The 57,671-nt window shown below is 50.1% G+C and carries 52 protein-coding genes and 1 tRNA gene (1 of these 53 running past the window's edge); 46 read left to right on the top strand and 7 right to left on the bottom strand.

Going from position 1 to position 57,671, the window contains the following annotated elements; all coding sequences use genetic code 11:
* From D9T21_RS17855 to D9T21_RS17660, 40 genes are all read left to right on the top strand, one after another.
* Window positions 1-503 carry the 3' portion of a flagellin gene (locus D9T21_RS17855; RefSeq protein WP_123326565.1) on the top strand. 304 nt of this gene lie to the left of the window's left edge, so the window shows 503 of its 807 coding nt (coding positions 305-807); its start codon lies off the left edge, out of view; the stop codon is at window positions 501-503.
* Window positions 504-826: 323 nt separating this feature from the next.
* Window positions 827-2,260 (top strand): sigma-54 dependent transcriptional regulator, encoded by a 1,434-nt coding sequence (locus D9T21_RS17850; RefSeq protein WP_123326563.1) that lies wholly within the window; start codon window positions 827-829, stop codon window positions 2,258-2,260.
* 205 nt (window positions 2,261-2,465) lie between these two features.
* The gene (locus D9T21_RS17845) at window positions 2,466-3,620 is read left to right on the top strand and encodes a sensor histidine kinase (RefSeq protein WP_123326561.1); all 1,155 of its coding nucleotides are present in this window, start codon (window positions 2,466-2,468) and stop codon (window positions 3,618-3,620) included.
* Window positions 3,621-3,623: 3 nt separating this feature from the next.
* Window positions 3,624-4,970, top strand: a complete 1,347-nt coding sequence (locus tag D9T21_RS17840) for a sigma-54-dependent transcriptional regulator (RefSeq protein ID WP_123326559.1) — start codon at window positions 3,624-3,626, stop codon at window positions 4,968-4,970.
* Between the two features lie 239 nt (window positions 4,971-5,209).
* Entirely contained in the window at window positions 5,210-5,548 is a 339-nt protein-coding gene (gene fliE, locus D9T21_RS17835; protein WP_123326558.1) for a flagellar hook-basal body complex protein FliE, read from the top strand.
* 14 nt (window positions 5,549-5,562) lie between these two features.
* Window positions 5,563-7,251, top strand: a complete 1,689-nt coding sequence (gene fliF / locus D9T21_RS17830; protein ID WP_123326556.1) for a flagellar basal-body MS-ring/collar protein FliF — start codon at window positions 5,563-5,565, stop codon at window positions 7,249-7,251.
* A gap of 15 nt (window positions 7,252-7,266) precedes the next feature.
* Complete coding sequence (fliG, locus tag D9T21_RS17825) at window positions 7,267-8,307, top strand: flagellar motor switch protein FliG (protein WP_123326554.1); 1,041 nt, start codon at window positions 7,267-7,269, stop codon at window positions 8,305-8,307.
* An 11-nt stretch (window positions 8,308-8,318) separates the two neighbouring features.
* Entirely contained in the window at window positions 8,319-9,101 is a 783-nt protein-coding gene (gene fliH / locus D9T21_RS17820) for a flagellar assembly protein FliH (RefSeq protein WP_123326552.1), read from the top strand.
* A complete protein-coding gene (gene fliI, locus D9T21_RS17815; RefSeq protein WP_123326550.1) occupies window positions 9,091-10,425 on the top strand; it encodes a flagellar protein export ATPase FliI in 1,335 nt (444 codons plus the stop codon). Before fliH ends, fliI begins: the two co-directional genes overlap by 11 nt.
* 5 nt (window positions 10,426-10,430) lie before the next feature.
* Window positions 10,431-10,895: a flagellar export protein FliJ gene (gene fliJ / locus D9T21_RS17810; RefSeq protein WP_123326548.1), complete on the top strand. Its 465-nt coding sequence runs from the start codon at window positions 10,431-10,433 to the stop codon at window positions 10,893-10,895.
* Window positions 10,896-11,004: 109 nt separating this feature from the next.
* Window positions 11,005-13,176 (top strand): flagellar hook-length control protein FliK, encoded by a 2,172-nt coding sequence (locus tag D9T21_RS17805; protein WP_123326546.1) that lies wholly within the window; start codon window positions 11,005-11,007, stop codon window positions 13,174-13,176.
* 82 nt (window positions 13,177-13,258) lie between these two features.
* On the top strand, window positions 13,259-13,789 hold the full coding sequence (fliL, locus tag D9T21_RS17800) for a flagellar basal body-associated protein FliL (protein ID WP_123326544.1): 531 nt from the start codon (window positions 13,259-13,261) through the stop codon (window positions 13,787-13,789).
* A gap of 12 nt (window positions 13,790-13,801) precedes the next feature.
* Window positions 13,802-14,860: a flagellar motor switch protein FliM gene (fliM, locus tag D9T21_RS17795; protein WP_123326542.1), complete on the top strand. Its 1,059-nt coding sequence runs from the start codon at window positions 13,802-13,804 to the stop codon at window positions 14,858-14,860.
* A 34-nt stretch (window positions 14,861-14,894) separates the two neighbouring features.
* On the top strand, window positions 14,895-15,305 hold the full coding sequence (gene fliN / locus D9T21_RS17790; RefSeq protein WP_105933526.1) for a flagellar motor switch protein FliN: 411 nt from the start codon (window positions 14,895-14,897) through the stop codon (window positions 15,303-15,305).
* The gene (gene fliO / locus D9T21_RS17785) at window positions 15,265-15,756 is read left to right on the top strand and encodes a flagellar biosynthetic protein FliO (protein WP_105933527.1); all 492 of its coding nucleotides are present in this window, start codon (window positions 15,265-15,267) and stop codon (window positions 15,754-15,756) included. The genes fliN and fliO overlap by 41 nt, the downstream gene beginning before the upstream one ends.
* Before the next feature lies 1 nt (window position 15,757).
* The gene (gene fliP, locus D9T21_RS17780; protein ID WP_105933528.1) at window positions 15,758-16,507 is read left to right on the top strand and encodes a flagellar type III secretion system pore protein FliP; all 750 of its coding nucleotides are present in this window, start codon (window positions 15,758-15,760) and stop codon (window positions 16,505-16,507) included.
* A gap of 4 nt (window positions 16,508-16,511) precedes the next feature.
* Window positions 16,512-16,781, top strand: coding sequence for a flagellar biosynthesis protein FliQ (gene fliQ, locus D9T21_RS17775; protein WP_123326540.1), 270 nt, complete (start codon window positions 16,512-16,514; stop codon window positions 16,779-16,781).
* Window positions 16,782-17,564, top strand: a complete 783-nt coding sequence (fliR, locus tag D9T21_RS17770) for a flagellar biosynthetic protein FliR (RefSeq protein ID WP_123326538.1) — start codon at window positions 16,782-16,784, stop codon at window positions 17,562-17,564.
* Window positions 17,565-17,579: 15 nt separating this feature from the next.
* Window positions 17,580-18,704 (top strand): flagellar biosynthesis protein FlhB, encoded by a 1,125-nt coding sequence (flhB, locus tag D9T21_RS17765; RefSeq protein WP_123326536.1) that lies wholly within the window; start codon window positions 17,580-17,582, stop codon window positions 18,702-18,704.
* A 176-nt stretch (window positions 18,705-18,880) separates the two neighbouring features.
* On the top strand, window positions 18,881-20,983 hold the full coding sequence (gene flhA / locus D9T21_RS17760; RefSeq protein WP_123326534.1) for a flagellar biosynthesis protein FlhA: 2,103 nt from the start codon (window positions 18,881-18,883) through the stop codon (window positions 20,981-20,983).
* Between the two features lie 33 nt (window positions 20,984-21,016).
* Window positions 21,017-22,372 carry a flagellar biosynthesis GTPase FlhF gene (flhF, locus tag D9T21_RS17755; protein ID WP_123326532.1) on the top strand — a complete coding sequence of 452 codons (1,356 nt, stop codon included), beginning with the start codon at window positions 21,017-21,019 and terminating at the stop codon, window positions 22,370-22,372.
* The gene (locus D9T21_RS17750; RefSeq protein WP_105933534.1) at window positions 22,369-23,229 is read left to right on the top strand and encodes a MinD/ParA family protein; all 861 of its coding nucleotides are present in this window, start codon (window positions 22,369-22,371) and stop codon (window positions 23,227-23,229) included. Before flhF ends, D9T21_RS17750 begins: the two co-directional genes overlap by 4 nt.
* A gap of 1 nt (window position 23,230) precedes the next feature.
* Entirely contained in the window at window positions 23,231-23,959 is a 729-nt protein-coding gene (locus tag D9T21_RS17745) for an RNA polymerase sigma factor FliA (RefSeq protein WP_123326531.1), read from the top strand.
* A gap of 44 nt (window positions 23,960-24,003) precedes the next feature.
* Window positions 24,004-24,387, top strand: a complete 384-nt coding sequence (gene cheY, locus D9T21_RS17740) for a chemotaxis response regulator CheY (protein ID WP_105933536.1) — start codon at window positions 24,004-24,006, stop codon at window positions 24,385-24,387.
* A gap of 34 nt (window positions 24,388-24,421) precedes the next feature.
* Window positions 24,422-25,171, top strand: a complete 750-nt coding sequence (locus tag D9T21_RS17735; RefSeq protein ID WP_123326529.1) for a protein phosphatase CheZ — start codon at window positions 24,422-24,424, stop codon at window positions 25,169-25,171.
* A gap of 12 nt (window positions 25,172-25,183) precedes the next feature.
* Window positions 25,184-27,436: a chemotaxis protein CheA gene (locus tag D9T21_RS17730; RefSeq protein ID WP_123326527.1), complete on the top strand. Its 2,253-nt coding sequence runs from the start codon at window positions 25,184-25,186 to the stop codon at window positions 27,434-27,436.
* 26 nt (window positions 27,437-27,462) lie between these two features.
* Entirely contained in the window at window positions 27,463-28,635 is a 1,173-nt protein-coding gene (locus tag D9T21_RS17725) for a protein-glutamate methylesterase/protein-glutamine glutaminase (protein WP_123326525.1), read from the top strand.
* Between the two features lie 31 nt (window positions 28,636-28,666).
* Window positions 28,667-29,434, top strand: coding sequence for a ParA family protein (locus tag D9T21_RS17720; RefSeq protein ID WP_123326523.1), 768 nt, complete (start codon window positions 28,667-28,669; stop codon window positions 29,432-29,434).
* 1 nt (window position 29,435) lies between these two features.
* Entirely contained in the window at window positions 29,436-30,200 is a 765-nt protein-coding gene (locus tag D9T21_RS17715; protein WP_123326521.1) for a chemotaxis protein CheW, read from the top strand.
* Window positions 30,201-30,218: 18 nt separating this feature from the next.
* A complete protein-coding gene (locus D9T21_RS17710) occupies window positions 30,219-30,707 on the top strand; it encodes a chemotaxis protein CheW (RefSeq protein ID WP_123326519.1) in 489 nt (162 codons plus the stop codon).
* 24 nt (window positions 30,708-30,731) lie between these two features.
* Window positions 30,732-31,148: a DUF2802 domain-containing protein gene (locus D9T21_RS17705; protein ID WP_123326517.1), complete on the top strand. Its 417-nt coding sequence runs from the start codon at window positions 30,732-30,734 to the stop codon at window positions 31,146-31,148.
* A gap of 348 nt (window positions 31,149-31,496) precedes the next feature.
* On the top strand, window positions 31,497-32,195 hold the full coding sequence (locus D9T21_RS17700) for a hypothetical protein (RefSeq protein WP_123326516.1): 699 nt from the start codon (window positions 31,497-31,499) through the stop codon (window positions 32,193-32,195).
* Window positions 32,192-35,359 (top strand): endo-1,4-beta-xylanase, encoded by a 3,168-nt coding sequence (locus D9T21_RS17695; protein WP_123326514.1) that lies wholly within the window; start codon window positions 32,192-32,194, stop codon window positions 35,357-35,359. The genes D9T21_RS17700 and D9T21_RS17695 overlap by 4 nt, the downstream gene beginning before the upstream one ends.
* A gap of 220 nt (window positions 35,360-35,579) precedes the next feature.
* The gene (metA, locus tag D9T21_RS17690; RefSeq protein WP_123326512.1) at window positions 35,580-36,518 is read left to right on the top strand and encodes a homoserine O-acetyltransferase MetA; all 939 of its coding nucleotides are present in this window, start codon (window positions 35,580-35,582) and stop codon (window positions 36,516-36,518) included.
* A 3-nt stretch (window positions 36,519-36,521) separates the two neighbouring features.
* On the top strand, window positions 36,522-37,577 hold the full coding sequence (locus D9T21_RS17685; RefSeq protein ID WP_123326510.1) for a homocysteine S-methyltransferase family protein: 1,056 nt from the start codon (window positions 36,522-36,524) through the stop codon (window positions 37,575-37,577).
* A 9-nt stretch (window positions 37,578-37,586) separates the two neighbouring features.
* The gene (gene metH / locus D9T21_RS17680; RefSeq protein ID WP_123326508.1) at window positions 37,587-40,211 is read left to right on the top strand and encodes a methionine synthase; all 2,625 of its coding nucleotides are present in this window, start codon (window positions 37,587-37,589) and stop codon (window positions 40,209-40,211) included.
* Window positions 40,212-40,216: 5 nt separating this feature from the next.
* Window positions 40,217-40,807 carry a DUF938 domain-containing protein gene (locus D9T21_RS17675; RefSeq protein ID WP_123326506.1) on the top strand — a complete coding sequence of 197 codons (591 nt, stop codon included), beginning with the start codon at window positions 40,217-40,219 and terminating at the stop codon, window positions 40,805-40,807.
* A 211-nt stretch (window positions 40,808-41,018) separates the two neighbouring features.
* Window positions 41,019-41,549, top strand: coding sequence for a PAS domain-containing protein (locus D9T21_RS17670; RefSeq protein ID WP_123326504.1), 531 nt, complete (start codon window positions 41,019-41,021; stop codon window positions 41,547-41,549).
* Window positions 41,550-41,562: 13 nt separating this feature from the next.
* Window positions 41,563-43,056, top strand: a complete 1,494-nt coding sequence (locus D9T21_RS23170; protein ID WP_123326502.1) for a methyl-accepting chemotaxis protein — start codon at window positions 41,563-41,565, stop codon at window positions 43,054-43,056.
* A 134-nt stretch (window positions 43,057-43,190) separates the two neighbouring features.
* A complete protein-coding gene (locus tag D9T21_RS17660) occupies window positions 43,191-44,852 on the top strand; it encodes a vWA domain-containing protein (RefSeq protein WP_206427296.1) in 1,662 nt (553 codons plus the stop codon).
* 55 nt (window positions 44,853-44,907) lie between these two features.
* On the opposite strand, the gene D9T21_RS17655 is transcribed toward D9T21_RS17660, so the two are convergent.
* From D9T21_RS17655 to D9T21_RS17640, 4 genes are all read right to left on the bottom strand, one after another.
* Complete coding sequence (locus D9T21_RS17655) at window positions 44,908-45,249, bottom strand: hypothetical protein (protein WP_123326498.1); 342 nt, start codon at window positions 45,247-45,249, stop codon at window positions 44,908-44,910.
* 235 nt (window positions 45,250-45,484) lie between these two features.
* Window positions 45,485-46,447, bottom strand: coding sequence for a glycoside hydrolase family 43 protein (locus D9T21_RS17650; protein WP_123326496.1), 963 nt, complete (start codon window positions 46,445-46,447; stop codon window positions 45,485-45,487).
* On the bottom strand, window positions 46,408-46,896 hold the full coding sequence (locus tag D9T21_RS17645) for an RICIN domain-containing protein (protein ID WP_123326493.1): 489 nt from the start codon (window positions 46,894-46,896) through the stop codon (window positions 46,408-46,410). The genes D9T21_RS17650 and D9T21_RS17645 overlap by 40 nt, the downstream gene beginning before the upstream one ends.
* Window positions 46,897-47,137: 241 nt before the next feature.
* Window positions 47,138-47,821 (bottom strand): FMN-dependent NADH-azoreductase, encoded by a 684-nt coding sequence (locus D9T21_RS17640; protein WP_123326491.1) that lies wholly within the window; start codon window positions 47,819-47,821, stop codon window positions 47,138-47,140.
* Window positions 47,822-47,953: 132 nt separating this feature from the next.
* On the opposite strand from D9T21_RS17640, the gene D9T21_RS17635 reads away from it, so the two are divergent.
* Window positions 47,954-48,808 (top strand): LysR family transcriptional regulator, encoded by an 855-nt coding sequence (locus tag D9T21_RS17635; protein WP_123326489.1) that lies wholly within the window; start codon window positions 47,954-47,956, stop codon window positions 48,806-48,808.
* Between the two features lie 59 nt (window positions 48,809-48,867).
* Here D9T21_RS17635 and D9T21_RS17630 read toward each other — a convergent pair whose 3' ends face one another.
* A complete protein-coding gene (locus D9T21_RS17630) occupies window positions 48,868-49,638 on the bottom strand; it encodes a 3-keto-disaccharide hydrolase (protein ID WP_206427295.1) in 771 nt (256 codons plus the stop codon).
* Window positions 49,639-49,825: 187 nt separating this feature from the next.
* Here D9T21_RS17630 and D9T21_RS17625 point away from each other — a divergent pair, with 187 nt between their 5' ends.
* Window positions 49,826-50,125: a hypothetical protein gene (locus tag D9T21_RS17625; RefSeq protein WP_123326487.1), complete on the top strand. Its 300-nt coding sequence runs from the start codon at window positions 49,826-49,828 to the stop codon at window positions 50,123-50,125.
* An 83-nt stretch (window positions 50,126-50,208) separates the two neighbouring features.
* Here the strand turns inward: D9T21_RS17625 and D9T21_RS17620 are convergent, their stop codons facing one another.
* A complete protein-coding gene (locus D9T21_RS17620; RefSeq protein ID WP_123326485.1) occupies window positions 50,209-52,281 on the bottom strand; it encodes a M13 family metallopeptidase in 2,073 nt (690 codons plus the stop codon).
* Window positions 52,282-52,296: 15 nt separating this feature from the next.
* On the bottom strand, window positions 52,297-53,544 hold the full coding sequence (locus D9T21_RS17615) for a GNAT family N-acetyltransferase (RefSeq protein WP_123326483.1): 1,248 nt from the start codon (window positions 53,542-53,544) through the stop codon (window positions 52,297-52,299).
* A 94-nt stretch (window positions 53,545-53,638) separates the two neighbouring features.
* Here D9T21_RS17615 and D9T21_RS17610 point away from each other — a divergent pair, with 94 nt between their 5' ends.
* The 4 genes from D9T21_RS17610 (at window position 53,639) to D9T21_RS17595 (ending at window position 57,586) form a co-directional block, all read left to right on the top strand.
* The gene (locus D9T21_RS17610) at window positions 53,639-54,094 is read left to right on the top strand and encodes a regulatory protein RecX (RefSeq protein WP_123326481.1); all 456 of its coding nucleotides are present in this window, start codon (window positions 53,639-53,641) and stop codon (window positions 54,092-54,094) included.
* Between the two features lie 206 nt (window positions 54,095-54,300).
* Window positions 54,301-56,898: an alanine--tRNA ligase gene (gene alaS, locus D9T21_RS17605; RefSeq protein WP_123326479.1), complete on the top strand. Its 2,598-nt coding sequence runs from the start codon at window positions 54,301-54,303 to the stop codon at window positions 56,896-56,898.
* Window positions 56,899-57,023: 125 nt separating this feature from the next.
* Window positions 57,024-57,215 (top strand): carbon storage regulator CsrA, encoded by a 192-nt coding sequence (csrA, locus tag D9T21_RS17600; RefSeq protein WP_105936514.1) that lies wholly within the window; start codon window positions 57,024-57,026, stop codon window positions 57,213-57,215.
* 280 nt (window positions 57,216-57,495) lie between these two features.
* Window positions 57,496-57,586, top strand: a tRNA-Ser gene (locus D9T21_RS17595).
* The last annotated feature ends 85 nt before the right edge of the window (window positions 57,587-57,671 follow it).

The following is a 57,671-nucleotide window of genomic DNA, read 5'->3' as shown; positions in this document are numbered from 1 at the left end:
ACGATGCCGATCGTCAGGCGATTCAGTCTGAGATATCCCAGTTACAGCAAAATATTTCCCAGACCATTGAACAAACCGAGTTCGCGGGTAAGCCCCTGTTGTCTGACAGTGGTTCCATTGATTTTCAGGTAGGCAGTCAGGCGGGTCAGCAGATTAGTGTGGGCACCCGTGATATTGGCAGCGAGTTGTCAGACGTTCTGTCAGTAGACATAACTTCGCAGTCACTGGAAGATTCACTGGCCGCAGCAGACGCCGCTATTGAAACAGTAGGCGGTGTCCGAGGCGAGTTAGGCGCGGTACAGAATCAGTTTGCGTCCACTGCGCGTAATCTTACCGAAACCAATGTGAATCAGGCCGCGGCACGCAGTCGTATTCAGGATACGGATTATGCCCAGGCCAGCTCTCAGCAGGCCGCCAATGACGTGCAGAATCAGGCGGCACTGACGGTTCAGGCGCAGGCCAATCAGCAGCAGGGGCAGGTTCTGAGTTTGCTGAATAATTAAATCGAGCAATTTTAGAACAAAGGCAGGTTTCCCTGCCTTTTTTATTGCCAATAATCCGCTTTTTTCATTGCGATTCACATTGTTACCGCTACAATTGCCAAAGCGCTCTATACCAGATTGCATGCTCATCTGTGCAAATCGGTATTATCAATCCTTGGTTTCGGCCGCCAGGCTGTATTGCTGCCAAATCATCTAATGTTTACCAATCGGGAAGGTTGAAATGTTGATGAAAGTAAAAATTGTGTCCGATTTTTGACAGTCGCACACACAAAACCGTGGTTTGGTATAAACTAGTAAATATAACAATAGTGTTTGGGGACTGAATGAAGGATATATTGCTTGTTAGTGATAACAATGCATTAAAACAAAATCTGCACACGATCCTGACATTTTTAGGGGAGCCGTGTGTTTCACTTTCGCTGTCTGAAGCGCAATCGTTGCTCGAAAACAAATCACCCGTGGCGGTGATCATCGATGTAGAAACCGGCAACGATGCCCTGGCGTTAATCAAAAGTTATCCTCAGCATCCGTTCGTAGCAATCAATATGGTCGACCAGCCAGGCCTTAACGTTGGCAATTTGGTGGGGCATATTACGCTGCCGATTACTTACCCGGCACTGACGCAGGCGATTCACCGCTGTCAGGAATATATTCGCAGCCACCCGGTACGCAACGGCGCGGTCCCCACCAAAACCCGGTTATTCCGCAGCCTGGTGGGTAAAAGCGAACAAATTCAGGGTGTTCGTCGCCTGGTAGAACAGGTTGCCCCCACTGAAGCTACCGTGCTTATTTTGGGCGAGTCTGGAACCGGTAAAGAAGTTGTCGCGCGTAATGTGCATTTCCTGTCAGAACGTAAAGACGGCCCGTTTATCCCGGTAAACTGCGGCGCTATTCCCGGTGAGTTGCTGGAAAGTGAATTGTTTGGTCACGAAAAAGGCGCTTTTACCGGTGCTATCAGTGCCCGTAAAGGCCGTTTTGAGCTGGCCGAAGGCGGGACATTGTTTCTCGATGAAATCGGCGATATGCCGCTGCAGATGCAGGTGAAATTACTGCGCGTACTGCAGGAAAGAATGTTTGAAAGAGTCGGTGGTAACCGGCCCATACAGTGTGACGTGCGAATTATCGCCGCCACCCATCGCGATCTGGAAAAAATGATAGCCGATGATAAGTTCCGCGAAGATTTATATTACCGTTTGAATGTGTTTCCTATCGACAGTCCGGCTCTGCGTGAACGGCGTGAGGATATCCCGTTACTGTTGCAGGAGTTGATTAGCCGCATTCAGGGAGATGGTGTCGACCCGGTTAAATTTACCGAGCGCGCTATCAGTTCGCTGATGGAGCACCCCTGGTCGGGCAATGTCCGCGAGTTGTCTAATCTGGTGGAACGACTGATGATCCTCTATCCTGGTCAGATTGTCGATGTGCAGGATCTGCCGCAGAAATACCAGTATGGCGATATGGAGCGCTTCGAGCCGGATTACCCCGAAGAAGTGCTCGAGCGGGATGCCTTCAATGAACTTTTCGCCGAATCTGCCGGGTATGATGATGATACACCGGAGCCTGAACCGGCTATTAACGGATATTTACCGGATGAAGGGGTAAATCTTAAAGAATATCTTTCGGAGCTGGAAATTAATCTTATCCAGCAAGCGCTCGACCAGCAGGAGTGGGTTGTCGCCCGGGCTGCCGATAAGCTGGGAATGCGCCGAACCACCCTGGTGGAGAAGATGCGCAAGTACAATATTCAGCGTGACTAGCACGCCTGAGCAGAGTTGGAGCTAACTATTCGGTTAGCTCTATTTCTGTAGTTAAACGCCGATAACCTCCATTTGTCATTATATTGACAGCGAAAACTTCGCTATAAATAACTTATCTTATTGAAATTTAATAGCTAAATTTCTGGCACGACTAATGCAAAATCCTTAGCAGTCCAACAAGTGTCTGCAAATTGACGAGGAATGTATGGCATTAAATAGTCGTGTTGCCAATACCGTAGAAGAAGTATCGATAAAGCCGGTGAAAAGCCATCAGGCCGCGGCCGATTTATCGCTGGTACGCGAAACTGCTGAATCACAGCAGCAGGAACTCGACTCCTTACGACAACAAGCGTCCCGTCTTAACCACCTGTTACAGGTTATGCCCGCCGGGGTTATCGTGCTGGATGGCAAAGGGTATGTCAGGCAAGCCAATGAGCAGGCCTCTCTACTATTGGGCGAGCCGCTCGAGGGTGAACTGTGGCGAACCATTATTGCCCGCTCCTTTAAACCGCGCGCTGACGATGGTCACGAAGTGTCGTTGTTCGATGGGCGCCGGGTGAAACTGTCTATTACGCCACTGGTGAATGAGCCAGGGCAACTTATCGTACTTACTGACCTCACGGAAACCCGCCAGTTACAGGCGCGTCTGAGTCATCTGCAACGCTTGTCCTCACTGGGCAAAATGGTTGCCTCACTGGCCCATCAAATTCGTACGCCACTGTCGGCGGCAATGCTGTATGCGGCCACTCTGACCCGCAAGAATCTGCAGCCGGAATCCGGCGTTCAGTTTGCCCATAAACTGCAGGACAGACTCAAGGAGCTGGAGAGTCAGGTCAATGACATGTTGCTGTTTGCCAAAAGCGGAGAGCAACAGGTAGTTAATGATATCTCAGTACAAGAACTGTATGAGGCAATTGCGCCTACAGCGCAAACCATCACCCAGGGCCAGGATCAGATTGTGATCTTTAAAGGTCAGCATATTAATGCGTCGATCACCGGTAATCTTACCGCCTTGCAGGGCGCTTTACTTAACCTGATCCAGAATGCGAGCCAGATTAGTCCGAAGGGTAGCGACGTTACCGTGCAGTTCAGCGTACTTAACCGCTGGTTGTGTATCAACATCAGCGACCAGGGCCCTGGTATTTCTGACGCCCTGAAAGATAAAATTTTCGAACCCTTTTACACCACCAAAACGCACGGCACCGGCCTTGGTCTGGCCGTAGTGCAATCGGTGGTTAAAGCACATCAGGGCCGCATTAATGTGGAAAATCTGACCGATGAAGGCGCCTGTTTTTCCATTATGTTACCCCGGGCATTTACCAGTGACATGGTAATTGCTGACACTCAACCAGAGGAATAACCCATGCCAAAAACAACCGTACTGATCGTCGAGGATGATGCAGGCCTGCGCGAAGCGCTGGTAGATACGCTGTTACTGGCTGATTATCAGGTGGTCGCCGCCGATTCAGCAGAGCAGGCGATTATGCTGCTCAGTAAACAGTCGGTGGATATCGTGGTAAGTGATATTCAGATGGGCGAAATGAATGGCCTGGCGCTATTAAAAGCAATTAAGAGCAAAGATGCCAATTTGCCGGTACTGCTGATGACAGCTTACGCCACGGTGGATGACGCGGTAAGTGCTATGCGCGATGGCGCGACGGATTATTTGTCGAAGCCCTTTGCGCCCGAGGTGTTGCTGAATCTGGTTGGTCGTTATGCACCGGCGCAAAAAGTTGAGTCCCGACAACCCATTGTTGGCGATAGCAGCAGCCTGGAATTACTCCAACTGGCACGCAAGGTAGCTCGTTCAGAGGCAACCGTGATGGTGTTGGGACCAAGTGGTTCGGGTAAAGAAGTTTTATCCCGCTATATCCATGACAACTCCCAGCGCAGTCAGTCACCTTTTGTGGCGATTAACTGTGCGGCCATTCCAGAAAATATGCTGGAAGCCACCTTGTTTGGTTATGAAAAGGGGGCCTTTACCGGTGCCGTACAGGCTTGTCCGGGTAAGTTTGAGCAAGCTCAGGGCGGCACTTTACTGCTTGATGAAATCACCGAGATGGACCTGGCGCTACAAGCGAAGTTACTACGTGTGTTACAGGAAAAAGAAGTGGAGCGTCTCGGCGCACGCAAAACCATAGAACTGGACGTAAGGGTGATTGCTACAAGTAACCGCGATTTAAAAGAAGCCGTGGCCAGAGGTGAGTTTCGGGAAGATTTATATTACCGGTTAAATGTATTCCCAATTACCTGGTTGCCATTAGCGCAACGGACAGGGGATATTATTCCGCTCGCCGAACACCTGATTAATCGCCATGCGGCGCAGCAAGGGTTAGGGCAGTTTAAGCTGAGTGCGTCAGCCCGCAGCAAGCTGTTACAACACAGCTGGCCCGGCAATGTCCGTGAACTGGAAAATGTTTGCCAGCGGGCGCTTATCTTATGTGAATCAGAGCTGATTGACGCCAGCGATCTGATGATCGAACCCATGAGCGGGCAGTCTTTCGCGCCAGCCAGCGAAGCAGACTATGAAGAGGATGACAGCCGACTGGGTTCGGAGCTGCGTCATCAGGAGCACCAGATTATTCTGGATACCCTGGCGTCCTGCAAAGGAAAACGCAAGGACGTGGCTGAAAAGCTCGGTATCAGCCCGCGTACGCTGCGCTATAAACTGGCGCGCATGCGCGAGCAGGGTATCGAAGTACCGGCCTGATAATACATCTCCCCATCTACCTGCAGGGCGCTTATTCTGGCGCCCTGTTTGCTATTCTTCTCTTTTTGCTTCTAGCCCTGCGTTTAATTGCCGTCATAAAATTGGCATAAATACGTAAGCTTCTGATATTAAATAATAATAAAAGTTGGTCTGGTCCTTGCTGTAGATCCTGGTAAGTACAACTAAAGCCATAAATCCGGCACCACCGGACAGGCAATTAACACACACCAGGAGCCGTTATGGACGTTAAAGCCAACAGTTTGTATCAGGAAATGCAGGCTATGATCGCGCAGACTCGTCTGGACGTTAATCCACAGCAAAATCTTGATATCAATACGGAGTTAAATACTTCGAAAAGCGATTTTGCCGCGATGCTGGGCAATGCTGTTGAGAAGGTAAACAGTATGCAGCTCGAATCCAAAGAAATGACTCAACGTTTCGAAATGGGCGACAAATCCCTCAGCCTGGCAGAAGTAATGCTGGCCAAAGAGAAGTCGGGCATTGCGTTTGAAGCCACCGTGCAGGTGCGCAACAAAGTGCTTGAAGCGTACAAGCAAATCATGAACATGCCGGTGTAGTGGAGTAACTGACTGTGGCTGAAGCAACGGGAACAAATCTGGCCGTCTCTGACGGGGCGGATTCCGATAACGAGCAAAAATCCGGCTTTATGGACACCATTGGCAGTACCGATATGGTGCGCCAGATGACACTGGTTGTTGTGTTGGTAATCAGCGTGGCTATCGCCATCTTTGTGGTGTTGTTTATCCAGGAGCCGGATTTCCGTCCGCTGGCTAAAATGGACACCGAAGAGCTTATCGAAACCCTCGATTACCTTGATGCTAACCAGATTGAATATCAGCTGGAAGGCAACATCGTGCACGTCCGGGTCGACGAATATCAAAAAATAAAGCTGGGTATGAGCCGCGAAGGTCTGGCGCAGGCCGAACAGGCTGGCAGCGACATCATCATGCAGGATATGGGCTTTGGTGTATCGCAACGGGTGGAAATGGAACGCCTTAAACACGCCCGGGAAATGCAGGTGGCGGCCACGATTGAAGACATGGCCAGCATCAAGAAGGCCCGGGTACTACTGGCATTACCCAAAGAAAATGTATTCGCCCGTCGCGAGAAGAAAGCCAGTGCTACTGTGGTTATCACCGCAACCCGTGGCGCGGCGATCACCGGCGAAGAAGTAGACGCGGTAGTCGATATTGTTGCCTCAGCAGTGCAGGGCATGGAGCCTGAGCGAGTCACCGTCACCGACAGCAACGGCCGGTTACTTAACTCTGGTTCGCAAAACTCAGTGAGTGCCAGAGCGCGTAAAGAATATGAAATCGAGCGTCAGCGGGAGAGCGAGTACCAGGAAAAGATTGATGCCATTTTGATCCCAGTGCTGGGCATTGGTAACTATACCGCGCAGGTGGATGTCAGTATGGACTTTACCGCGGTGGAACAAACCCAGCGCCGGTATAACCCGGATTTACCCGCCGTACGCAGTGAAATGGTAGTAGAGGAAAATTCAGTAGGCTCAGTGGCTGCTGGTATTCCCGGCGCTATCAGCAACCAGCCACCGCTGGACTCGAATATCCCTGAAAACGCCATCGGCAATGGTCAGGTTGCGCCGGTCCCCGGCAGAACCACCAAAGAATCGACCCGCAACTATGAGCTGGACACCACCATTAGCCATACCAAGCAACAAACCGGCGTGATCCGCCGCCTGAGTGTGTCAGTGGCGGTGGACTATCAACAAAGCACGGCTGAAGACGGCACGGTGACCAGCGAAGCCCGCAGCCAGGAAGAGTTGCTGAGCATTCGCCGATTACTGCAGGGCGGCATTGGCTTCGATGTTACCCGTGGTGATAGCCTCGAAGTGGTCAGCATGCCGTTCAGCCGCATCGACGCTGGTGATATGGAAGAGTTACCACTTTGGGAACAACCTTTCTTTATGCCTATACTTAAGTGGGTAATGGGTGGACTGGTTGTTATCACGCTGATCTTTGCCGTCATCAGACCGATGTTGTCAAAACTGATTAACCCGGCAGATAGCCAGGGCAGCGATGAGTTCGATGCTGATGAAGGATTGGATCTGGGTGATGATACCATTAACATGCTATCCAGCGAGTTTGATGCCGGTCAGGTAGGTTTTGCACCGGATGGTTCGTTAATGTTGCCGGATCTGCATAAAGATGAAGATGTGTTAAAAGCGGTGCGTGCACTGGTGGCCAATGAACCTGAACTATCTGCCCAGGTAGTGAAGGGCTGGCTGTTGCAGGATGAGTAATTAAGGGGTCGTAAAATGGCAGAAGAACTGGCCACACAAGAAGAACAAACTTACGACGTAAGTAAGCTCGAAGGCGTTGAGAAAGCCGCGATCCTGCTACTGAGCCTGTCGGAAGAAGATGCTGCCCAGATCCTTAAACATCTGGAGCCAAAACAGGTACAAAAGCTCGGTGCGGCCATGGCCCGTATCGATGATATGACACAGGCAAAAATAACCTCTGTGCATAAACACTTTATTGAAGAAATTCAGAATTACTCAACCATTGGTTTCCAGAGTCAGGACTTTGTGAAACGCGCATTAACTGCCGCGTTGGGTGAAGACAAAGCCGCCAACCTGATTGATCAGATCCTGATGGGCTCCGGCGCCAAAGGTCTGGACTCCCTCAAGTGGATGGATTCCAAGCAGGTGGCAAGTATTATTCGCAACGAACACCCGCAGATCCAGACCATTGTATTGTCTTACCTGGAGCCGGAACAATCTGCCGAAATCTTGTCGCAGTTCCCGGAAAAAGTTCGACTGGACTTGTTGATGCGGGTAGCCAACCTCGAAGAAGTTCAGCCAGCCGCATTGCAGGAACTCAACGAGATCATGGAGAAACAGTTTGCCGGTCAGGCCGGTACTCAGGCAGCCAAAATGGGCGGCCTGAAGTCTGCTGCCGACATTATGAACTACCTGGATACCAATATCGAAGGTCAGTTGATGGATGCAATTCGCGAACAGGACGAAGAACTCAGTCAGCAAATACAGGATCTGATGTTTGTCTTCGACAACCTGGTGGATGTGGACGATCGTGGTATTCAGGCTATTCTGCGCGAGGTGCAACAAGACTCGCTGCTTAAAGCCATTAAAGGCGCAGATGAAGAACTCAAGAACAAGATCACCAACAATATGTCGAAACGTGCAGCAGAAATGCTCACTGACGATCTTGAGGCCATGGGGCCGGTGCGGATCAGCGAAGTGGAAACTGCACAGAAAGAAATTCTGTCGGTGGCCCGACGCCTGGCGGATGCCGGTGAAATTATGCTTGGCGGCGGTGGCGGCGAAGAGTTCCTCTAACAGGATAAGCTATGAAATCCTATAAATCATTCACGGTTGAAGAGCTCGAAGACGCCAAAGGCTGGGATTTGCCACATGTTGAGCAGCCGGAGGCTACGCAAGAGAGCAAAACCAACGCGCTGAATCGTCGCAGTGACTGGAAGTATGAACCGCCGGAAGAACAGGAAGAAATTAAACCGCCCACTGCCGAGGAAATAGAAGCCATTCGTCAGGCCGCTTATGAAGAAGGCTATAACGAAGGCAAACAAACCGGTTTTGAAGAAGGTAAAGCCGAGGGCCAGTCGCAGGGGCATGAAGAGGGCTTGGCCAGTGGTCAAGAGGCCGGGCTGGCTCAGGGACTGGAGCAGGGCCAGGCACAAATCAGCCAGCAAACCGAATTGTGGGAATCGCTGGTCACTCAGCTTCATGAGCCGTTAACCAAAGTGGATGAACAGGTTCGCAAAGAAGTGGTGAAACTGGCCGTCGCTCTGGCACGCTCGGTAGTTCGCACGGAAGTCAGAACCAATGAAGACATTATTCTGCAGGCACTGAGCGAAGGGCTTAAAGCGCTGCCGGTGGAAGAAAACCACTACAGTATTCATCTGCATCCTGAAGATATTCAGCTGGTACAGTCTCATTTTGGCGAAGAAACCATCAAAGAACGCGGCTGGACACTCATTGATACCCCAGGCATGGAACGCGGCGGTTGCGATATTGTTACCCAGCATAACGCTGTAGACCTTTCCATTGAACGGCGCAGTCGCAATGTGCTCGATAAATTCCTGTTAGAGCAGGGCTTATCTGATGACAGTTAGCCTGGTATCCCATCTGCAACAATTACAGAAACAGGTGCCGTCGCCACCCATTGTTGCCGCCGGTAAGCTTATCCGCGGCATTGGCCTCACGCTTGAGGCGGTAGGTTGTCAATTACCCGTCGGTAGCCAGTGTATGGTGCAAACCATCGACGGCGAAATCGAAGCAGAGGTGGTTGGCTTTGGCGATCACATTACCTACTTAATGCCTACCGAAGCGGTGCGCGGTATCGTACCCGGCTCACGAGTGTTACCGCTCAACCGGGACAGCGGGTTATCCGTGGGGTTAGGAATGCTTGGCAGAGTGGTGGACGGCAACGGCCTGCCGCTTGACGGGCTTGGCCCTATTGAGTCCACTGAACGGGTGCCGACCACCAAACCGCCAATTAATCCGCTGGCCCGGCGAACTATCGCCGAACCTATGGATGTGGGCGTACGTGCGATCAATGCTATCACTACCGTAGGGGTAGGACAGCGTATGGGGTTATTTGCCGGCAGTGGTGTGGGTAAAAGTGTGCTGCTCGGTATGATGACCCGCGGTGCCAAAGCCGATGTGGTGGTTGTTGGTCTGGTGGGTGAACGGGGTCGTGAGGTAAAAGAATTTATCCACGATATCCTCACTGAAGAAGAACGCCAGCGCGCGGTTGTCGTTGCAGCACCTGCCGATACTTCGCCACTGATGCGGTTAAAGGGCTGCGAAACTGCCGTTACCATTGCCGAATACTTTCGCGATCAGGGTATGAATGTCCTGTTACTTATCGATTCGTTAACCCGTTATGCCATGGCTCAGCGTGAAATTGCGCTGGCAGTAGGCGAGCCGCCGGCCACCAAAGGCTACCCGCCTTCGGTATTTGCCCGCCTGCCGGCACTGGTAGAGCGCGCCGGTAATGGCAGCGAAAATCAGGGCTCGATCACGGCTTTTTATACTGTCCTGACAGAAGGTGATGATTTGCAGGATCCGATTGCTGACTCCGCCCGTGCAATTCTTGACGGTCATATTGTACTGTCACGCTCGCTGGCGGAAAGCGGCCATTACCCCGCCATCGACATAGAGGCCTCTATCAGTCGGGTTATGCCGCAGGTTGTGAGTGAAGAACATCTGTTCCAGGCTCGTCGTATTCGCCAGGTTTATTCCACCTATCAGCAAAACCGCGATCTGATTACCCTTGGGGCTTATACACGAGGCACCGATGCCCGGGTTGATTTAGCCATTAATGCCGAACCCGCCATTAAAGCGTTACTGCAACAAGGCATGAAACAGGTGACCGCTTACGACGAAAGCCTGGAAGCCATGAGTAAGCTGGCTGGCGGCTTAGGTAAAGGCTAATAGCGATGGCCCGTAACGATGTTACCCGTTCTATTGAGCAGCTAGCCACCGTTTTACGGATGGAGCTGGAAAAAGAAAACAAAGCCTTAAATGCCTTTCGTCTGGCTCAGGATTATCATCAGCAACAGCGTACCAAACTCACCAGCCTGCAACAGTACCGCATGGATTATGTGCGGCAACTCCAGCAGGAGGGCAGTGGTGGCGTAAAAGCGCATCACTATCAACAGCGTTTGTCCTTTGTAGCCAAGCTGGATAAAGCCTGTGAGCAGCAGGGACACGTTATTGCCCAGTGTAAAATGGCGGCCGACCAGCGTCGCACCCAGTGGCTGGCCCAGCAGCGCCGTCGTCAGGCTGTTGAGAAGCTCATCGAAAAGAAAGACCAGAGCCTGCAGATTATCGACAACCGTATCGATCAACAGATGATGGATGAGCTGGCTACCCAGCGTCTGCTACGCCGCTCTATCTCCTGAACCCGCCATTGATAAAAGTGGCGCACTCTTTGCAAAATCTTTACTGAAGCGACAAATACTGATGTAACAACACATCAAATTCAAGCAGTTAGGTATTGAGGACTCGGTTATGATGCAACAGCTTGCCACGCAACGATCACAAATTGCCGCCTTCCCGGAGACATTGCCGGAAAGTGCTGCCAAACGTGATCCGGCTCAAACCAGTGAGTCTGTATTACCTGTCAGCCCTGATCAGTCGGCAGCAGCAAAGTCAGGCAGAAGTGTGCCGGCAAAAGATAGCTTTGCCGAGGTACTTAATCGCCAGCGTGGCGACGAACAAGCTGCTGAGGCAAAAAGCAAAGCCGCTGAAGAGAGTAAGTCAGCGTCAGAGAATGAGGAACTAGCGGCCAGGTCGTCAGCTCAGCAGAGCAAGAAAGAAGCCTCTGACACCAACAGTACAGCAAAAACAGAGAGCGGAGAGTCAACTGGCGATCAAGCCAGTACAACAGACAAACTTGCCGGTGATTCAGAAAGCGACGCAAAAGCGACATCAGGTAAAATGCCCGGCGGCGCTGAAGAGCAGTTAGAGACTAACGAGCGTCAGGTTTCTGCCGCTCAGACAGCTCAGGAGCGCATCGACAACATTGCCGCTGCTGAGGAGGATATTGCCGATATTGCTACGTTGCTGGGCGGCAATGCTAATCCCACGGCTGATGGCGAACCGGATTATCTTGCTCTGGTAGATGCGGTACGTGCTCTGCAGGATAAGTTAACTCCGGCCGGAGACAAAACGGCAACTCCTAATGAACCGCTTAGTAGCGAAGATATTATCAGTATGTTCCCAACCGATATGGGCAAACCTATAGAAGGGGACGTGCTAACCAAATTGCAGGACTGGCTGAATAGTCTGTTGCCAGGTGAGTTGCCAGGGGATATTCAGGCCTCACCACTGCAACAAATGCGAGGTGCTGAACAGGTACTCTCCGATCTGTTGGCATTGGTGAAGCAGGTCAAAGCCGGTGCAGCAAGTGAAGAAGCGGGAACCGAAAATAGCGTATCTACCTCTGATAATGCTTTACTAGCGGCTGTAGAGAACATGACGGCAGAGTCAGCAGATAAAGCCGCTGAAGATGCGCAACTGTCTGAAGAAAACCTGTTAGCTCTGGCCATGGCATTGTTGCAGGGATTACCCGGTGAGCGTCAGAACGCAAAAAATGATACCAAACCAGCCGCCGAGGACGGTGAACAGGAGTTATTACCTGAACTAGCAGCGGCCAACGTGCAACTGGCCGAAGAACCTATTGAAGTGGCAGAGTCAACAGACGAAGCGTTAAGCAATCAGGCTGCATTGCTGGTAAGCCTTATGCGCCAGGCTCAGCAAAATGCAGAGACAGCGAAAACAGAGACTACCGTTAATGCCGACAAAGCGCCCGTTAAAGTAACCGACCTCGATGCGCTGACATCGATACTTAGCGAAAGTAACGATAAGACTTTACAGGAACTGGCACTGGTGATGACCGATAGTGCCAGTAAAGCCAACCCGGCACTCACCGATACCCAGTTAAGCCAGATGCGCAGCCAGTTAACTACCGGCCTTGAAGAAATGCGCGCGCAGTTAAAGCAGGGTCATCAACCGGCTATTGATCTCGCCGCGCTGGTGCAGCAAACCGTGCAGGATGTGGCCCCGGAAAATGGGCAGAATATAGTGTTGCCGGTCATGCAGGATGTTCAGCAACTTACCCAGCTTGCTTCTATGGCAGGCATGAGTCAGGGACAGGAACAACAGTTAGGTGAGCTGATCACCGTAGCCCGGGATGTGCTGGTTCATGAAACCCGCCAGCAGCACGGTGATACCCTTAAATCCATGCAACAGCAATCCGTTTTCGATAAGCCGGTCAATGTCCAGCAAACCCAGGGCCAGCAACAAATTGCCGAGAAGATCCGCTGGATGGTAAATGGTCGTCAATCGATGGCTGAAATCCGTCTTGATCCACCGGAAATGGGCAGCATGCAGATCCGCCTGAACGTGTCAGGCGACAGCGCTTCGGTAAGTTTTGTAGTGCAATCCCAGCAGGCTAAAGAAGCACTGAACGAAGCTATGCCGCGGTTACGCGACATGTTCTCAGAACAGGGGCTGGATTTAGGCGAGTCCTTTGTGAGTCAACAAAACAGTGGTGAAGCCGGTGATGGAGAATTTGCCGATCAGCAGGGCGGCTTCGGCGAATCGGCTGAAGACGAGACAAAAAGTCAGGAAACTCACGTTGTCCGACCTGCAAACGGCCTGATTGACGACTATGTTTAATGAAAACATAGCGTTTGCCGTTGCCATTTATTGGTGAGCAGACATAATACGCCTAATTTGTGTATGTGAGAGTGGTTGGAAAATGGCTGAAGAAGAGTTACAGATTGAAGAAACCGGTGGTAAGAAAAGCAAGTTGATGCTGATCATCATTATCGCCGTAGTGCTGATTGGCGGTGGTGGTGCAGCGTACTTCTTCTTATTTGCCGGCGGCGATGAACCAACAGCTGCAGAAGAGCTGGCGGCCGAAGGTGGTGGTCAGGCGGCAGCAGTGCCAGAGGCTAACGCCAGTGTGGGCACAGCGCTTTATGTGGCGATGCCGCGGCCGATTGTTTTTAATGTGCCGGGCTCCGGTCGTGACAGACTGGTTCAGATTAAAGTTCAGTTAATGGTGCGTGGTACCGATAACGAGGAAAAGGCTAAAACGCATATTCCTTTAATCGAAGGCACTTTGCTGCAAACCTTCAGCGCCAGTAACGCTGACGATCTGGTAACAGAGCCGGGTAAAATTGAATTAAGAGACAATGCCCTGGAAGCGGTGCAAAACGCACTGAAGGACATTGCCGGTGGTGAAGTGGTTGAACGGGTACTGTTTACCGACTTCGTTATGCAATAGCAGGAGTTCGCTGTGAGCGATTTATTATCACAAGATGAAATTGATGCGCTGCTCCATGGGGTAGATGACGTCGAGGAAGAAGAAGTCGCCCATGAACCGGGGGACTCGTCGGCGCTCGAGTATGACTTTTCATCACAGGATCGTATCGTTCGTGGCCGAATGCCAACACTGGAAATTGTTAATGAGCGATTCGCCCGGCATTTACGGGTGAGCTTGTTCAATATGATGCGCCGCAGCGCGGAAGTGTCGATTAACGGGATTCAGATGATTAAGTTTGGTGAGTACATTCATACTCTGTTTGTACCGACCAGCCTGAACATGGTGCGTTTCAGACCGTTAAAAGGCACCGGCCTGATAACTATGGAAGCACGTCTGGTATTTATTCTGGTGGATAACTTCTTTGGTGGTGATGGCCGTTACCACGCGAAAATTGAGGGGCGCGAGTTTACCCCCACTGAGCGGCGCATTATTCAGATGCTGCTGAAAATCATTTTCGAGGATTACAAGGAAGCCTGGGCACCGGTAATGGATGTGTCGTTTGAATACCTCGACTCCGAAGTTAACCCGGCCATGGCTAACATTGTCAGCCCCACAGAAGTGGTGGTGATCAGTTCATTCCATATTGAACTGGACGGCGGCGGTGGTGATTTCCACGTGTCACTGCCTTACTCGATGCTGGAACCCATTCGTGAACTGCTCGATGCCGGTGTGCAGAGCGATAAGGAAGATACGGATCTGCGCTGGAGTAAAGCGCTGCGGGATGAAATTATGGACGTGCATGTGGAACTCAGCACGCACATGCTGGATTTTGAGGTGTCATTAAGAGATGTCATGAACTTCAAGCCCGGCGATATTATCCCCATTGAAATGCCCGAGCATATTACGGTGCTGATTGAAGATTTACCTACCTTCCGGGCCAAGCTGGGTCGGTCGAGAGAAAATCTGGCCCTGAAGATTGCCGAGAAGATACCCAGACCTACCTCCGTGAAGTCTGAGTTACAGTTACTTACCCGTGGTGGCCGGATCATCGATAACGATGCCGAACTGCAGGTACTGGAAGAAGATTTATAATCGCAAGTCAAGTTAAGAGATAAGAGGCGAGATCATGAGTGAAGAAGACGGTATGGACGATTGGGCTGCAGCCATGGCTGAACAGGCCGATGCTGAGTCCGAAAGCGAAGGGGGTGACGACGACGGCGTCCGCGTAGCTGAACTTGACGAACTGTCTGATGACGCGCCCATCACCCAGGAAGAGAAGAAGAAACTCGATACCATTCTGGATATCCCGGTGACCATTTCCATGGAAGTCGGCCGAAGTCAGATTAGTATCCGTAACCTGCTGCAATTAAACCAGGGCTCTGTGGTTGAGCTCGATCGGGTGGCAGGTGAACCGTTAGACGTTCTTGTAAATGGCACGCTGATTGCTCATGGAGAAGTAGTAGTGGTCAACGACAAGTTCGGGATTCGGTTAACGGATGTTATTAGTCAAATCGAGAGAATCAAAAAGCTCAGGTAAATTTCCTTTCAAAACAGGGGGATGCTTTGTCTCCCTGGTTTCAACCCTGTATTGTGCTGAGGCGCAGGCCGCCAACTCCATCACCAATCCCAGCTCAGTACTGTCAATTTTTCTATCATTGCTGCTGATTGTCGCGATTATATTTTCCCTCGCTTACGTAATGCGACGGTTTAATGTCACTCCCGGCAGTTCCGGTCAGTTAAAAGTCATTGCCAGTCTGTCGGCCGGCGCCCGCGAACGGGTTATGGTGTTACAGGTGGGCGATGAGCAACACCTGATTGGCGTGACCGCCCAAAACATCAATCACCTCAGCAAACTCGAACAGCCCCTGGAAAACGTCACCGGCAACGCCGCTGGCAGCGGTGGTGGCGCAGCGTTCAAACAAAAGCTGGTGCAGGCCATGGCGCAAAAAATGAATCCGGGTATGAAGGACAACAACGATGACAAATAAAATGAAAGCCATCGTTATACTCCTGTTGGGCGGTTTGTTGTTGTCACTGCCAGCAGTTGCTCAGCAAGGTATCCCTGCCGTTACCGTTACTAACAATGGCGATGGCACCCAGGATTACACCATGACCCTGCAGGCGCTGTTTATCATGACCGCGCTGAGCCTGATCCCGGCGTTTATCATGATGATGACCTCGTTTACCCGGATCATCGTGGTACTGTCAATTTTGCGTCAGGCCATTGGTCTGCAGCAGTCACCTTCTAACCAGATTCTGGTTGGCGTGAGTCTGTTTTTGTCACTGTTCATCATGACACCGGTCTTCGATGAAATTAACGTTCGCGCATTACAGCCTTATCTGGACGAAGAAATGACCTCCATGGAGGCCTTTGAACAGGCAAAAGGGCCCATGCGCGCTTTTATGCTGTCGCAAACCCGGGTCAAGGATTTAGAAACCTTTGTGTCGATTGCCGGTGAGGAAGATAAATACGCCGATCCAACTGAAGTACCGCTAAATATCCTTATTCCGGCCTTTGTCACCAGTGAATTAAAAACGGCATTTCAGATTGGTTTTATGCTGTTTATTCCGTTTTTGATCATCGATCTGGTGGTCGCCTCAATTCTGATGGCGATGGGGATGATGATGCTGTCACCGATGATAGTGTCATTGCCCTTTAAACTAATGTTATTTGTACTGGTGGATGGCTGGAATCTGATTTTCGGCACCCTGGCAACCAGTTTTGGAATGGGAGTCTGACCCGATGAGCCCAGAGGTCTTTGTTGAAATCCTGCGTGAGTCAATGTTTATGGTGATCCTGCTGGTATCGGCAGTGATTGTACCGAGCATGATTGTCGGTCTGGTGGTGGCAGTCTTCCAGGCGGCCACCTCAATCAACGAACAAACCATGAGTTTCCTGCCGCGCTTAATTGTTACGCTGCTGGCGCTGAGCTGGGGAGGAAACTGGCTGGTGCAGAAGCTGATGGATTTTACCTTCCATATGGTTGAGCAAATTCCGCAGGTGGTGGGCTAAATGGAAGTCGAACTGGCCGCCATTAATCAGTTTCTGGCTGATTTATTGCTGCCGTTTATGCGCATCAGCGGGATGTTTGCCGCGATGGTTGGACTGAGCGCCAAATCCATCCCGCCACAGGTAAAAGCGCTGTTGGCGATGCTTATGACACTGGTAATAATGCCGGTAGTACCGCCCACACCTGTCACTCAGATGGTTGATTTAGGTACCATCATAATTGGTATCCAGCAGTTATTAATTGGCATTGCAGTGGGCTTTTTATCGATGATGGTGCTCAATACCTTTGTGCTGGCCGGACAGGTCATTGCAATGCAAACCGGCCTTGGTTTTGCCAGCATCGTGGATCCGGTAAATGGTATTAACGTGCCGGCGGTGGGCCAGTTTTATCTGATCCTGGCAACGCTGTTGTTCTGGGGCATGGATGGTCATCTGGCCATGATCAGAATGATTGTAATGAGTTTTGAGGCCTTTCCCATTGGCGAAGCCTGGTTTGCCGCCGAGCAACTCCGTGATATTGCCCACTGGGCTGGCTGGATGTTTGTGGCGGCTCTGACCCTGGCTCTGGCACCGATTATCTCGCTGTTAATTGTAAACCTGGCGTTTGGCGTTATGACCAAAGCCGCGCCACAGCTCAATATCTTCAGTATTGGTTTTTCCATTGCGCAGATCATGGGCTTAATCATTATCTGGTTAACGCTGGATAATTTTTCCACTCACTTTGCTAATCAGTGGCAACGTGCTCAACAGTTTATGTGTGAGCTGCTTCTGATTTGTCCAAGCTGATAAGGCTGAGCGACGATGGCTGATTCTTCAGAAAAAACAGAAGACCCCACGGGGAAACGAATACAGGATGCCCGCAGCAAAGGGCAGATTGCTCGTTCCAGAGAGCTTTCCACCACACTGGTGCTGGTGGCGAGTAGTCTGATGCTGTTGCTGTTTGGCAGTTTTATCGCCGAAGCACTGTTTGCCATTTCGGGGCGGATGTTCACCCTGTCGCGGGACGAAACCTACGATCCTACCCATATGTTTTCTGCCTGGGGCGTGGCAATCACCGAGGTCAGTACACCGGTACTATCATTTATGTTTGTGTCAATGATTGCCGGGATTTATGGCTCTATTGCATTGGGCGGCTATAACTTTACCTGGTATTCCGCTGCGCCACGGTTCTCCAAACTTAATCCGCTAAGTGGTATGAAGCGGATGTTTGGCGTGAATGGCCTGGTGGAACTGTTAAAAGCCTTTGCCAAGTTTATTGTTATTGGCGCTATGGCGCTGATATCACTGTCTTTATTTCAGGATGAAGCGCTGCATCTGGATCAGGAAATTTACCCGCTGAATATCTTCCACGCACTGGATATGATTGAGTGGGCCTTTTTTCTGCTCACCCTTGGCATGGTGCCCATTGCGTTGTTTGATGTGCCGTATCAATCGTATAAGCACAATGAACAAATGAAAATGACCAAGCAGCAGGTTAAGGATGAGCGTAAAAACTCGGAAGGTGACCCTCAGGTAAAAGGCCGGATCCGTAAACTGCAATATCAGGCGGCAGCGCGGCGAATGATGCAGGAAGTGCCTAAAGCTGACGTGGTTGTTACTAACCCGACGCATTACTCTGTGGCGCTTAAATATGACGAACACGGCGTGCGGGCACCAGTGGTTATCGCCAAAGGCTCCGACGAACTGGCTATGCATATCCGAAAAATTGCCACCGCGCATGATGTGCCACTGATTCCTTCTCCGATGCTGACCCGGGCGATCTACTATACCACAGAAGTGGATGAAGAAATCCCGCACAAACTGTTTATGGCGGTTGCCCAGGTACTGGCTTACGTATTCCAGCTTAAGAAATACAAAGCCGGTAAAGCCAAGCGGCCTAAACCACTGGCGCGAGACCTGCCAATCCCACCTGATATGCGTTATTAACTTCAGGTATCTCATATCCTGACAGGCTGTTGAGAGCAGTCTGTCAGGCCCCATATGTCGCAATTGATGATAATTTGAGCACTTAAGCCGTGGACACAAAAAGCTGGCACGGGGATTGAAGTAGTCCCTCTAAGCGAATTTTAGTGTCAAAAATCGGTTATTGAGAACGTCTCGTTATGGTGTTAACAGAATATCTGCAGCGTGTTGATAAAACCCGGCTTCAACAGTTAAGCCAGGGCTTAGGCGTACCTCTGGTTCTGCTGGCCATTATGGGTATGGTGATTTTACCCATGCCGCCGATTTTGCTCGACGTACTTTTCAGTTTCAACATCGCGCTTTCACTGGTAATTATTCTGGTTGCGGTACTGACCAACCGGCCGGTGGACTTTGGTATCTTCCCGCTGGTCCTGCTAATTGCAACGGTATTACGTCTCGCCCTCAATGTCGCGTCGACCCGGGTAGTATTGCTGTATGGCCACGAAGGGGGCGATGCTGCCGGTAAAGTTATCGAAGCCTTCGGTGAGGTGGTGATTGGCGGCAACTACGCTGTGGGTGTGGTTGTCTTTGCTATCTTACTGATCATTAACTTTAAAGTAGTTACCGCTGGTGCCGGACGTATCTCCGAAGTGGGGGCTCGTTTTACCCTTGACGCCATGCCGGGTAAACAAATGGCTATTGATGCCGACCTCAACGCTGGCTATATCGACCAGGACGAGGCCCGCCGTCGTCGCGAAGATATCACCGCTGAAGCCGACTTTTATGGTTCCATGGACGGTGCGTCAAAATTTGTGAAGGGCGATGCCATTGCCGGCCTGTTCATTATGCTAATCAATATCGTCGGCGGCCTGTTTATCGGTATGATTCAGCATGATCTGTCTTTCGGTAATGCGCTGGAGGTCTACACCATCCTGACCATCGGTGACGGTTTGGTGGCGCAAATTCCTTCATTACTGCTGTCAGTGGCCACCGCCATTATTGTGACGCGTGAAAATGAAAGCCAGGAAATGGGCAGCGAGATCACCACCCAGTTGGGTAACAAAAAGGCGCTGTATATTTCTTCCGGGATCCTGTTTGTTATGGGGATTGTGCCTGGTATGCCTCATCTGGCTTTCCTTGGCTTCTCGGCACTGGCTGGCGGCTACGCCTACTACCAAAGCTATGCTGAAAAACGCAAGGCCGAGCAACCACCGGCTCCGGTAGTCAGCAACAACGCTGAAGACAACGTACCGGCAGAGATTAAAGAACTGGGCTGGGATGACGTTCAGCACGTGGATACCATTGGTCTGGAAGTCGGCTACCGCTTAATTCCGCTGGTGGATAAAACCCAGGGCGGCGAATTACTGACTCGGATTAAAGGGGTTCGTAAGAAGCTGTCCCAGGAACTGGGCTTTTTAATCCCGCCGGTGCACATCCGTGATAACCTGGACCTTGACCCTAACGCCTACAACATTTCCATGCTTGGTGTGACCATTGGCGATGCCGAAGTCAGCCATGACGAAGAGCTGGCCATTAATCCTGGCCAGGTATTTGGCAAGCTCGAGGGACGCGCTACCCGTGATCCGGCCTTCGGCCTGGACGCGGTGTGGATTAAGCCGGCGCAGCGCGAACATGCGCAAACCCTGGGCTATACCGTAGTTGATGCGGCTACCGTTATTGCTACTCATCTTAGCCAGTTATTGACTAACAATGCTTATCAGCTGCTGGGTTTTGAGGAAGTGCAGCAACTGATGGATATGCTGGCCAAGCATAATCCCAAACTGGTTGAAGGACTTATCCCGGATCTGCTGTCACTGGCGACCGTGGTAAAAGTCCTGCAAACCCTGTTGTACGAGGGCGTGCCTATCCGCGACATGCGTACCATCGTACAGACGCTGACTGAGTATGCACCGAAGAGTCAGGATCCTGACGTATTGGTCTCCGCAGTTCGCATTGCTCTGAAACGCTTAATCGTGCAGGAAATTAACAGCGGTGGCGCAGAACTGCCGGTGATCACTCTGGCGCCTGAATTAGAGCAGATGTTACATCAGTCGTTGCAGGCTGGCGGTGATGATGGTGCCGGTATCGAACCGGGGCTGGCTGAGCGCCTGCAACAGTCGCTGCAACAGGCCGGTCAGCAGCAGGAACTGGCGGGTGAGCCAGCCGTATTATTAACATCGGGCATGTTACGCCCGGTATTGTCGAGATTCTTAAAGAATGCAGTGAATGGCTTGCATGTATTGTCATACCAGGAAATCCCGGATGATAAGCAGGTGCGCATTGTTTCGTCCGTCGGTCAGTAATCTGACAGGCGCCCTGATACCTAAGAGGTCATTATGAAAATTAGACGATTTTTTGGCAAAGACATGCGTGAAGCATTAAGCCAGGTAAAAAATGAACTGGGTAGTGATGCGGTGATCATGTCAAACCGCAAAGTGGCCGACGGCATCGAACTGGTAGCTGCCTACGATAAAGAGCCGGTTGCTAAACTGTCGGTACCGCCTAAACCCAAAGCGCCGGTAGCTAAGCAAAGCGAAGGTGGTTTGCCGACCTTAAGTGAAATTATAGGTGATGATGGCCCGGATACCCTGCGTGCTCTGCTGGAAAAGCAAGCTGAGCAGAAGGCCGCCGTTGCCCAGCGCGTTGAAGCAGCCAATGCGGAAGCGGAAAAACGCGCGCCTGCCAAACCCGCTCCTGAGGTTGCCCCGGCTAAGCAGGAAACTCAGGTATTTGATGCCGAAAACGAAGAAGCTGAGCTTAGCGGTGGTGGCAGCCTGGCCGATATTCGTGCCGAAATTGCCTCGCTACGCAATGTATTGCAGTTTCAGCTGGCTGATATGCAACAACAGCAACACTCGCGGCTGAAACCGCAGCAGCGTTACCTGCTCCAGCAGCTTTGCGATATGGGCATCAGCCAGACGCTGGCAGCGCAACTGGTCACTTATACCCCGGCTGATTGCAATGAGCGTGAAGCCTGGTTGTATCTGTTAAAACTATTGTCCAATCGTCTGACCACCAACAACGATGATATTCTTACCCAACAGGGTGTGGTGGCATTAGTCGGGCCAACCGGCACCGGTAAAACCACGACAATTGCCAAACTGGCTGCCCGTTATGCGCAAAAGTACGGTGCCGACCAGGTTGCTCTTATAACAATTGATACTTATCGCATCGCTGCCTATGAGCAATTAGCCACCTACGGCAAAATAATTGGTTGCCCGGTTCGCAAGGCGCAGTCTGGTGAACAATTAGCCGATTTGCTGTTCCAGTTACGTAATAAACGCCTGGTACTGATTGATACCGCAGGCTTTAGTCAGCGCGATAGCCGCCTGATTAGCCAACTGGCTACCTTTGGCCAGGTGAGTGGTCAGCAGGTAAAAAACTATTTAGTTGTGCAGGGTAACACGCAACAGGCTACACTTAAGCACATAATAAATGCCTATAAGAGTATTGATTTGCAAGGATGTATCATCACTAAGCTGGATGAGTGCTATAGTTTAGGTGAGGTGGTCAGTAATGTAATTGAAGCGCAGTTGCCAGTCAGTTATGTTGCCGATGGCCAACAGGTGCCTGAGGATATTCATGTTGCTAATGCAAAATCTATAATCTCTTTAGCAGCAAAGCTTTATAAAAAGTATGGTTTGAATCATACTAATAGCAGTTCCGATGTAAACACAGCACAGGCAGTATGATTGAAGACCAGGCGAGTAGCTTACGAAAGATGAATCAATCACGATTAATCAAAGTAATAGCCGTTACTGGCGGTAAGGGCGGAGTAGGGAAAACCAACGTTACTCTGAACACCGCTATTGCAATGGCAAAACAGGGCAAAAAGGTCATGGTTCTGGATGCAGACCTTGGCCTGGCCAACGTAGACGTGATGCTGGGATTACGCGTAGAGAAGAATCTGTCTCATGTGTTGTCCGGCGAATGCACGCTGGACGAAGTACTGGTAACCGGCCCGCACGGGATCAAAATTGCTCCGGCGACCTCTGGTACCCAGTCAATGACCGAACTGTCGCCCACTCAGCACGCGGGGCTCATTCGCGCGTTCAGTGAACTGCGTTCGCAAATCGACGTGCTTATTGTCGATACGGCCGCGGGTATCTCTGATATGGTGCTGAGCTTTTCGAGAGCATCCCAGGACATTCTGGTAGTGGTATGTGACGAACCAACTTCACTTACCGACGCCTACGCATTAATTAAGATCCTTAACCGCGATCACGGCATTTTCCGTTTTAAGATTGTGGCCAACATGGTCAGAGACGTGCGCGAGGGGCAGGAATTATTCAGTAAGTTGTCGAAAGTTACCGGTCGCTTCCTCGACGTGGCGCTGGAATTAGTGGCAACCATTCCCTTTGATGAAAATATTCGCCGGGCGGTTCGTAAACAAACCGCCATTGTTGATGCATTCCCATCTTCTCCGGCATCGGTCGCCATTGGTCAACTGGCTACAAAAGCCCTGACCTGGCCTATCCCGGCGCAGCCTGGCGGACACCTTGAGTTCTTCGTTGAGCAATTGATCGCGTCGAAGGTGGCAGGGAGATAGCGTGAATAGCAAAGCTGCAGCGTACAAACAACAAACCGATAAAGCGCAGCTGGTTGAGCGACATGCTTCTTTAGTTAAACGTATTGCTCACCATTTAATGGCGCGGCTGCCAGCCAGTGTAATTGTTGATGACCTGATCCAGGCCGGTATGATTGGCCTGCTTGAGGCTGCGAAAAACTTTGATGGCAGTAAAGGGGCTAGTTTCGAAACGTTTGCCGGAATTCGCATCCGTGGTGCCATGCTGGATGAAATTCGCAAGGGCGACTGGACACCCCGATCAGTGCATAAAAATGGCCGGGCCATTTCTGATGCGATTTCCCAGGTAGAGCGTGAAACCGGGAGGGATGCACGGGATGTCGACATTGCTGCTAAGCTCAATGTGTCGCTACCCGAATACCACCAGATGTTATCAGAGGTCAATGCCGGCAAACTGGTTGGTATTGAAGACTTAGGCGTGTCTGAAGACGTGATCGCGACGGATGAGTCGCGGGGCACGGATTCGCCGCTGGAAGATTTAATGCAAGGTTCATTTCAAAAAGCGCTGGCGCATGCTATTACTACATTACCAGAGCGTGAAGCTATCGTACTATCCTTGTATTATGACGAAGAATTAAACCTGCGGGAAATCGGCGAGGTTCTCGAGGTAAGTGAATCACGGGTCAGTCAAATTCACAGCCAGGCGATGTTAAAACTTAAAGCGCGCATGCGGTCCTGGCAGACTGGTGAGTAACATTAACTATACTAACAATATGACTATCCTCACTGGAGGCAATTTTGGATAAGAATATGAAAATTCTCGTGGTAGATGATTTTTCTACGATGAGACGTATTATCAAAAACTTACTCAAAGATCTCGGCTTTTCCAATATTCAGGAGGCCGATGATGGAAGTACTGCGCTGCCAATGCTGCAGCAAGGCGACTTTGACTTTGTGGTAACCGACTGGAACATGCCTGGCATGCAGGGTATAGACCTGCTGCGCGCGATTCGTGCAGACGATAGCCTGAAGCATCTACCGGTACTGATGGTGACTGCAGAGGCGAAAAAGGAACAAATCGTAGCCGCTGCCCAGGCGGGTGTTAATGGCTACGTGGTTAAACCGTTCACTGCCGCAACACTAAAAGAAAAACTAGAAAAGATTTTTGAACGTTTAGGTTAATCCAGTAACGTGTTTAACCGCCGAGGACAACTGGATGACTGAAAATAAGAAAGTCCCCATTACGCTGGATGAAGCGAAGCAGTTGGTTACCTTTTTGGAAGAAGGTGATACCGATTCTGCTAATGCCCTGCTTGACGCTGTCACCATGAAAGAGTCTGTCGAATTATTCGCTGAGGTGGGTAAGCTTACCCGTCAGCTGCATGACTCATTAAATAATTTTCAACTGGATGAACGGATTGCCGGTTTGGCGAACGAAGATATCCCGGATGCGCAGACCCGATTAACCTACGTTATTGAAGAAACCGAAAAAGCGGCTAATACTACAATGGATGCTGTTGAACAGAGCATGTCGATTGTGGAAACCATGAAAGGGCAATTAGACAGCCTGATGCCTGAGTGGAAAAAATTGATGAACCGCGAAATCGAACTCGACGAATTTAAATCCATGTGTCTTGACCTGGATAAACACCTTGAGTCTTCCGTGGCTGATGCCGATAAGATGATGGGGCTACTCACCGAAGTGCTGATGGCGCAAGGGTATCAGGACTTAACCGGTCAGGTTATCCGGCGCGTAATTGAATTGGTAAAAGAAGTAGAAGACAGTCTGGTCCACATGCTTACTGTGTTTGGCGGTGCAGAAGCGACAAAAGCAACCAAAACGTCGCAGCCGAAGGTCGAAAAAGCAATTGTTGCTGAAGGGCCAATTATTGATGCCGAGTCGCGTGACGATGTGGTGTCTGGCCAGGATGATGTGGATGACCTTTTATCCAGCCTGGGTTTTTAGGGGAGCGGATACATGTCTTTTGATGTCGATGAAGATATTTTGCAGGATTTTCTGGTTGAAGCCGGAGAAATTCTTGAGCAACTCCAGGAGCAGTTAGTCGATCTGGAAAATAATCCAGAGGATAAGGACCTTCTCAATGCCATATTCAGGGGTTATCACACCGTAAAAGGTGGTGCCGGATTTCTGTCACTAACTGAACTGGTCGAAATATGCCACGGCGCGGAAAACGTATTTGACGTTATGCGCAATGGCCAGCGTTCTCTTACGCCGGAGCTCATGGATACTATCCTGCAAGCCACCGACGTTGTGGTTGAGATGTTTGAAAAGGTCAAAATGCGCGAGCCGCTGGAACCGGCTGACGCGGCGCTGGTTGAAACACTGCATAAATTGAGCAATCCGGAAACTCCGGATGAAAATATCTTTGACGACACTCAGAACGAAGCGCCCGCTGCCGAAGCTGAACCTGTTGAAGAAGAAACTTTCGAGCTGGAAGAAGAGACTGCCACTACAGGCAGCCCGTCAGAGCTGATTGAAGACATCACAGAAGATGAGTTTGAAGCGCTGCTGGATGAGCTGCATGGTACCGGTGGTGCGCCAGGCGCATCGGCCGCTAAAGCGCCAACTCCGGCGCCCACACCAACACCAGCGCCAACTGCCAGCAGCGGTGGTGATGAAGACATTACTGACGATGAGTTTGAAGCGCTGCTCGATGAGTTACATGGTAAGGGGCAATTTGGCGGTGAAGCTGCAGCACCTGCGACCCCGCCACCGGCCAGTCCGGCTCCGCCTTCTGAGTCGGGAGGCGATGAAGAAATCTCCGATGACGAGTTTGAAGCCTTACTGGATCAATTACATGGTCAGGGTAAAGGCCCCGGCGTCGGCGTACCTAAAGCAGATAAACCGGCTGAGAAGCCACGGGTAAAAGTCGAAAACACCCAACCTGAACCGGCTAAAACCGCAGCGCCAGCGGCCAAACCGGCAGCTAAAGCGCCTGCGCCAGCCAAAGCTGAAAGCAAGCCGGCAGCTCCTGCTAAAGCAGCAGAGCCTGCCGCCAAAAAAGAAGAGAAAAAGGCTCCACCTGCAGCGCCACAGGCAGAAACAACGGTTCGGGTGGATACCCGCCGCCTTGATCAGATCATGAACATGGTTGGTGAGCTGGTATTGGTGCGTAACCGACTGCTGAGTCTGGGTATTAGTATTAACGATGAGTCAATGTCCAAGGCCATTGCTAATCTGGATGTCGTGACCGGCGACCTGCAGGGGGCAGTAATGCAAACCCGCATGCAGCCAATCAAAAAAGTATTTGGTCGCTTCCCCCGGGTGGTAAGGGATTTGGCGCGCAGCCTGAAGAAAGAAATCACCCTTGAACTGGAAGGGGAAGAAACCGATCTGGATAAAAACCTGGTAGAAGCACTGGCCGATCCGCTGGTTCACCTGGTGCGAAACTCGGTGGATCACGGTATTGAAATGCCGGATGATCGGCAGGCAGCAGGCAAACCCCGCATGGGTAAAGTTAAACTGTCAGCGTCACAGGAAGGGGATCACATATTACTGGTCATCGAAGATGACGGTAAGGGGATGGACCCTGATAAACTGAAAGACATTGCGATTTCCCGAGGCGTACTCGATGCCGATGCGGCAGCGCGTATGTCTGATGTTGAAGCGTTTAATCTGATTTTTGCACCAGGGTTTTCAACCAAAACAGAAATCAGTGATATTTCTGGCCGTGGCGTGGGTATGGACGTGGTAAAAACCAAGATCAACCAACTCAACGGTACCGTCAATATTGATTCTCAACTGGGTCGTGGTACCCGTTTGGAAATCAAGGTACCGCTGACGCTGGCGATTCTGCCAACGCTGATGATCGTGGTAGGCAAACAGACCTTTGCGTTACCACTGGGCGCGGTGAGCGAAATCATAAACATGGATATTAAAAAGACCAACACCGTAGATGGTCAGTTAACCATGATAGTTCGCTCTAAGGCGATACCGCTGTTTTTCCTCGGCGAATGGCTGATCCGTGGTCCTAAAAATATCGAACGAAACAAAGGTCATGTGGTTGTGGTGCAAATGGGTACCAAACAGGTGGGCTTTGTGGTGGATGCCTTGATCGGTCAGGAGGAGGTGGTCATTAAACCTCTGGACGCCTTACTGCAAGGTACCCCTGGTATGGCCGGAGCAACCATTACCTCAGACGGCGGTATTGCACTGATTTTGGATATTCCGAGCCTACTTAAGCGATACGCCCGCAAAGCGATCAAATAAGGCGTAGAGAAGAGGATTGTTATTGAATGGCTTTTAAAGTCCTGGTTGTTGACGATTCCAGCTTTTATCGCCGTCGGGTCAAAGATATTCTGAACGAAGACCGGTCACTGGAAGTGGTCGGTGAAGCTGCCAACGGGGGCGAAGCCGTAGAAAAAGTTAAAGCGCTGCGCCCGGATGTGGTCACCATGGACGTTGAGATGCCGTTGATGGACGGCATTGAAGCGGTTAAGCGTATAATGGCCGAATGTCCGGTGTCGATTATCATGTTTTCGTCGCTGACCCATGAAGGTGCTACCGCCACACTGGATGCGCTGGAAGCCGGTGCGGTAGACTTTTTGCCCAAGCGTTTTGAGGACATCGCTAAAGATCGCAGTGATGCAGCAACGCTGTTAAGAACCAAAGTGCGTTTACTGGCGCGCCGGGCTCCGGTTGCGTCGCTTCGACCCCGGCCCACGCCGCGTCCAGCCAGTCTGCTAAAAAAGGCACCGCCGCAACCGGCTAAACCGACGCGATCAATGCCGGCGAATGCGCCTAAATCTACTTTTGTCAGAAGTTCTACCTTGCTCAGTGGCAGTAAGGACACAGCTGAACCGGTCGTGGTGTCGCAGGTTCAACGCAGTGGCAAGCGCTATCGCTGCCTGGCAATTGGTGCGTCAACCGGTGGTCCCGTTGCACTGCAAAAAGTGTTAACGCATTTGCCGGCGCGGTTTCCTTTTCCGATCTTTCTGATTCAGCATATGCCGGGTACCTTCACCCATGCGTTTGCTGAACGGTTGAATCAGCACTGTCAGATTCGGGTAAAAGAGGCTGAACACGGCGAGGTTGTGCAGGCGGGCTGTGCCTATCTGGCGCCTGGGGGTAAGCAGATGGAAGTCGAAAAGCGCGCCGGTCATACTTACATTGTGATCAAAGAGGTAAACTCCTCGGATATTGGCTACAAGCCCAGTGTGGATATTACCTTTAACAGCCTGTCAAAAATATACGGTGGCGATACCCTGGCGGTTATTCTGACCGGAATGGGGGCCGATGGCCGGGAAGGGTGCCGGACACTGAAATCGCTGGGCGCGAAGGTCTGGGCGCAGGATAAAGACAGCAGCGTGGTGTATGGTATGCCACAGGCGGTAACGGTCGACAGACTTGCCGAAGTGAATATTGACATTAATGACATTGGTGAATGCATTAAAACCGAAATGTCCTGATCGATAATTACTGGCAGGCGGGAGAGAAGCGTTGAAAATTTGGACCATAGCCAATCAGAAAGGTGGCGTCGGTAAAACCACCACGACGGTCACTCTGGGCGGGATACTGGCAAAACGTGGCTTTAACGTTTTACTGGTAGATATGGATCCCCATGCTTCGCTAAGTTATTACTTCGGCATTGATTCAGAAGAGCTTTCCAGCTCGGTGTATGACATTTTTGCTAATCCTTCGGGCTTAAGTGACGATAAAGTACTGGATTGTTTATGTCCCAGTAAGCTCGACAGCCTGTTTATTCTGCCATCCACCATGGCCCTGGCTACCTTAGACCGGTCGCTGGGCAACCAGATTGGGATGGGGCTGGTGCTGAAAAAAGCACTGCAACAAATTGAGTCGCAATTTGACTATGTGCTAATCGATTGTCCGCCGGTATTGGGCGTGCTTATGGTTAATGCTCTGGCGGCCTGTCAGAAGGTGATCGTGCCGGTGCAAACAGAGTTTTTAGCCCTGAAAGGACTCGACAGGATGATGCATACGCTCAAAATTATGGGTAAAACCCTGTCGCGGAATTTTGATACGATCATAGTGCCGACCATGTTTGACAAGCGTATTAACGCTGCCATAGCAGCCCAGAAACAATTGCTGCTGGACTACAAAGAACAGATTTGGAAAGGTATGATACCAGTGGATACGCGATTCCGGGACGCCAGCCAGATGCAGGCGCCGGCATCCATAGTGTATCCCAAAGCTCGTGGCGTGTTTGCTTACGAGAAATTACTCAACGTCCTGGATAGTGACTAATATGAGCAAAGATACACCGTTTGCTAAAGAAGAGGTGATGGAAGAATACCTCAGCAGTTTATTACGCGATGTCGAAGATCCGGCAGACGTAACGGCGCGTACCGCCAGGCTGTTAGAAAAGGCAACGGTAGAGCTGACGCCGGAAGTACCGGAGGCGACACTTCCACCTGTGTCTCCACCAGTAAGCGAGCCGGTTGAAACCGAACAGGACATTGCCGCCGAAGAAGTCATCGCTGAAGTTATAGCGAGGGTTGAAGAGAAAGCTGCGGTGCCGCCTCCAGGTGTGCCTTTAAAACCTCTTGAAGAACGCTTGGATAACGCGTTCCAGGCATTGTTTTTTGAAGTGGCCGGTTTAACTCTGGCAGTGCCGCTGATTACCCTGGGCGGTATTCATAACCTGACCAAAATTGGTCCGTTATTCGGTAAACCAGCCTGGTTTATGGGTGTCATGCTGCATCGGGAAGAAAAATTAAGCGTTGTGGATACCGCGCGATGGGTTATGCCGGAAAAATACGACCAAACTCTGGCGGATAAGCTAAACTATCAGTATCTCATTATGTTAGGCGATAGTCCGTGGGGGTTAGCCAGCGAAAAACTGGTTAATACAGTGACCCTAAGCAAGGACGACGTGAAATGGCGTCAGGCGAATGCAAAGCGTCCCTGGCTCGCCGGTATGGTAAAAAATAAAATGTGTGCATTGTTGGATGTTGATGAACTAATATCAATGCTGAATAACGGCTTGGGCAGTAAAGACCAGGTACTATAGTCAAGTGGAGCCAAGTGCATGAGTGATGACAGAAATAATAACGCAGGCAATGTCGACGATCAGGTATTGCAATGGGTAACCTATCGGTTAGGCGAGGAAACCTACGGTATTAATGTAATGCAGGTGCAGGAAGTATTACGTTACTCTGAGATCGCTCCGGTACCTGGAGCGCCGGATTACGTGTTAGGTATTATTAACCTGCGTGGTAACGTGGTCACCGTTATTGATACCCGCGCTCGCTTCGGGCTACCACCGGAAGAAGTTACCGATAACACCCGTGTGGTCATTATTGAGTCTGATGAACAGGTGGTGGGTATTCTGGTAGATAGCGTTGCCGAAGTGGTTTACCTCAAGTCTTCAGAAATCGACAGTGCGCCAAATGTGGGCACCGAGGAAAGCGCTAAGTTTATTCAGGGTGTCAGTAACCGCGACGGCGAGCTGCTTATTCTGGTTGATCTCAATAAACTTCTCAGCGACGAGGAATGGGACGAGCTAAGCAGTCTGTAAATTAAACGGCCGTTCTTACTTCACATGGAAGTTAATCTGTCTTTACTGATAGCCGTTGCTGCTTTATGCCTTTCGGTGCTTTTTACCATCGTACTCTGGTTTGCCAGTCGTCGCAGCAATGCACGGCTGACCGAAGCGCTGGTACAGCAACAACAGCAGCTCAGCGCTCTGAAAAAGCAACTCCATATCAACGCCAGTACGCTTGAAGAGATTCAGGCGCGTAGTCTGGTGGTAGCTAAAAATACCGAACAAACCGAAGCGACACTGGTTGCTTTACAACAGCAATTTACCGCCTTAGGTGAGCAGGATCCCGACAGTCGCCTGTATCAACGTGCCGCTGAAATGATTCAGTCCGGTGCCAGTGCCGAGGAAGTCATGCACAACTGCGATCTGCCCTTAGCGGAAGTCCAGTTGCTGATGAACATCCATCAGCCCAAATAGGCTGACCTTCGCTCCGCGCGAGTAAAAATTCACCAACATCGTTAACCCCACCTTCACTGTAGATTGGTTTTTTCGCCAGACTAAGCCTGCATAGCTTTTTGTTTATCTGTCTAGTGTTATCTATAAATAGCTGTTTTAATTATGTTTATTGTTAATTCCGTTACTCAATCTGGTAAATGCGACAGTTTACTTATTGAACAATCAGGTTGTGCAAAAAAATAACCCTAATGTAAAAAAAATGTGTAAGTGATGTTAATTATTGGCGTTCACAATGCCCTACTTAAGGCAATGTTGCGCACATAATCAGCAAATTGCCCGGACACACAGAAAAATTACAGGGGTACTACTATGAACAAACTCATGATTGGCGGGGTGCTGCTATTACTCAGTGCAGCGCCTCAGGCAATGGCCAGCGTTATCACTAATGGTGGCTTTACGGATTGCAGTTATAACGGCTGGTCAAAAGACACCGACGGTGCTGGTGATATCAGCGTCCTGGACGACTTTACTATTACCAGCGGGCCGGATTGCGCCGCTGAACTGCTAGTGGACGCTGGCAATACTGAAGCCTGGTTTGCTAACACTTTATTCCAAAACATTTCGCTCAATAGTGGCGAGCAATATCAACTCAATGTGGATTTGACAGCCGGTTCTGAGTTCAGCAGTGCTGATAACGGCTTTATAGCCGACAATTTTGTGGTGGCATTTGGTGATGGCAGCGGCAGTTATTACGGTGCGGATGGCCAGCTGGGCAGTGTTTTCTCCGCCGATATTGACGGTAATAACAGCTATTCGCTTAACATTATGCTCGACGAGACGCTTTCAGCTTTCGCTAATTTAAGCCTCGAATTTCAGTTACTCATTGGATTTGATGAGTTCGGCAGCGATTTTGGCGGCTCATTTCTGCAAGTAGATAACGTGTCGATTACCGCAGTGGGTGACGACAATGTTGCCGTAAGTGCACCTTCTCAGGCGTTATTATTTGGCCTGGGGCTGGCCGGACTGGTTTTCGCAAACCGTCAGCGTAGCACGGGAGGTGATCAATGAGACTGAACGCCTTTTCTATTGCACTTATCAGTGCCGGGCTGGCTGCGGTTACACCGGTCAGTGCTGCCTGGCAGCCATTGAATGACGGCGTTGATACAACGTCGTCGCGAGCCACTGTAGACAGGGTTAACCGGGTTTACAGTTCGGTGGTTACCCTGACCAATACCTCTGATGACATTATCGAAGGACCTTTTCGGGTGTTGATCACTGATAGTTCTATTGCGGTCAACGGTGCTGACGGTTATACCGGTAATGGGGTCCCCTATTTCGACGTCGGTGCTGATAGCCTGGCAGCGGGCGAGAGCACTGCGGTTTCAGTTTCCTTTAACCTGGAGCGTAAACGACTCAGTTTTACCCCGGTACTGGAACAGGATAATCCCAACATCGGTATTTATGCTGAGGCAGAAGGCGGCGCAGATGCCACATTAAACTACCTGGGCATGGACCTGATTATAGAAAACGGCGAGCCAGAGTATGTGACCACACTGGTGAATGCTACCACGCCACCGGAAGATGACAGCCGGGTCGGTGAATTACTGGTTAATTTCAACCAGGCCGGTACCTATAACCTGTATGCACGGCTTCGTGTGGGGCCGGAAGGGTTTAGTGATGACAGTATGTATATCCCTTCGGCGCTGGGGAGTGCTAATGAGTGGATCCTGGTCAATGGTATCAGCGGCTATGCTGCGCCAGGCGAGCCCGGTTATGAACCGGATACCGTGGTTGATAGCGGTGGAGAGGCTAACTTAGAAGCCTTTATGTGGGTGGCTATCCCGGATGGCGAATATACCGTTGCCGATAATAATGTGACCGAAGTCTTCCGCTATGCCAGCCGTGAGGATGGTCTGGACATTGATAAGTTTGTGTTTGCGCCAGTCGGGCTGACCTATACCGTCGACCAGTTGGAAAATGGCTTACCGGGCGAAATCGTCACGCCGCCAGAAACCTACACGCCGTCTGGCCCGCCATTAGCCGACGGACAGCCTAAGTTTTTAGGTGGCGTTTGTTGCGGCGCACAGCGGCCAAACTTTGAGGCGTACTGGAATCAGGTGACTGCAGAAAACGCCGGTAAATGGGGCTCGGTTGAATCGGTCCGCGACCAGTTTAACTGGACTGCTTTGGATGAAGCCTACAACCTGGCGAAAGATAACGGTTTTATCTATAAACATCACGTCCTGGTGTGGGGCAGTCAGCAACCTGGCTGGATAAGTGATTTGTCGCCATCTGAACAGCTAGATGAAATCCTTGAATGGTATCAGGCCGTTAACCAACGCTACCCGGCGATGGATTTCATCGAGGTGGTGAATGAATTCGATAATGCGCCGCCGGATGGTGGTAATGGGCGACCGAATTACGTTGATGGCTTGCGCTTGTACGCGCCTGAAGTGACTGCAGAGGTGGAAGCTTTCTTCCTCGCCCGGGGCGATGATGCGTCTACGGCAGCACAAAAAGCCGAAGACTACGATTGGATAGTAAACGCTTTCCAAATGGCGCGGGACATTTTCCCGGCCAGCACCCAGCTAATGTTTAACGAATACAGCGTGATTAACTCTGACGCCAGAACCGACAAGGTGATTGATTTAGCCAACCTGCTGCAATCGAGGGGCCTTATTGATGCAATTGGTTTCCAGGGGCATGCTTTTTCAACCGGCGGCCCACTTGAAACCATGCTCAGTAATATTGACCGGATGGAAAGCCAGACGGGTCTGGATATTTATCTGACTGAGCTGGATATTGACGGCGCTGATGAACTCACTCAGTTGCTGGAATACCAACGCCTGTTTCCGGCATTCTGGACGCATCCGGCAATCAAAGGGGTAACCATGTGGGGGTATTTGCCCGGCCACTGGCGTGAAGAGCAAGGGGCCATCCTGGCCTACGACACCGGCGTAGAAAAAGCGGCGCTTAAGTGGTTGAAAGGCTATGTTCGCGAGCTGGCGCCGCAGTTTAATCAGCCATCTCTGATCACCGTGGATGAAACCACCGAAGTGGGTATGCAGGTGGCGGATTTAGTCTCTTATGATTATCTGGGCAACCCCCATGATCAGACTTCAGCGGTACAGTGGACGGTGTTAAGTGGCAATGAAGCCGGCTTGTTTGCGCTGGATACGCAAAGTGGCAAAATCAGTGTGGCTGCCCCGCTTAGCCCCGGCTTATATGATTTGTACATTCAGGTAGTTGAGGGCGAGTATCCCAGCTTTACCCGTAAGGTACAGATTGTGGTGCCCGGCGATGATTTGCCACCTGAGGTTATTGAATATGACTTCAGTGATGGTGCTCAGGGCTGGCGCGGTGATTACGGTACGTCGGCAACGGTAGGTTACGACGGCAGTATTCCCGCGGCATTATTAATTCCGGATTGGGCTGGGCGCAACGCACAGGAATATATCGAAGAGATCAGTATGACCGATCTCAACGGTGCTAATCTCAGTTATACCGTAAATGTTACGCAGGCCCAGGTAGATGGTGGTATGACGATTCAGCCTTATGTGCAAACAGGTGGACCAAGCTATACGCGGATCTACGGTCAGGCTGTCGTGCCGGTAGCTGGTGAAAATGTGATCACCTTTGCGCCTGAGGACAATGGTGCCGGTGATCTGGCGATCATCCAGCGTCTTGGATTGCAACTGAATGGTCCGCTAAGTCAAGGCACTGATGATGTAGTTGAAATGACTTATGTCAGACTGGAAATCCCGACGTCATTACCCAGCGCTGAAACCGTGACCTACGACTTTATCAGCGACAGCGAGGGTATGCGCGGTGATTATGGGACTAACGCCAGCGTGATCCATCGTCCGGCACTGGAGGCAGTCAGCCTGCAACCGAATGACAGCAGTGAAACCCATAACTACATACTGGGCGTGCCGAGCCGGGATTACAGTGGCGCGGCAATTACCTACACGCTCAATGTCAGTAGTGAGCTGGCAGATGATGGTCTGAGTGTGCAGGGGTATGTACAGACGGGCGAGCCAAATTACGCGCGCATCTACGGCTCACTGGAACCTTTATCAGCAGGTAGCAACCTGTTTACCTTCTATCCCCAGGATGACGGTAACGGGAATATTGAAAACATCGAACGCATTGCCTTGCAGATAAACGGTGCCTTTGTCGCCGATGAGGACAGCGAAATCCTTATTGAGCGCATTGATGCCGACTTCCCTTAATCTTGTATTAAGGCAATAAAAGTAAGCCCCGCTGGTCGGGGCTTTTTACTGATCGCTGCAAACACACCCACATTCACCGGCAAGGAGGCGATAAATCACTTACACTTTGGGTAGCACCGCTTTGGATATAACTAAACGTTTAGACGTCTAGACGTAAAGATGTTGACATTGGTCAAACTTTAGCGACAATAGCTGCATAACCACATTGCCCGGAGTTGCCATGCCAATCAGGATCCCAGAAAATCTGCCCGCACAAAACGTCTTATTGGGTGAGAATATTTTCACCATGGATAGTCAGCGAGCGGCGAGTCAGGATATTCGCCCCATGGAAGTGGCTATTCTCAATTTAATGCCGAATAAAATTGAGACCGAAGTTCAGTTATTACGGCTTCTTTCCAATACGCCGCTGCAAATCAATGTGGACTTAATCCGAATCAATGATTTAACCCCCAAACATACGCCCCAGTCGCATATGGATGCGTTTTATCATGACTTCAGTGACGTAGTAGAGAAGCGTTACGATGGTCTGATTGTTACCGGCGCACCGCTGGCACTGCTCGACTACGAAGATGTGAACTACTGGGATACCATGAAAACTATTCTGGAATGGGCCAACCGTCACGTACAGTCAACCTTGTATTTATGTTGGGCCGCCCATGCCGCAATGTATCACTTTCATGGTATTCAGCGAAAATTGCGCGAAGAGAAACTGTCTGGTGTATTTCGCCACCGGGTGAATGATCCGCTCAATGAGCTGTTACGGGGCTTCGATTCTGAGTTTTATGCGCCGCACTCCCGCTATGGCTATATCGATCCGGCCGATTACAACAGTATTCCCGGCCTCAGCGTGATTGCCGAATCCGACGAAGCCGGGGCTTACGTAGTGGCGTCGGACGATAAGCGGATGGTATTTATCACCGGTCACCCGGAATATGATCCTGAGACGCTCAACGACGAATACGTTAGAGATCTTAACGCTGACTTAGAACCAAAAATTCCGTGTAACTATTATCCTGATGACGACCCGGGCAAGCCACCCGTGGTAAGATGGCGCGCACATGGCAGTTTGCTATTTACCAACTGGATAAACTACTACGTTTATCAGACAACGCCGTACGATTTAAATCAGCTGGTCGAGAAAGATCAGCGCAAGAGGTAGCACGTGAGCCGATACACAGACAAACAGATATTCGATCTGGCCTCCAACCGCATTCTGATCCTGGATGGTGCCATGGGTACCATGATCCAGCAGCACAAGCTGGAAGAAGAAGACTACCGCGGAGAGCAGTACAAAGACTGGCATTGCGATATTAAAGGCAATAACGATCTGTTGGCGATTACCCAGCCGGATATTATCTATGAGATCCATTGTCAGTACCTTGAGGCCGGTGCGGATATCATTGAAACCAACACCTTTAATGCCACCACGATTTCTATGGCCGACTACGACATGCAGGCCATTTCAAGAGAAATCAATGTGGCGGCTGCGCAGCTGGCCCGTAAAGCCTGTGATGAATTCACCGCAAAGAACCCGGATAAACCACGCCTGGTAGCCGGTGTTATCGGGCCAACCAGTCGTACGGCATCGATTTCCCCGGATGTAAACGACCCGGGCAAACGAAATGTTACCTTTGATGAACTGGTGGAAGCCTACACTGAGAGCTGCGAAGCCCTGATTGAAGGCGGTTCAGATCTCATCCTCATCGAAACCATCTTTGATACGCTCAATGCCAAAGCGGCAGCGTTTGCGGTTGAAGGCGTGTTCGAAAAATTAGACCTGCGGTTACCGGTGATGATTTCCGGCACCATTACCGATGCCTCCGGGCGTACGTTGTCTGGTCAGACTGCCGAAGCGTTTTATTACTCCATGCGGCATATTAAGCCGGTGTCATTTGGTCTCAATTGCGCTTTAGGACCAGATCTGCTGCGCCAGTATGTGGAAGAAATCAGTAATGTTGCCGAATGCCTGGTATCGGCGCACCCCAATGCCGGCTTGCCTAACGAGTTTGGTGAGTACGATATGGAAGGGCCCGAAATGGCTGAGCACATTAAGGAATGGGCTGAGTCCGGGTTAGTGAATATTGTTGGCGGTTGTTGTGGCAGCACGCCGGATCATATTCGCGACATCGCCAATGTGGTTGCCGGCGTGGCACCGCGTGAAATTGTTAAGCTTGAGCCGAAGATGCGTTTATCCGGCTTAGAACCCTTCGTGCATTGAGGAATAGTTGTGTCTGCAGAGTTTTCCAGTTTTATTAATATCGGTGAGCGCACGAATGTCACCGGTTCTGCCAAATTCAAACGTCTTATCCTCGAAGGCGATTACGAAACGGCACTCGATGTTGCCCGTCAGCAGGTAGAAAACGGCGCGCAAATTATCGATATCAACATGGACGAAGCCATGTTGGATTCGGTTGAGGCCATGCAAACCTTTCTTAATCTGATCGCCTCAGAACCCGACATCAGCCGGGTGCCGATCATGATTGACTCATCAAAATGGGAAGTCATTGAGGCCGGTCTTAAATGCGTGCAGGGTAAGGCGATCGTTAACTCTATCAGTTTGAAGGAAGGTGAAGAGAACTTTATTCACCAGGCCAAACTGATTAAGCGTTACGGCGCGGCAACGGTGGTCATGGCGTTTGATGAAAAAGGCCAGGCCGACACCAAAGAGCGTAAAATTGAGATTTGTCAGCGCAGTTATCAGGTGCTGATTGAAAAAGTCGGTTTTGCGCCGGAAGACATTATTTTCGATCCGAATATTTTTGCCGTGGCAACCGGGATTGAAGAGCACGACAATTACGCGGTGGACTTTATTGAAGCCACCCGGGTGATCCGCCAAACCTGCCCGCATGTGCACGTGTCAGGCGGTCTGTCGAATATCTCGTTTTCGTTTCGCGGTAATAACCCGGTGCGTGAGGCCATGCACTCGGTATTTTTATATCACGCCATCCGCGCTGGGCTGGATATGGCCATTGTTAATGCCGGTCAGCTGGAAGTGTACGATGAAATTCCAGCCGAACTGCGTGATGCGGTAGAGGACGTTATCCTCAACCGCCACAGCGAGGCGACTGACAAACTGCTTGAGCTGGCCCCTAAATATCAGGGCGATGGTAAGGCGGTGGTTAAAGAAGATCTCGCCTGGCGTGATTTGCCGGTTAATAAACGGTTGGAACATGCGCTGGTTAAAGGCATCACCGATTTTATCGAAGACGATACCGAAGCTGCCCGTCAGGCTGCAGATAAACCGCTGCATGTTATTGAAGGGCCGTTAATGGACGGCATGAACGTGGTGGGCGACCTGTTTGGTGAAGGTAAAATGTTCCTGCCACAGGTAGTGAAATCTGCCCGGGTAATGAAAAAAGCCGTAGCTTACCTGCAACCTTACATAGAAGCCGAGAAATCCGAAGATACCAAAAGTAACGGCAAGATCCTGCTGGCCACGGTAAAAGGCGATGTCCACGATATTGGTAAAAATATCGTAGGCGTAGTACTGCAGTGTAATAACTTTGAAGTGGTGGACATGGGCGTAATGGTGCCCTGTGCAACCATACTGCAAAAGGCCAAAGAAGAAAACGTCGATATGATTGGCCTGTCGGGGCTGATTACGCCGTCACTGGATGAGATGGTCCACGTGGCCAAAGAAATGGAACGGCTGGATTTCGATCTGCCACTGCTGATTGGCGGCGCAACCACTTCTAAAGCTCATACCGCGGTAAAAATTGAGCAGAATTATCATGCACCGGTGGCTTATGTGCCCAATGCCAGCCGCGCGGTAGGTGTTTGCCAGAAGCTGCTGAACAGAGAATCCCGCGATATCTATGCCAAAGAACTGGCCAAAGAATACGACATCGTCCGTGACCAGCATGCCCGTAAAAAGCCACGCTCCAAGCCGGTAACGCTGGCAGAGGCCCGTGCCAATGCCCATGTGCCGGACTTTAGCGTGCCGCCGGTAACGCCGAACAAACTCGGTATAACGGCTGTTGCGGCGGATATTGCCACCCTGCGCAAGTACATCGACTGGACGCCGTTTTTCCTGACCTGGTCACTGGCCGGTAAATACCCGCGTATTTTAACCGACGAAGTGGTAGGGGAGCAGGCTCAGTCATTATTTGATGATGCTAATGAAATGCTCGATAACCTGATTGCCAATGGCGGGCTGGAAGCAAAAGGCGTTATGGGTTTATTCCCGGCCAACCGTCGGGATGACGACGTGGTTATTTATACCGATGAGTCACGTACAGAAACCCTGGGCGTGTCTCATCACCTGCGTCAGCAAACGCAAAAGCCGAAAGGTGCTAACTATTGCTTAAGCGATTTTGTGGCCCCGGCGGGTTCAGGCATTAAGGATTACATTGGTGCCTTTGCGGTAACCGGCGGTATTGGTGAGGATGAACTGGCAGCTCAGTATGATGCCCAGGGCGATGATTACAACGCCATTATGGTTAAGGCCGTGGCCGATCGTCTGGCCGAAGCCTTTGCCGAATATCTGCATGAACGCGTACGTAAAGAGTTCTGGGGATATGCCCCGGATGAAAACCTGGATAACGATGCTCTGATCCGCGAAAAGTATCAGGGTATTCGCCCGGCACCCGGTTATGCCGCTTGCCCTGAACATACTGAAAAGCAGTTAATCTGGGATTTACTCGACGCCGAAAAACATACCGGTATGACACTCACCGAAAGCTACGCTATGTGGCCAGGGGCCTCTGTTTCAGGCTGGTATTTCTCCCATCCTGAAGCCCGTTATTTTGCGGTCGCGAAAATTCAGCCTGATCAGCTGGAAAGTTATGCTGAACGTAAAGGGTGGGATCTGCAAACAGCTGAAAAGTGGCTGGCGCCTAACCTGAGTGATTAACGCTTATGTCCAAGCCCTTTAGTCAGGCCTGTGAAAACAACAAAGCACCGATTTTAGCGGTGCTTCGTGATGCCTTTGAACAGGCCAGTAAAGTGCTGGAGATAGGTAGCGGTACCGGACAACACGCGGTGCACTTTGCTGCCGGCTTGCCCCATCTGCACTGGCAAACCAGTGATGTGCCATTACATCATGAGGGTATTAACGCCTGGGTTAACGAAGCCGATTTGCCAAACCTGGCCGCGCCAATCTCCCTTCATATTGGCCAGGATCCCTTCCCGGAAAATGGCTTTGATGGGGTGTATTCGGCCAACACCGCGCACATTATGTTTGCCCATGAGGTGCAACAGATGATGGCGGGGATTGCCGGGTTGCTACCTACTGGCGGTGTCTTCTGCCAGTATGGCCCGTTTATATATCAAAACGCTTTTTCCAGCGCCAGTAATGAAGCCTTCCATTATAGTTTGCTGGAGCGTGGACTCGGCGGCTATAAATCTATCGAAGAGCTATTGTCGTGGGCAGGCGATTCCATGCAACTGACTGATATTATTGATATGCCAGCTAACAACCTCTGTCTTATCTGGCGCAAACAGAACTAACTGTTACCGAACATCTCACGCTCATCCCATGTCCGATTAATGCTTAAGATTCCGGCTTCACTGACGATATAATTAATATTGCGAAAGGCCTGATATTAAACTAATTTTTTAAGTACAGAATGCGGGCGCCAAGCCCGATGATGTCTTCAGGGCACTTGCCGGCGTCAGCCCCGGGCTATGACGGCCAAAGGATAAAAGAAGTGAGAAGAATGTGATTGCAGTTTCTGCTAATGCCAGAGAAGTAACCTTTTCTGCCGACGAACTTATCGTGAGTAAAACCGATTTACGCGGCAACCTGACTTACGCAAACCGGCACTTTATGCGGGTTTCCAACTTTGCTGAAAGTGAGTTGCTCGGCCAGCCCCACAACATTATTCGTCATCCGGATATGCCCAGAGGCGTGTATCACGCGATGTGGAAAACCCTTAAGTCCAAACACGAATTCTTTGGGTTTGTTAAAAACCTGACGTCCGATGGCAATTTTTACTGGGTGTTTGCCAACGTCACGCCTGACTTTAATAAAGGCAATGTGGAAGGCTTCTTCTCTGTTCGTCGCCAGGCACCGAGAGCCGCACTGGGGGTCATTGAGCCGGTTTACCGCCAGATGCGGGAAATAGAACAGCACAGTCGCAAAGAATCGGCGCCAACCGATTCCTGGAACTGGTTACAGGAGCACATAAAAGCCGAAACCGGTCTGAGTTACGAAGAGTTTGTCATCGGACTCTACGAAGAGCACTGTTAAGGGAATGGCTATCATGAAAGAAAACACCAGTAACGTCAGTAAAAATATTCCCTTCTTATCGCAGAAGTTTTTAATAAACTGTGTGGTATTTATTGTGTTAACCGTTGTCCTTGCGGTGTACAGCATCATTGCTAACGGCGTAGGGTTTGTTAACGTGAGTTCGCCGATAATCGCAGTGGTGTTTGCTATTTATGCTTATCGCGACCATCAGCGCCCCATTGATGCTCTGAGCGCCATACATTTAACTCTTAAAGAAGCGATTCAGGGCAATACTCACGTGCGGGTCACGCAAACCCGCGGACTGGGCGAAGTGGGTAAAGTGGCCTGGGAGCTTAACGACTTCCTCGATATCGTCGAAACCAACTTCAAAGAGCTGTCTAACAGTTTTGAACGGGCCGGAAAAAGGCAGTTTTACCGCAAAGGTCTGGTAAAAGGCCTGCCAGGTGAATTTGCAGAGATCATGAACAATGTTAACGGTGCCATTGGCGCCATGGAAAAAGCCGATACTTTTTCCCGCCAAAACCGCCTGCTCAGCGAAATGCACCATCTCAATACCAGTAACCTGCTCGATAATCTCAAAGACAATCAGAGTCAGATGGTCACGTTATCGGAAAAAATGGATGATGTACTCAACATTGCCGGCGAGAGTAAACACGGCGCTGATCGCAGTGCGAAAACGGTAGGTGAGCTTAAGCTTTCTATCGAACAGGTGAATGAGCGTATGGTGTCGGTGGAAGAAACGGCAAATCTGTTAGCCCAGGAAAGTAGCCGCATTGCTGAAACCGTTAAGCTGATAGGTGATATTGCTGAACAAACCAATTTACTGGCCCTCAATGCTGCTATCGAGGCAGCCCGGGCCGGTGAAGTGGGGCGGGGCTTTGCTGTGGTGGCAGATGAAGTTCGTCATCTGGCCGATCGTACCCGTAAATCTACCGAAGAAATCAGCGATATTATTTTTAATCTCACCGGCAAGATAGACACTATGGTGTCACAAACGCTGGAAGTTGCGCAGAGCACCAAAGACATTGGTGATGAAGTCTCAAGCTTCCACACCAACTTTGAATCGGTAGCGAAAGCCGCCGACGATACCATTACGCTGATAGGTCAAACCAAAGACAGCTCATTTGCGTCACTGGTGAAACTCGACCATATCATCTATATGCAAAACGGTTACATCGCTATGGAAAATGATGCTGAAGGCAAAGAAGCCGATGCGGTAAAAGTGGATCATATGTCCTGCCGTTTAGGGAAGTGGTACTACGAGGGCATTGGCAAAGAGATCTTCAGTGGTCTCACGGCCTACAAAGAGCTGGATAGCTACCATGCCGGCGTGCATCAGAATGTACATAAAGCTATGGAATACGTTACCCAGGACTGGCTGCGTAGCGATGAAGTGTTTGACGGCATTATCCATCATATGAGCTTAGCGGAGCAAAACAGTTCACAGGTCATCAACTGCCTGACCAGGCTGGTGGATGAAAAGCACCGGTTACCGGCGGTGCGTTAACGGTCGAGCTCAAATTCAGGTAAACAAGGCAAGCATGTGTGCTTGCCTTTTCTTTATGCGGCTATTCAGCTTACAGTTAAGTTGCCACTGTTATCGTTGATTTATCAGTTACCTTTGATCTCATGGAGCAGAAAATGACAAAAACAAGGGTTGGTCGCAGCGCGTTGGTAATTGCCATGGCAGTTGCGCTGGTTAATTGCACTTCAGGACCGAGCGAACAAGAGGCGGCCGCTGAGCGACAAGCCAGACAACAGGCAGAAAAAGCCGAATACATGAAAGTAAAGCGCGAGCGTCATGTTGCCGCCGAAATGGTCATGCCACTGATGGCAACTGGCAGTCATATGGCGCCTATGCCAGCGCCCGCACAGCCACAGTACCAGGACGACTTCGAGCAGTTTGATGCTAATCCGGTCAAGCGGGTTGCTGATGAACCGGTTTCAACGTTTTCTGCCGATGTCGATACCACCTCCTACAGTTTTGTGCGAAAACAATTAAACCGTGGCTATCTGCCCGAGAAAAGTGCCGTGCGGCTGGAAGAAATGGTTAACTATTTTGATTATAACTATCCGCTTCCAACCAGTGCGAACCGGCCTTTTTTGCCCACCGTAGTGGTACATGATTCGCCCTGGGCGGAGCATCGTAAGCTGGTGCATATTGGCATTCAGGGATACGAACTGGAGCAAAGGGAACAGCCGGATAGCAACCTGGTGTTTCTGCTGGATGTGTCAGGCTCGATGAACGCGCCGGATAAACTCCCGCTGGTCAGGCAATCCATCAAGCTGTTGCTTAAAACCCTCAAACCAACCGATACCATAGCGATCGTGGTGTATGCCGGAGCCGCTGGTACCGTGCTCGAGCCGACAAAGGTGGCGCAGGCAGCAAAAATCATCGAAGCGCTGGATAAACTGAAAGCTGGTGGTTCCACCGCTGGCGGCGAAGGCCTGCAACTGGCGTATCGGCTGGCCGAGTCGAACTTTGATAAGCAGGCAGTTAACCGCATTATGCTCGCCACCGACGGTGACTTTAATGTCGGTTTGTCGGACCCGGAACAGTTAACAGATTTTGTTGAGCGTAAACGCCAGAGCGGTATTTATTTGTCGGTAATTGGCTTTGGGCGTGGTAACTATAAGGACGCGTTAATGCAGTCGCTGGCCCAGAATGGCAACGGGATCGCAGCGTACATTGATACGCTGGCTGAAGCGCAAAAACTGTTTGTGGAAGAGGCTACGTCCTCTTTGTTTCCCATTGCTAAAGATCTCAAGATCCAGGTGGAATTTAATCCGGCGGTGGTGAATGAATACCGGTTACTGGGATATGAAACCCGGGCGCTTAAAGAAGAAGACTTTAATAACGATAAAGTGGATGCCGGTGATATTGGCTCAGGCCACGCGGTAACGGCAATTTACGAGGTTACTCTTAATGGCCAGCCGGGCAGCTACCTGGATGAATCCCGTTATACTAGTGGCGACAGCGGCGCGGGGAATGACGTTTCAGCAGAGATGGGGTATTTAAAAATCCGTTATAAATTGCCGGGTGAGGATACTTCGCAACTGCTGGAGCAACCGATCATGAGCGCCGCCAAAGTTACGCCTGCGATCATGCAGGATGTAAACTTTGCCACTGCGGTGGCAGGCTTTGCTCAGTTAATGAAAGATGGTAAGTATACCGGCCAGTGGTCTTTGGACGATGCCTTTAACCTGGCGCTGGCAAACAAGGGCGAGGATTATTATGGTTACCGCGGCGAGTTTACTCAACTGATTCGGCAGGCAAAGGTGGCCGAAGAAGCCGAGTTTTAACTCGCAGAAGAAGCCACTGCATCTTGTATTCGCTATAGGCGCCTGGCCGTAAAACCTAAGCGCCGCTGATTTTGCCGAGCTTTTCCAGCCGGGCTTTAATAGAACCCGACGTACGCTGATGAGTTTTAGCCAGCTGAGAAATGCTGCTACCCGAATCAAAGGCGGCAGCTAACTGTTCGTCTTCCTCTTCAGGCCAGGGCTTACCGGCATTGGGCGGCAATGACGATTTTCTCTGCTGGTACTTAACTGACCTGTCGAGTGCTTCGTGGGCCATAAAAAGTGCCCGAATAATAATCGGCTGATTAAAACAGCTGTTATCGGATAGTACCTCCCCGGATGCCGGATCTACTCCTTGCGAGAGGGTATAAATCACGTCTTTAGCCTGACTAAGTTCCATCTTATTTCCTTATCGCTGACGGTTTGAGTGCTCATGCACAAATCATAAGTCAGCGGCGTACTGAGACAACTGTACACAGGGCGAGTTTGCATGTGTGCAGGTGAGGCGGAGCGCAAGGATCTATCAGTTGGGTTAAACAACTATTTGGTGACCACTTTCTCCGCTCAATTAGAAAAGGGCATCAACCCGTGGCTGATGCCCTTTGTTTAACAGTGAGTCGTCGGCCGGGGGGAGGCTAATAGCGAGGCCAGCCGTTGCTGTCCCAGTTAAGTGTACTGATCAGCAGCTTGGGCACACCGTTATCACTGGCGTCGTAGGCATGGCGCACAATCACATCGGTATTCATGATGTCTTCGCCACCGGGTCCAACCCATTGAGAATTTCCGGCATCCAGAATAGTGCCGCCACCCTGCATCATATCCTGCCCGTTTTTGTCTAAATAGGGGCCACGGATATCGGTGGAGCGTCCATAAGCAATACGGTAAGTACTGTCGGTACCTTTACAGCATTCGCCGATGGAGACAAACAAGTAGTAGTAGCCCTGACGGTACACCAGTGCCGGGCCTTCGATACCGCCTGAGCGGCTGGCAATACTGTAAAGCGGACCAAAGGGTTTCATGGTGACCGGATTAATGCGGGTTACCTTGATCCCAGAGTTCCATGAACCAAAGGTCATCCATGGGCTACCATCTTCTGCTTTAACTAATTCCGGATCGATAGCATTGTAGTTATTGCTGTTGGTGGTGTTAATCACCAGTCCATCATCACGCCAGCTGCCGCTGGCTATACTGGGAGCCGAAGCCAGGCCTATTGCAGAAACCCTCGAACCAAAGGTCGATATAGAATAGTACAACCAAGCCCGGCCATTGTAGTGTTTAATATCCGGGGCCCAGACATCCTGACCGTCGTGACCCGGTACATAGTTGTCCCACCAGGAAAGGCCATTAGGGAAGACTGCCAGTGCGTCGTTCCAGGTTACACCGTTATCCGACCATTTACCGGCAATGCCGGGGCCGGTCTGGAATATCCACCAGCGGCCATCTTCATAAGCCAGGGTTGGGTCGTGAGTGACCAGGCTCCCGGTTAATGGCCAGTGGCTTACGGCACCATTTGTTGTTGACGGATCCCAGGGCGTATTTTCAACACTGGCAAGTTTATTTAGTTGCCAGCGCTGGGCGTCGCCACCCCAGTAATCCACTGTGCGATATTGGCACCATCGGAAGTGTCAAAACCATACAGGTCAAGGGCCTTACCTGAGTGCTTGTTGATAAAGCTAACGGTGCCGTCAGACAGCTCATTAATTTGCCAGCGCTGACTGGCCAGCCCACGATCCTCAAACTGCACGATGTTGGCACCGTTACTGGTTTGCCAGTCAAACACTTCCAGCGCCTTGCCTGAGTTTAAGTTGATCACGCTATAGTAACCGTCTGACTGCTCGGCAATCAGCCAGCGCTGTGTGTTATGACCATTCGCTGACCACTGAATAACATTAGCGCCATCATTCACATCGGCGGCGCCCACTTCCACTAACTTGCCGCTGTGTTTAGAGGTAATGGTGTATACACCGTTATCGATAGCATTTGCCATATCCGCACACAACCCCAGTGCAACAATAGCTAACGCCCGACCAAATACAGATAATTGCATAGTAAATATCCTTTTGTATTATATTAATATTATATTGTTGATCGATTGTTAATAATTGGCAAATGAAAAATCATAAAATTAACAAATTTAATTATTACTAGAGTAATCAGTTGGATAAGGGGGAGTTGGTGTTAATTCTTTCTATTTTGATGCATGACGATGGGAATATTTGCCATACAAAAGACGGGCTGATGGCGCGTAAACAAAGTGCCACCAGCAATTTCAGGGCAATGCTCAGTATTTAGCAAGCAACGGCTGTTTGTTTGCTGGCCAGTAGCAGAGCGATCTCATCAGCTTTTAATCTGGCTTGTTGTAGTGACTGCTGATGCCTGTGGTCGGCAAATTCCTGGTACTCAGAAGCAATCTCATAAATGTCTGTCACTCCCAGATATTTACTTACTGTGCGCAGGTGCGGGACTAAATGACTGGCGCCTTCGTTGATGCCGCCGGGTTCAAATCCAAACTCGCCGCTGGAGGTAATGATCACCAGGGTTTTTCCCGTCAGCAGAGGCGCAAGTGGTTTATCACCGCGGGCTAAATCGAAGTCAAAGGTCTTGTTAATACGTACAATTTGATCAAACCAGGCTTTTAACTGAGCGGGCATGCCGTAGTTGTACATGGGCGATGAAATCACAATGATTCCGGCTTTCTCAACTTCGCTGATAAGCTCATCTGACTGGGCCAGCAACTGCTGCTGAACAGCGGTTCTTTTATGTTCAGGCGTAAATACCGCACCAATCCAATCCTGAGTAATAAAGGACGGGGGATTCACCCCAACATCACGATAGATATACTCATCTGTGTTAGCTGCTTGCTTAAACTTATCAATAAATTGTCTGGCCAGCTTTTTTGATATGGAATCGTGCTCAGGATTGCTATTAGTAATCGCTCTTACGCTAGAATCTACGTGTAAAATAATACTCATGGAAACTACCTTAGTGGGTTAAATGTTGCCGTAATTGTCAGCTGTTACCATGCCACTGACAAACGAGTAAAAATCATTTACAGATGAGTAAAACTCATCTAATTTGGTGTTAGTTATGAACGGGAGCACACTATGCAAGTTTCTTTGCCGGCGTTAAAGGCGTTCGAGTCTGCAGCCAGGCTGGGCAGTTTTAAGGCGGCGGCTGCTGAGTTAGCTATTTCTCCTACCGCAGTGTCTCACCACATTAATAATCTTGAGCAGCGTTTAAATGTAAGCTTATTCCGGCGGGAGACGAGAAAAGTCACCCTTACGGTTCCGGGTAAAGAGTTAGCTGTTGCTACCAGTCAGGGTTTTCAAACCATTAATGCTGCGGTCGAAAGCATTTCGCGACAAGATAAACAAATTAATGTGGCTACTACTTCCTCCTTTGCCGCCCTGGTGCTGTTACCTGCTTTACAGCGTTTTTATGATCAATATCCGCACAGTAAAGTGAACATAACCAGTGGTGAGGAAATTAACACCGACCACTTCAACCTGCCTGTGAGACTTGGCGCAGTGGCAGAGCAAGCCGATAGCGACGTGCTTATTCGGGAACAGTTTAATCTTTTTGGTAATGCCCGGCTTACTACTCAACCAGACCAGACAGCACCCATAACAGTTTATAGTACCCGCTGGAAAAACAGCGCTTTACCCGAAGTTCCATGGCAAGCGTGGTTGAACCATAACGATTTATCGCACAAGCAGTTTGAGGTGCGTTATTTCGATCAGGAGTTGTTTGGTATTCAGCAGGCTCTGCTGGAAAACGCCTGCGTATTTTGCTCAACAACGCTTACCCGGGATTACGTTAAAGCGGGATTACTAACGGAATCAGGTTACCCGGCAATCGACTCTGCTTTGTGCTATTACATTGATAACAAAGACAGCTTAATTACCCGACACAACGTAATGTTTATAGAATGGTTGGAGGAGCTACTTGAGCAGCACTGACAAGGAAGCTGTTATCATAATGGCGGCAAGTCCGGCCTGTCCTCCCGCCACAACAATTCCTACAGTGTCTTGATTTTAATGTTGCGAAAATAGATCAGTGATGTCCACTGCTGCAGTACGATATGGCCTTTGGTGTAGGCACCAAAGCCGTCCTGATCCTTAAATCTTGAACTGGCTAACCGTGATTGCCATTGCTCACTGTTCAGGTCGGCCCGGGCGGTTAATTTACCATTCAGGTAAAACTCAACCTTGCCATCCTGCTGCTTAATAACAGAATGATTCCAACCCGTGCTGGCCAGAAAGTCTGAGGCCGTTAAAGGTGAGGCAAAGCCAAAAATCCCGCCTGAGCGTTTTACGGGATCCGCGTTATCGCCATGCGCTACGCCAAGTAGCTGATACTCCGGACCGGTTTGCCAGGGCGTTACGCTCTCGGGCGTTTCCTGAACGTTAATAAACACTCCGCTGTTACCGTTTTCTGGCGATTGCCATTCAAACTTTAATTCAAAGTTTTCAAATACCTTATCGGTAGCTAAATCGCCATGTTGCAGACCTCGCGATGCTGGGTTGAAGGTCAGCATATCCTCTTTAACAGTCCACGCCGGCACCGTATCCGGATACTGAAACACATGCCAGCCATTTAGCGTTTCGCCATCAAAAAGCAGTTGCCAGCCCTGTTGTTTTTCTGTCTGGCTGAGTTGATTGTGTTGGTCCGCCATGGCTGAGCCTGCTGCTTTATCGGGGCTGCTGTTGGCGTTAAAGCTAACGGTTAACAGGACGGTTAGCGTGGCAACAAAAACCGGGCGGAACTTCGAACTCAACTTCGCAATCACAAGGGAACCTTAATCTGGGTATATGGTAGGTACTATGTGCTCTGTTTACCAAATTTTTACAACCTAAGCAAACCGGTCACAGTCGCTTTTACCACAGGCGGATATGGAACCGGGTGTTTGTGGCGCGTTATTTTGCGTGCTACGGTGTTGGTGTTATTACAAGGTATTCACTGCATGGAGGCTAACGTTGACTACACCAGAGTTAAAGCTGTCTGAGGACAGGGCTTTTTGGTTATTTCTTGGCTGTGTAGCCCTGGCAGTTGTGGTATTGCTGTTTGAGATTCTGGTCATCCAGAGTTCATGGGCTCCCGTGGTTGGCTTTGTGAAAGCGTTTATCTTTGGCGGGGTAGCGGCATTGATTCCCGCGTTCTATGCTGTTTTTTCATTTTATCGTTCACGAGCACAATCGAGCACCCTTAAATCCGTGTTAGTAATTTCGCTACTTTGGTTTTCAACCGTGGCAGTGACGCTTGCCCTAAGCCGTTAGTAGGCGGGATTTCCGTTGTATTGCAAACACAAAAAAAGCAGCCCGAAGGCTGCTTTTGGCGTCTTTATATTGCTGGTAGCTGATTACCAGATTTTTACACGTTCTTCTGGTGCCAGGTACAGGGCATCGCCCGGTTGTACGTTAAAGGCTTCGTACCATGCATCGTGGTTACGTGGTGCCAGTGCACGGTAACGACCCGGAGAGTGAGTACCGGCACGTAACTGGTTAAGCATGCTTTGTTCGGTACGCTTTTCTTTCCAAACCTGTGCCCAGGCCAGGAAGAAACGCTGATCGCCGGTCAGACCATCGATAACCGGTGCTTCTTTGCCGTTCAGGCTAAGTTTGTAAGCGTGGTACGCCATCGACAGACCACCTACGTCACCAATGTTTTCACCCAGGCTGTTACGGCCATTAACGAAGTTACCTTCAATTGGCTCATAAGCACTGTATTGAGCGGCTAACATGTCAGCTTTTGCTTCAAACGCGGCGCGATCTTCGTCGGTCCACCAGTTTTGCTGAATACCCTTGGCATCGGACTTAGAGCCCTGGTCGTCAAAGCCGTGACCCATTTCGTGACCGATAACGGCGCCGATTGCACCGTAGTTAACTGCCGGATCGGCGTTAGGATCAAAGAATGGCGGTTGCAGGATAGCCGCCGGGAACACAATCTCGTTGAACGATGAGTTGTAATAAGCATTTACCCGTTGTGGCGTCATGCCCCAGCGCTCGCGGTTAGTGGGTTCCAGTTCATCTTCTACCTGCTTGGCGTGGAAGAACTTGCTGATGTTACGTTCGTTGGTCAACAGATCCTGGTCGGTAATTTCAAGACCTTCATAAGAAATCCACTCATCCGGATAACCGATTTTAGGGTTAAACGCCGCCAGTTTGGCTTTAGCATTTACTTTGGTTTCTTCGCCCATCCAGTCCAGACCGTCGATACGCTCGCCCAGAGCGGCACGCAGGTTTTCTACCAGCTCAGCCATTTGAGTTTTAGAGCTTTCCGGGAAGAAGCGATCCACATAGCTCTTACCAATGGCAAAGCCTAAAGATGTAGTGCCAGACATGGCGCTAAGCGCACGTTTCCAGCGTGGACGAGGCTCTTGCTGACCGCTCAGGGTTTTACCATAGAAGTCGAAGTTGGCCAGATAGATGTCATCTGACAGCATCGACGCATTATTCGAGATAGTGTGGTAGGTCAGGTATGTTTTCCAGTCATCCAGCGGCGTATCGTTGATGATTTCGATAACGTCTTTTACCGGTTGTGGCTGGGAGATATTCAGCTCAGGTGCTTTAAAGCCCATCGCATCTAACCAGGCATTCCAGTCAAAGTCAGGATACATGTCGGCCAGTGCGCTGCGCTCGACCTGGTTTAATGTCAGGTCGCGGTCACGACGCTTTTCACGAGGCCACTGAATTTCTGCAATTTTGGTTTCCAGCGCCAGAATGGTCTGGGCTTTTTCTTCCGGGTTTTCTACCTCGGCAAAGGTCAGCATCTCAGCAATGTGCTTTACGTATGCGTCACGGATATTGCTGAAGCGCTCTGAATCGTTGAGGTAATAATCACGATCAGGTAAGCCCAGGCCGCCAACACCAACACTCAGCTGGTATTCATTTGGATCCAGGCGGTTATACCACAGACCACCATATAAAGGCGCTGAAGTACCGGTAAGCCAGCTCTCGCCGAAGAATTCGGTAAGTTCTTTGACCGACGAAAGGTTGTCGATGTCAGTCAGTGTAGGATTAATTGGCGTAATGCCTTTAGCGTTGATGGTTTCAGTATCCATGTACGCTGTGTAGTAATCGTGAACCAGCTGTTCTTCGGCGGTTAAATTATCCGACGCCATAATGTCGTCAATGATTTGCTTAACCTGCTCTTCGCTGCGATCGGCCAGGGCGTTAAATGCGCCAAAGCGGGTTTTGTCTGCCGGCAGTTCGTAGTTTTCATACCAGGTACCACTGGCATACATAAAGAAGTCGTCACCCGGTTTTACGCTTTCGTCACGGGCGGTCAGGTCTACACCAAATGAACCAATTTCGGCTTTAGCGGCAGGCGCTTCAGTTTGGGTGTCTGCGGTTTGCGTGGTAGTTTCTGGTTTGGAACAGGCCGTCAGGGCCAGCGATGCAGCAATAGTGGCTGCGAGCAATGTGTACTTCATATTGTTGTCTCTGTGTTAGGATTTTTCAGGCGTTATTGTCGCCCCGTTTGTACTTGTTGGTGTTACAAATTCGTTCAGATAGTCCGCGTTGAAAGGTAATACATCCCGGGCCTGATTGAAATAGTCTTCGATAACCGGTTTTTCCCGCTGTAAAAAATCTGCCACAGCCTGATGAAACCTCGTATCGTGCATTTTATGATGGGATACACAATAAACCGGCTCAAAGCCGCGCAGAATTTTGTGTTCGCCCTGAGTTCCGGGATTAAACAGCGGCAAGCCCTGTTCGATAGCAAATTCAATGCCCTGAAAGTAGCAGCACTCAAAATGCAGCTCGTCAATATCTTCCAGGCAACCCCAGTAACGCCCGTACAACCCTGTATCATCAAATAAAAACAGGGCAGCAGCAATTTCCTGATCATTATGGGAGGCTTTCACAAGCATAATGTTGTCCCGGCAATGGGCATACAGCGCGTCGAAAAAAGCCGGGGTTAAATAGCCAGTATGGCCACTGCGCTTCAGGTAGGTGTCCTGATAGCAATGGACAAAAAACGCCATGTCTTCGCGACTTAACTTATCACCGTGTAACCTTTCTACACGCAGGGAAGGCGGGTGAAAACGCTTACGGGTTTTACGAATGCTTCTGCGCTTGCGGGATGTCAGCCGGGCCAGAAAGTCATCAAAATTCTGATAGCCGCGATTCATCCATTGAAATTGCACACTGAAACGCGAGCTAAAACCCAGTTTGGCAAAGTCGGTTTGGGAATCAAGCGTATTAAACAACCAATGGCAGGACGAATACTGATTGTCGCTGGCCCATTCATTGATGTGGGTGACCAGGCTGTGCCACTGCGCGGCGGAAACATCGCTGGCAATAAGTATGCGAGGGCCGGTAACCGGGGTAAATGGAATAGCCGCAATCCATTTAGGATAATAGTCCATACCATGCTGGTGGTAAGCGTTGGCCCAGCTATGGTCAAATACGTATTCGCCGTAACTGTGGGTTTTTAAATAGCCCGGCACCACTATTTTGAGCTCGCCGTTGAGCGAGCCACTCCAGAATGCCGTTTGCCAGCCGGTTCGCCAGTCAGTTTGTTTATTAATGTGACCATCGACACAATGAGTGTCTTCCAGCGCTTTGAGCCACTGATACTGCAAAAACGGGCCTGCCTGCTCGGCCAGCGCCTGCCACTGCAACGCATCAATTTCGTTGATGCTATGATGCAGGGTAAAAGTAAGCGTATTATCCGCGGCTTGTTTTTGCATAGTCTTATGAAATATCCTGCCCGTATTAAAGCGTAATAGCTGGTACGATACCGGGCATATATTGAGTGCTAAGTTCTAAAAAATCATCGATAAAATGACAGATAACCCACGTAAAATCATTATAGAGTCGATTACCCGCATGCTTTCGCGACGAGAGCATGCTTATCACGAATTGTTACGAAAATTATCACAGAAAGGTTTTGCAACGGATGATTGTGCCCCTGTGGTAGAGGAATTTAAACAAGCAGGCGTTCAAAGTGACGCCCGTTTTGCCGAAATGAAAGTGCGCTCGGGAGTCGCCAAAGGGCAGGGACCGGCCAGGATAAAAGCAGAGTGTCAGCAGTTTTCTATTGATGAGTCGTTGCTGGAACAGGCAATGCTCGAAAATGACACTGATTGGTTCACGCTTGCCGGGCAGGTAAGACGCAAGCGGTTTGGTCTTAAACCACCGGCAACCGACAAGGAAAAGTTTAAACAAATCCGCTTTTTACAGTATCGGGGCTTCTATTCTGACCATATCCAGCACGCCTTCGACGACGACCACGAATAGCCAGAGTCTGCCTGCAGCCCTTAATCAATATTTTCTATGGTGATGATTCGCCTGTTTTCACGGTGGATTGCTTAACAAAACAGCATTAACCATGGTATTGTTGCGGCCTCATAATAATGTGGTCAGAAGTGTGCTGAATAGTTGAATTAACTGCACACAGGCTGCATATAAGCTTCTACAGGTTAACTAAGGATTTCAGGATTTCAATGACATTATCAACTGCTGATATTCGCCGCAAATTTATCGAGTATTTTGGCCAGCATGGCCACCAGGCTGTTTCCAGTTCTTCACTGGTACCAGCAGATGATCCCACGTTATTGTTTACTAATGCGGGTATGAACCAGTTTAAGGACGTTTTCCTCGGTTCCGAAAAACGCAGCTATACCCGAGCGGTATCGTCACAGCGTTGTGTTCGCGCCGGAGGTAAGCATAACGACCTTGAGAATGTGGGTTATACCGCGCGTCACCACACGTTTTTCGAAATGCTGGGTAATTTCAGCTTTGGTGACTATTTCAAAAAAGAAGCTATTCAGTTTGCCTGGACGTTCTTAACCGAAGAGTTGGGTCTGCCAAAAGAGAAACTGCTGGTTACCGTGTTTTCTGAGGATGACGAAGCCTTTGATATCTGGGAAAACACCATTGGTGTACCGAAAGAAAAAATTATCCGTATCTCAACCTCGGATAACTTCTGGTCGATGGGCGATACCGGTCCGTGTGGCCCATGTTCGGAAATTTTCTACGATCACGGTGAGCACATCTGGGGTGGTCCTCCGGGCACACCGGAAGAAGACGGCGACCGCTTTATTGAAATCTGGAATTTGGTTTTCATGCAGTTTAACAAGCAGGCCGATGGCACTATGGAGCCACTGCCTAAGCCGTCAATTGACACCGGTATGGGGCTGGAGCGTATCTCTGCCATTCTGCAGAACGTGCATAGCAACTATGAAATCGATTTGTTTGTAAATCTGATCAATGCTGCCGCGAAAATTGTTGGTACAACAGACCTGGACAACAAATCACTGCGGGTGATTGCTGACCACATTCGTTCTTGTGCGTTTTTGATTTGCGATGGCGTAATGCCCAGCAACGAAGGCCGCGGTTATGTACTGCGCCGGATTATCCGCCGTGCAGTACGCCATGGTTACAAAATGGGTGCCAATGACATTTTCTTCTACAAGCTGGTAGATGCACTGACCCAGGAAATGGGCGGTTTCTACCCGGAGCTGGCTGATCAGAAACCGGTTATTGAAAAAGTGTTACGCGTAGAAGAAGAGCAGTTCAGTAAAACTCTGTCTCGTGGCATGAATATGCTCAACGATGCGCTTAACGAGCTGGAAGGCGATACCGTACCTGGCGAACTGGTTTTCAAACTCTATGATACCTATGGCTTCCCGGTAGATTTAACCAACGACGTGGCCCGCGAACACGACTATAAAATTGATGAAGAAGGTTTTGAGGCAGCAATGCAGGCGCAGCGTCAGCGTGCTCAGGAAGCCAGTCAGTTTGGTGCCGATTACAACAGCACCTTGAAAGTTGACTCTCAAACGGCCTTTACCGGTTATACCGATGCCGAAGGCGATGCCAACGTAGTGGAGTTAATCAGTGGCAATAGCTTCTGCGAAGCACTGACCGATGGTCAGGAAGGGGTTGTCGTGCTGGATCAAACGCCATTTTACGCTGAATCTGGTGGTCAGGTAGGTGATACCGGTGTACTCAAAGTGGCTAATGGTGAGTTCTTTGTTACCGATACACAGAAAATGGGCAATGCTTTTGCTCACCGCGGTAAGGTAAAAGGCACCATTAATAAAGGCGACAAAGCAGTTGCCAAAATTGATGACATTAAGCGCAGCGCTATCCGCAAAAATCACAGTGCAACACACTTGCTGCACCAGGCGCTCAGAGACATTCTTGGCGACCATGTAACGCAGAAAGGCTCTCTGGTAAATGCAGAGCGTTTACGTTTCGACTTCTCGCATTTTGAGGGTGTGAGTGCCGAGCAACTGGCACAAATCGAAGTACGGGTTAATAAGGATATTCAGGATAACCATCCGTTAACCACGCAGATGATGGATCTGGAAGAAGCCAAAAAGACCGGTGCTATGGCGCTGTTTGGCGAAAAATACGATGAGAAAGTTCGCGTAGTCTCCATGGGGCCGGTATCCACTGAGCTTTGTGGTGGAACTCACGTTAAGCAAACCGGCGATATTGGTTTGTTTAAGATTGTTACCGAGGGCGGTATTGCTTCTGGTGTGCGTCGTATCGATGCCGTAACAGGCATGGGCGCGCTGGCTTATGTACAACAGCAACAGGCGGTACTGAACACTACCTGTGGGCTGTTAAAAACCGATGCCAGTGGCCTCACAGAGAAAGTAACCCAACTGCAATCTCAACAAAAAGAGTTAGAAAAAACAGTTACTTCACTCAAACAAAAGATGGCAAGCCAACAAGGCGCTGATCTACTTGGCAATGCCGTGGATATAAAGGGTAACAAAGTCCTCATTGCAGAGCTTGAAGGTGTTGAGGCCAAATCATTACGCGGCATGGTTGATGACCTGAAAAACCGCATTGGTGAAGGCATCGTTGTGCTGGGTGTGCCCGCAGACGGTAAGGTGAGTCTTATCGTTGGGGTGACCAAAGGCTTAACCGGCAAAGTGAAAGCTGGTGAACTGGTTAATCATATCGCTACACAAGTTGGTGGTAAGGGTGGTGGTCGTCCTGATATGGCACAGGCTGGCGGTAGTCAGCCAGAAAATTTAGCCGCTGCGTTACAGTCTGTTAACGTTTGGTTAGAAGATAAGCTATAATGCAAGTATTGGTGGATTAACGTTGTCGTGACACCAGCGTTAATCCCACCGAAAGCGCTTTTACGGAGTGAAAGGCGTCGAAGACCGCACGGAGGCAATGTAATCAAGGAACCAGGAGCAAAAGAATGCTTATTTTAACTCGTCGTGTGGGTGAAACGCTGATGGTGGGTGACGATGTCACCGTAACTGTATTAGGCGTTAAGGGTAATCAGGTACGTATTGGTGTGAATGCACCAAAGGAAGTCTCGGTGCATCGCGAAGAAATTTATATGCGCATCCAGGCTGAAAAAGGCGGTCAGCCTGATGGTAATAAGTAAGTAATTAGTGGTAAGACCAGTTTTTTGGTCATTTATCATTATTAAGGCCGGTTTTTTCCGGCCTTTTTTATTGCTGCGGAGTAAATTGATCCTCTTATGAGGTTTCATTGCCCGGTAGCAGATGTGTGAAAACGGCGATAAACGGTGCTTTTTCGGGCAGTAAATGTGTGCTTTTTAGGCAAAATATAGGGATTGTTTAAAATCCCGGCATACGAAATGTATTTATCTAAAAAAGCATTGACTTCCCACCGCATGTCATTAAAATGCAGCCCCACATGACGGAGAGGTGGGTGAGTGGCTGAAACCAGTTCCCTGCTAAGGAACCATACGCATTACGCGTATCGAGGGTTCGAATCCCTCCCTCTCCGCCATTTTTAATTTAGTGTATCAGCGCGTGCGTAGCTCAGCTGGATAGAGTACCTGGCTACGAACCAGGCGGTCGGAGGTTCGAATCCT

It is taken from the genome of Marisediminitalea oceani (assembly GCF_003731635.1).
Classification (GTDB): domain Bacteria; phylum Pseudomonadota; class Gammaproteobacteria; order Enterobacterales; family Alteromonadaceae; genus Alteromonas; species Alteromonas oceani.
Note: the sequence above shows the minus strand (reverse complement) of the source record. Positions and strands in the feature narration are given on the sequence as shown.

Coding starts and splice junctions, on each gene's coding strand:
- D9T21_RS17725 (WP_123326525.1), top strand. CDS start 27,463: ATGGCTTTTAAAGTCCTGGTTGTTGACGATTCCAGCTTTTATCGCCGT.
- alaS (WP_123326479.1), top strand. CDS start 54,301: ATGACATTATCAACTGCTGATATTCGCCGCAAATTTATCGAGTATTTT.
- D9T21_RS17620 (WP_123326485.1), bottom strand. CDS start 52,281: ATGAAGTACACATTGCTCGCAGCCACTATTGCTGCATCGCTGGCCCTG.
- D9T21_RS23170 (WP_123326502.1), top strand. CDS start 41,563: ATGAAAGAAAACACCAGTAACGTCAGTAAAAATATTCCCTTCTTATCG.
- D9T21_RS17655 (WP_123326498.1), bottom strand. CDS start 45,249: ATGGAACTTAGTCAGGCTAAAGACGTGATTTATACCCTCTCGCAAGGA.
- fliR (WP_123326538.1), top strand. CDS start 16,782: ATGGAAGTCGAACTGGCCGCCATTAATCAGTTTCTGGCTGATTTATTG.
- fliJ (WP_123326548.1), top strand. CDS start 10,431: ATGGCCCGTAACGATGTTACCCGTTCTATTGAGCAGCTAGCCACCGTT.
- flhA (WP_123326534.1), top strand. CDS start 18,881: ATGGTGTTAACAGAATATCTGCAGCGTGTTGATAAAACCCGGCTTCAA.
- D9T21_RS17715 (WP_123326521.1), top strand. CDS start 29,436: ATGAGCAAAGATACACCGTTTGCTAAAGAAGAGGTGATGGAAGAATAC.
- D9T21_RS17710 (WP_123326519.1), top strand. CDS start 30,219: ATGAGTGATGACAGAAATAATAACGCAGGCAATGTCGACGATCAGGTA.
- D9T21_RS17850 (WP_123326563.1), top strand. CDS start 827: ATGAAGGATATATTGCTTGTTAGTGATAACAATGCATTAAAACAAAAT.
- D9T21_RS17635 (WP_123326489.1), top strand. CDS start 47,954: ATGCAAGTTTCTTTGCCGGCGTTAAAGGCGTTCGAGTCTGCAGCCAGG.
- D9T21_RS17735 (WP_123326529.1), top strand. CDS start 24,422: ATGACTGAAAATAAGAAAGTCCCCATTACGCTGGATGAAGCGAAGCAG.
- fliH (WP_123326552.1), top strand. CDS start 8,319: ATGAAATCCTATAAATCATTCACGGTTGAAGAGCTCGAAGACGCCAAA.
- fliN (WP_105933526.1), top strand. CDS start 14,895: ATGAGTGAAGAAGACGGTATGGACGATTGGGCTGCAGCCATGGCTGAA.
- D9T21_RS17845 (WP_123326561.1), top strand. CDS start 2,466: ATGGCATTAAATAGTCGTGTTGCCAATACCGTAGAAGAAGTATCGATA.
- flhF (WP_123326532.1), top strand. CDS start 21,017: ATGAAAATTAGACGATTTTTTGGCAAAGACATGCGTGAAGCATTAAGC.
- fliG (WP_123326554.1), top strand. CDS start 7,267: ATGGCAGAAGAACTGGCCACACAAGAAGAACAAACTTACGACGTAAGT.
- D9T21_RS17700 (WP_123326516.1), top strand. CDS start 31,497: ATGAACAAACTCATGATTGGCGGGGTGCTGCTATTACTCAGTGCAGCG.
- fliO (WP_105933527.1), top strand. CDS start 15,265: ATGTTATTAGTCAAATCGAGAGAATCAAAAAGCTCAGGTAAATTTCCT.
- metA (WP_123326512.1), top strand. CDS start 35,580: ATGCCAATCAGGATCCCAGAAAATCTGCCCGCACAAAACGTCTTATTG.
- fliE (WP_123326558.1), top strand. CDS start 5,210: ATGGACGTTAAAGCCAACAGTTTGTATCAGGAAATGCAGGCTATGATC.
- csrA (WP_105936514.1), top strand. CDS start 57,024: ATGCTTATTTTAACTCGTCGTGTGGGTGAAACGCTGATGGTGGGTGAC.
- D9T21_RS17645 (WP_123326493.1), bottom strand. CDS start 46,896: ATGCAATTATCTGTATTTGGTCGGGCGTTAGCTATTGTTGCACTGGGG.
- fliP (WP_105933528.1), top strand. CDS start 15,758: ATGAAAGCCATCGTTATACTCCTGTTGGGCGGTTTGTTGTTGTCACTG.
- D9T21_RS17695 (WP_123326514.1), top strand. CDS start 32,192: ATGAGACTGAACGCCTTTTCTATTGCACTTATCAGTGCCGGGCTGGCT.
- flhB (WP_123326536.1), top strand. CDS start 17,580: ATGGCTGATTCTTCAGAAAAAACAGAAGACCCCACGGGGAAACGAATA.
- D9T21_RS17660 (WP_206427296.1), top strand. CDS start 43,191: ATGACAAAAACAAGGGTTGGTCGCAGCGCGTTGGTAATTGCCATGGCA.
- D9T21_RS17730 (WP_123326527.1), top strand. CDS start 25,184: ATGTCTTTTGATGTCGATGAAGATATTTTGCAGGATTTTCTGGTTGAA.
- D9T21_RS17615 (WP_123326483.1), bottom strand. CDS start 53,544: ATGCAAAAACAAGCCGCGGATAATACGCTTACTTTTACCCTGCATCAT.
- D9T21_RS17675 (WP_123326506.1), top strand. CDS start 40,217: ATGTCCAAGCCCTTTAGTCAGGCCTGTGAAAACAACAAAGCACCGATT.
- D9T21_RS17840 (WP_123326559.1), top strand. CDS start 3,624: ATGCCAAAAACAACCGTACTGATCGTCGAGGATGATGCAGGCCTGCGC.
- fliL (WP_123326544.1), top strand. CDS start 13,259: ATGGCTGAAGAAGAGTTACAGATTGAAGAAACCGGTGGTAAGAAAAGC.
- D9T21_RS17705 (WP_123326517.1), top strand. CDS start 30,732: ATGGAAGTTAATCTGTCTTTACTGATAGCCGTTGCTGCTTTATGCCTT.
- fliQ (WP_123326540.1), top strand. CDS start 16,512: ATGAGCCCAGAGGTCTTTGTTGAAATCCTGCGTGAGTCAATGTTTATG.
- fliI (WP_123326550.1), top strand. CDS start 9,091: ATGACAGTTAGCCTGGTATCCCATCTGCAACAATTACAGAAACAGGTG.
- D9T21_RS17610 (WP_123326481.1), top strand. CDS start 53,639: ATGACAGATAACCCACGTAAAATCATTATAGAGTCGATTACCCGCATG.
- D9T21_RS17805 (WP_123326546.1), top strand. CDS start 11,005: ATGATGCAACAGCTTGCCACGCAACGATCACAAATTGCCGCCTTCCCG.
- D9T21_RS17750 (WP_105933534.1), top strand. CDS start 22,369: ATGATTGAAGACCAGGCGAGTAGCTTACGAAAGATGAATCAATCACGA.
- D9T21_RS17640 (WP_123326491.1), bottom strand. CDS start 47,821: ATGAGTATTATTTTACACGTAGATTCTAGCGTAAGAGCGATTACTAAT.